The 57,671-nt window shown below is 55.1% G+C and carries 50 protein-coding genes (2 of these 50 cut by a window edge); 29 read left to right on the top strand and 21 right to left on the bottom strand.

The genetic code is table 11. The annotated features are described in order from the left end of the window. The 3 genes from GN112_RS22315 to GN112_RS22300 form a co-directional block, all read right to left on the bottom strand. A protein-coding gene (locus tag GN112_RS22315; RefSeq protein ID WP_155310575.1) for an IS110 family RNA-guided transposase crosses the window boundary here: on the bottom strand, positions 1 to 2 show a 2-nt sliver of it. 1,117 nt of this gene lie to the left of the window's left edge; only 2 of the gene's 1,119 nt are visible here; its start codon straddles the left edge of the window (only 2 of its three bases are visible, at positions 1 to 2); the stop codon falls past the left edge of the window. A 280-nt stretch (positions 3 to 282) separates the two neighbouring features. Continuing rightward, entirely contained in the window at positions 283 to 414 is a 132-nt protein-coding gene (locus GN112_RS35370; RefSeq protein WP_155314343.1) for an exosortase-associated EpsI family protein, read from the bottom strand. Between the two features lie 224 nt (positions 415 to 638). Then, positions 639 to 974, bottom strand: coding sequence for a hypothetical protein (locus GN112_RS22300; protein ID WP_155312234.1), 336 nt, complete (start codon positions 972 to 974; stop codon positions 639 to 641). 157 nt (positions 975 to 1,131) lie between these two features. On the opposite strand from GN112_RS22300, the gene GN112_RS22295 reads away from it, so the two are divergent. The 9 genes from GN112_RS22295 to GN112_RS22255 all read left to right on the top strand — a co-directional run bounded on the left by GN112_RS22295 (position 1,132) and on the right by GN112_RS22255 (position 12,183). Next, complete coding sequence (locus tag GN112_RS22295; protein ID WP_155312233.1) at positions 1,132 to 1,365, top strand: type II toxin-antitoxin system Phd/YefM family antitoxin; 234 nt, start codon at positions 1,132 to 1,134, stop codon at positions 1,363 to 1,365. Further along, a complete protein-coding gene (locus tag GN112_RS22290; RefSeq protein ID WP_155312232.1) occupies positions 1,362 to 1,787 on the top strand; it encodes a type II toxin-antitoxin system VapC family toxin in 426 nt (141 codons plus the stop codon). Before GN112_RS22295 ends, GN112_RS22290 begins: the two co-directional genes overlap by 4 nt. Before the next feature lie 79 nt (positions 1,788 to 1,866). Then, positions 1,867 to 2,256, top strand: coding sequence for a PaaI family thioesterase (locus GN112_RS22285; protein WP_155312231.1), 390 nt, complete (start codon positions 1,867 to 1,869; stop codon positions 2,254 to 2,256). Positions 2,257 to 2,379: 123 nt separating this feature from the next. Then, on the top strand, positions 2,380 to 4,686 hold the full coding sequence (gene mrcB / locus GN112_RS22280) for a penicillin-binding protein 1B (RefSeq protein ID WP_155312230.1): 2,307 nt from the start codon (positions 2,380 to 2,382) through the stop codon (positions 4,684 to 4,686). Then, on the top strand, positions 4,683 to 5,108 hold the full coding sequence (locus GN112_RS22275) for a tetratricopeptide repeat protein (RefSeq protein WP_155312229.1): 426 nt from the start codon (positions 4,683 to 4,685) through the stop codon (positions 5,106 to 5,108). Before mrcB ends, GN112_RS22275 begins: the two co-directional genes overlap by 4 nt. Positions 5,109 to 5,594: 486 nt before the next feature. Beyond that, entirely contained in the window at positions 5,595 to 5,870 is a 276-nt protein-coding gene (locus GN112_RS22270) for a hypothetical protein (RefSeq protein ID WP_155312228.1), read from the top strand. Continuing rightward, on the top strand, positions 5,870 to 8,470 hold the full coding sequence (locus GN112_RS22265; protein WP_155312227.1) for a hybrid sensor histidine kinase/response regulator: 2,601 nt from the start codon (positions 5,870 to 5,872) through the stop codon (positions 8,468 to 8,470). The genes GN112_RS22270 and GN112_RS22265 overlap by 1 nt, the downstream gene beginning before the upstream one ends. A 25-nt stretch (positions 8,471 to 8,495) precedes the next feature. Beyond that, positions 8,496 to 9,941 (top strand): sigma-54-dependent transcriptional regulator, encoded by a 1,446-nt coding sequence (locus GN112_RS22260; RefSeq protein WP_155312226.1) that lies wholly within the window; start codon positions 8,496 to 8,498, stop codon positions 9,939 to 9,941. A gap of 223 nt (positions 9,942 to 10,164) precedes the next feature. Beyond that, positions 10,165 to 12,183, top strand: coding sequence for a HAMP domain-containing methyl-accepting chemotaxis protein (locus GN112_RS22255; RefSeq protein WP_155312225.1), 2,019 nt, complete (start codon positions 10,165 to 10,167; stop codon positions 12,181 to 12,183). A gap of 250 nt (positions 12,184 to 12,433) precedes the next feature. Here the strand turns inward: GN112_RS22255 and GN112_RS22250 are convergent, their stop codons facing one another. From GN112_RS22250 to GN112_RS22240, 3 genes are read right to left on the bottom strand one after another with little or no spacing between them, the layout of a single operon-like run. Then, positions 12,434 to 13,186, bottom strand: coding sequence for an N-acetyltransferase (locus GN112_RS22250; protein ID WP_155312224.1), 753 nt, complete (start codon positions 13,184 to 13,186; stop codon positions 12,434 to 12,436). Positions 13,187 to 13,197: 11 nt separating this feature from the next. Beyond that, positions 13,198 to 16,323: a serine/threonine-protein kinase gene (locus GN112_RS22245; protein ID WP_155312223.1), complete on the bottom strand. Its 3,126-nt coding sequence runs from the start codon at positions 16,321 to 16,323 to the stop codon at positions 13,198 to 13,200. A 26-nt stretch (positions 16,324 to 16,349) separates the two neighbouring features. Continuing rightward, a complete protein-coding gene (locus GN112_RS22240; RefSeq protein WP_231717093.1) occupies positions 16,350 to 17,573 on the bottom strand; it encodes an ABC transporter substrate-binding protein in 1,224 nt (407 codons plus the stop codon). A gap of 334 nt (positions 17,574 to 17,907) precedes the next feature. Here GN112_RS22240 and GN112_RS22235 point away from each other — a divergent pair, with 334 nt between their 5' ends. The 3 genes from GN112_RS22235 to GN112_RS22225 all read left to right on the top strand — a co-directional run bounded on the left by GN112_RS22235 (position 17,908) and on the right by GN112_RS22225 (position 20,798). Continuing rightward, a complete protein-coding gene (locus tag GN112_RS22235; RefSeq protein ID WP_155312222.1) occupies positions 17,908 to 18,717 on the top strand; it encodes a carbon-nitrogen hydrolase family protein in 810 nt (269 codons plus the stop codon). Positions 18,718 to 19,022: 305 nt separating this feature from the next. Further along, the gene (locus GN112_RS22230) at positions 19,023 to 19,820 is read left to right on the top strand and encodes a transglutaminase domain-containing protein (RefSeq protein WP_155312221.1); all 798 of its coding nucleotides are present in this window, start codon (positions 19,023 to 19,025) and stop codon (positions 19,818 to 19,820) included. Positions 19,821 to 19,904: 84 nt separating this feature from the next. Beyond that, positions 19,905 to 20,798: a DUF4338 domain-containing protein gene (locus GN112_RS22225; protein ID WP_155312220.1), complete on the top strand. Its 894-nt coding sequence runs from the start codon at positions 19,905 to 19,907 to the stop codon at positions 20,796 to 20,798. Between the two features lie 341 nt (positions 20,799 to 21,139). On the opposite strand, the gene asd is transcribed toward GN112_RS22225, so the two are convergent. Next, positions 21,140 to 22,267 (bottom strand): aspartate-semialdehyde dehydrogenase, encoded by a 1,128-nt coding sequence (asd, locus tag GN112_RS22220; protein WP_155312219.1) that lies wholly within the window; start codon positions 22,265 to 22,267, stop codon positions 21,140 to 21,142. Positions 22,268 to 22,377: 110 nt separating this feature from the next. Next, on the bottom strand, positions 22,378 to 23,202 hold the full coding sequence (locus GN112_RS22215) for an alpha/beta fold hydrolase (RefSeq protein WP_155312218.1): 825 nt from the start codon (positions 23,200 to 23,202) through the stop codon (positions 22,378 to 22,380). A gap of 313 nt (positions 23,203 to 23,515) precedes the next feature. Here GN112_RS22215 and GN112_RS22210 point away from each other — a divergent pair, with 313 nt between their 5' ends. Then, the gene (locus tag GN112_RS22210; RefSeq protein WP_155312217.1) at positions 23,516 to 24,088 is read left to right on the top strand and encodes a UbiX family flavin prenyltransferase; all 573 of its coding nucleotides are present in this window, start codon (positions 23,516 to 23,518) and stop codon (positions 24,086 to 24,088) included. A 288-nt stretch (positions 24,089 to 24,376) separates the two neighbouring features. Here the strand turns inward: GN112_RS22210 and GN112_RS22205 are convergent, their stop codons facing one another. After that, positions 24,377 to 25,738, bottom strand: a complete 1,362-nt coding sequence (locus tag GN112_RS22205; RefSeq protein WP_414736118.1) for an ISNCY family transposase — start codon at positions 25,736 to 25,738, stop codon at positions 24,377 to 24,379. A 252-nt stretch (positions 25,739 to 25,990) separates the two neighbouring features. Between GN112_RS22205 and GN112_RS22200 the strand changes: the two genes are divergently transcribed. The 6 genes from GN112_RS22200 (at position 25,991) to GN112_RS22175 (ending at position 32,970) form a co-directional block, all read left to right on the top strand. Then, positions 25,991 to 26,203, top strand: a complete 213-nt coding sequence (locus GN112_RS22200) for an SWIM zinc finger family protein (RefSeq protein WP_155312216.1) — start codon at positions 25,991 to 25,993, stop codon at positions 26,201 to 26,203. A 49-nt stretch (positions 26,204 to 26,252) separates the two neighbouring features. Beyond that, a complete protein-coding gene (locus GN112_RS22195) occupies positions 26,253 to 28,901 on the top strand; it encodes a DEAD/DEAH box helicase (protein WP_155312215.1) in 2,649 nt (882 codons plus the stop codon). 436 nt (positions 28,902 to 29,337) lie between these two features. After that, the gene (locus tag GN112_RS22190) at positions 29,338 to 31,404 is read left to right on the top strand and encodes a SpoIIE family protein phosphatase (RefSeq protein WP_155312214.1); all 2,067 of its coding nucleotides are present in this window, start codon (positions 29,338 to 29,340) and stop codon (positions 31,402 to 31,404) included. Positions 31,405 to 31,484: 80 nt separating this feature from the next. Beyond that, on the top strand, positions 31,485 to 31,853 hold the full coding sequence (locus GN112_RS22185) for an STAS domain-containing protein (protein WP_197743374.1): 369 nt from the start codon (positions 31,485 to 31,487) through the stop codon (positions 31,851 to 31,853). Between the two features lie 160 nt (positions 31,854 to 32,013). Further along, positions 32,014 to 32,667 carry a lactate utilization protein gene (locus GN112_RS22180; RefSeq protein ID WP_155312213.1) on the top strand — a complete coding sequence of 218 codons (654 nt, stop codon included), beginning with the start codon at positions 32,014 to 32,016 and terminating at the stop codon, positions 32,665 to 32,667. A 12-nt stretch (positions 32,668 to 32,679) separates the two neighbouring features. Next, on the top strand, positions 32,680 to 32,970 hold the full coding sequence (locus GN112_RS22175; protein ID WP_155312212.1) for a hypothetical protein: 291 nt from the start codon (positions 32,680 to 32,682) through the stop codon (positions 32,968 to 32,970). Between the two features lie 44 nt (positions 32,971 to 33,014). On the opposite strand, the gene GN112_RS22170 is transcribed toward GN112_RS22175, so the two are convergent. From GN112_RS22170 to GN112_RS34915, 6 genes are read right to left on the bottom strand one after another with little or no spacing between them, the layout of a single operon-like run. Next, positions 33,015 to 34,205, bottom strand: a complete 1,191-nt coding sequence (locus GN112_RS22170) for a mechanosensitive ion channel family protein (RefSeq protein WP_197743373.1) — start codon at positions 34,203 to 34,205, stop codon at positions 33,015 to 33,017. Between the two features lie 12 nt (positions 34,206 to 34,217). After that, a complete protein-coding gene (locus GN112_RS22165; protein WP_197743372.1) occupies positions 34,218 to 35,021 on the bottom strand; it encodes an alpha/beta fold hydrolase in 804 nt (267 codons plus the stop codon). Further along, complete coding sequence (locus tag GN112_RS22160; RefSeq protein ID WP_197743371.1) at positions 35,006 to 35,377, bottom strand: YdbL family probable chaperone protein; 372 nt, start codon at positions 35,375 to 35,377, stop codon at positions 35,006 to 35,008. The genes GN112_RS22165 and GN112_RS22160 overlap by 16 nt, the downstream gene beginning before the upstream one ends. A gap of 60 nt (positions 35,378 to 35,437) precedes the next feature. Further along, a complete protein-coding gene (locus GN112_RS22155; RefSeq protein WP_155312211.1) occupies positions 35,438 to 35,650 on the bottom strand; it encodes a YnbE family lipoprotein in 213 nt (70 codons plus the stop codon). A 39-nt stretch (positions 35,651 to 35,689) separates the two neighbouring features. Next, positions 35,690 to 38,446 carry an intermembrane phospholipid transport protein YdbH family protein gene (locus GN112_RS22150; RefSeq protein ID WP_162459068.1) on the bottom strand — a complete coding sequence of 919 codons (2,757 nt, stop codon included), beginning with the start codon at positions 38,444 to 38,446 and terminating at the stop codon, positions 35,690 to 35,692. Positions 38,447 to 38,458: 12 nt separating this feature from the next. Then, positions 38,459 to 38,587, bottom strand: coding sequence for a hypothetical protein (locus GN112_RS34915; RefSeq protein ID WP_269434950.1), 129 nt, complete (start codon positions 38,585 to 38,587; stop codon positions 38,459 to 38,461). 178 nt (positions 38,588 to 38,765) lie between these two features. On the opposite strand from GN112_RS34915, the gene GN112_RS22145 reads away from it, so the two are divergent. The 3 genes from GN112_RS22145 to GN112_RS22135 are packed head-to-tail and all read left to right on the top strand — an operon-like array spanning position 38,766 to position 41,226. Beyond that, positions 38,766 to 39,455 (top strand): ATP-binding cassette domain-containing protein, encoded by a 690-nt coding sequence (locus GN112_RS22145; protein ID WP_155312209.1) that lies wholly within the window; start codon positions 38,766 to 38,768, stop codon positions 39,453 to 39,455. After that, the gene (locus GN112_RS22140) at positions 39,445 to 40,194 is read left to right on the top strand and encodes an ABC transporter permease (RefSeq protein WP_155312208.1); all 750 of its coding nucleotides are present in this window, start codon (positions 39,445 to 39,447) and stop codon (positions 40,192 to 40,194) included. The genes GN112_RS22145 and GN112_RS22140 overlap by 11 nt, the downstream gene beginning before the upstream one ends. A 27-nt stretch (positions 40,195 to 40,221) precedes the next feature. Further along, the gene (locus GN112_RS22135) at positions 40,222 to 41,226 is read left to right on the top strand and encodes an ABC transporter substrate-binding protein (RefSeq protein ID WP_155312207.1); all 1,005 of its coding nucleotides are present in this window, start codon (positions 40,222 to 40,224) and stop codon (positions 41,224 to 41,226) included. Between the two features lie 12 nt (positions 41,227 to 41,238). Here GN112_RS22135 and GN112_RS22130 read toward each other — a convergent pair whose 3' ends face one another. Then, a complete protein-coding gene (locus GN112_RS22130; protein ID WP_155312206.1) occupies positions 41,239 to 41,970 on the bottom strand; it encodes a hypothetical protein in 732 nt (243 codons plus the stop codon). Between the two features lie 203 nt (positions 41,971 to 42,173). On the opposite strand from GN112_RS22130, the gene GN112_RS22125 reads away from it, so the two are divergent. The 6 genes from GN112_RS22125 to GN112_RS22100 all read left to right on the top strand — a co-directional run bounded on the left by GN112_RS22125 (position 42,174) and on the right by GN112_RS22100 (position 49,311). Then, positions 42,174 to 42,581 (top strand): NFACT RNA binding domain-containing protein, encoded by a 408-nt coding sequence (locus GN112_RS22125; RefSeq protein ID WP_179955472.1) that lies wholly within the window; start codon positions 42,174 to 42,176, stop codon positions 42,579 to 42,581. Positions 42,582 to 42,687: 106 nt separating this feature from the next. Continuing rightward, positions 42,688 to 43,215 carry a gamma carbonic anhydrase family protein gene (locus GN112_RS22120; RefSeq protein WP_155312205.1) on the top strand — a complete coding sequence of 176 codons (528 nt, stop codon included), beginning with the start codon at positions 42,688 to 42,690 and terminating at the stop codon, positions 43,213 to 43,215. A gap of 478 nt (positions 43,216 to 43,693) precedes the next feature. Beyond that, entirely contained in the window at positions 43,694 to 45,562 is a 1,869-nt protein-coding gene (locus GN112_RS22115) for a FapA family protein (protein WP_155312204.1), read from the top strand. Positions 45,563 to 45,897: 335 nt separating this feature from the next. After that, positions 45,898 to 46,167 (top strand): HU family DNA-binding protein, encoded by a 270-nt coding sequence (locus GN112_RS22110; RefSeq protein WP_155312203.1) that lies wholly within the window; start codon positions 45,898 to 45,900, stop codon positions 46,165 to 46,167. A gap of 224 nt (positions 46,168 to 46,391) precedes the next feature. Continuing rightward, positions 46,392 to 48,296, top strand: coding sequence for a ribonuclease catalytic domain-containing protein (locus tag GN112_RS22105; protein ID WP_231717092.1), 1,905 nt, complete (start codon positions 46,392 to 46,394; stop codon positions 48,294 to 48,296). A gap of 379 nt (positions 48,297 to 48,675) precedes the next feature. Then, a complete protein-coding gene (locus GN112_RS22100) occupies positions 48,676 to 49,311 on the top strand; it encodes a TetR/AcrR family transcriptional regulator (protein ID WP_155312201.1) in 636 nt (211 codons plus the stop codon). A 259-nt stretch (positions 49,312 to 49,570) separates the two neighbouring features. Here GN112_RS22100 and GN112_RS22095 read toward each other — a convergent pair whose 3' ends face one another. The 5 genes from GN112_RS22095 to GN112_RS22075 form a co-directional block, all read right to left on the bottom strand. Continuing rightward, complete coding sequence (locus tag GN112_RS22095) at positions 49,571 to 50,047, bottom strand: cytochrome c3 family protein (protein WP_162459067.1); 477 nt, start codon at positions 50,045 to 50,047, stop codon at positions 49,571 to 49,573. A gap of 143 nt (positions 50,048 to 50,190) precedes the next feature. Further along, positions 50,191 to 52,800: an Lcl domain-containing protein gene (locus tag GN112_RS22090; protein ID WP_155312199.1), complete on the bottom strand. Its 2,610-nt coding sequence runs from the start codon at positions 52,798 to 52,800 to the stop codon at positions 50,191 to 50,193. 268 nt (positions 52,801 to 53,068) lie between these two features. After that, entirely contained in the window at positions 53,069 to 54,490 is a 1,422-nt protein-coding gene (locus GN112_RS22085; protein WP_155312198.1) for a sigma-54-dependent transcriptional regulator, read from the bottom strand. Positions 54,491 to 54,567: 77 nt separating this feature from the next. Then, positions 54,568 to 56,436: a PAS domain-containing hybrid sensor histidine kinase/response regulator gene (locus GN112_RS22080; protein WP_155312197.1), complete on the bottom strand. Its 1,869-nt coding sequence runs from the start codon at positions 56,434 to 56,436 to the stop codon at positions 54,568 to 54,570. Continuing rightward, a complete protein-coding gene (locus GN112_RS22075; RefSeq protein WP_155312196.1) occupies positions 56,426 to 56,671 on the bottom strand; it encodes a hypothetical protein in 246 nt (81 codons plus the stop codon). Before GN112_RS22075 ends, GN112_RS22080 begins: the two co-directional genes overlap by 11 nt. A 230-nt stretch (positions 56,672 to 56,901) precedes the next feature. Between GN112_RS22075 and GN112_RS22070 the strand changes: the two genes are divergently transcribed. Then, on the top strand, positions 56,902 to 57,671 hold the 5' portion of the coding sequence (locus tag GN112_RS22070) for a glutamine synthetase family protein (RefSeq protein ID WP_155312195.1). It continues 610 nt past the right edge of the window; only the first 770 of its 1,380 coding nucleotides appear in the window; its start codon is at positions 56,902 to 56,904; its stop codon lies beyond the right edge, outside the window.

Below are 57,671 nucleotides of genomic sequence, written 5' to 3'. Positions count from 1 at the left end.
ACGGCCTGCCTCCTTGATTTTGGCTCTGTAGTTAGGGTTGTTAACGAACGCTTACTATAACCCACGTTTTCAAGGTTTGGCAGGCCTTTTTATTGCCGCGGTGGCTAACGTTCAACCATATTGTCTAAAACATTCCGGATTGGCCCCTTCAGCAAAGGCGTTATTGGAACTGTTGGCGCAAGACCCCTTCGCTACACCACCGCCGGTACGAAAAATTGGTCGGCAATCTCCAGGGCTTCTACTCCCGGAGAATCAACATTCAACGCAGACTCGTCTATTCCGTTAATTTTGGGTGACTTTCAATTCTACGAAAACCGGAGCATTCTGGATCGTATGGGTTGTCTTCTGCAGTTGTTTCCACCCGGACGAGGGCAGGCATACGGTCGGGCTGTGAAAGAAGTTTTCGCTTTCCAGACCCGTTTAGGCATATGGGTCCAATCTGCAAACTTTGACTTTTTGCGAGGTCATCAAAAGTGAAAAGTTTTTCGGTAGTGTTTTGCGCCCAGGTGGGTCATGAACAACCGTCCGAATTTCTGACAGTTATTGGTCAACGTATCGTATTCTTTTGCCATCATATCACGGGCATGATGATATGCGTCTTTAATCTGTTGACCCGTGACCTGGACAGGGTTTGGCCGCTAACTATTGCTCTCGGCATACCCGCTTCCTGATAGCTTGGCGTTTTTCGTCCAGATAATCTTGGCATCGGTCGAGTCCCTGTCTGCGACGACCTCGAAAGTTCCTATACATTTATCATTCATGTCGTCAATCTGGATAGCATTGTGATGGATGGTGAACAGGAAAATCCGGGCGTTTGTCTTCCATCTGTGGTGAACCTTGTAAGTTATATTCCTGCGGCTTTTCCATCCGAACCTATTCGCATAGAAATTAACGGCCTTTACATCATCATCTGAATTCTGGTTTTGCTTACTTTCGTTAGAGGTTTGTGGACTCCGCGAACCTATCAGCCCCATAATAAATCTCCTCTGTTTCAGAACATTGGAGCAACTTATAAAATTTCCGTTCATAGGGGAGCTTGGGGTTGGTGATAGCCCTTCCCGACCTTGATGGGCCACTTGACACGATGCCCCCTATTATGTACGTTTAAATGTACACATGGAGGAGGGCGTTATGAAAACGATCAATTTCACTGATTTTAGAAAAAAGGCATCCAGCTTCATTACCGAAGTGGAGCATGGCGAAACGATAATCCTTCTGAGGCGTGGAAAGCCAATAGCAGAGGTTGTTCCATTTACCGATCGGCATACACGAACACCATCCTGGAAAGAGCCTGGTATTCATCTGCAGATTAGCGGAGGAGATTTATCAGCGGCGATTATGGAGGAGCGTGAGGCAGAATCGTGAAGCTTTTTTGTGATTCATCCGCTCTTGCTAAAAGATATGTATATGAGCAAGGTTCTGAGAGCCTGGACTCCCTTTTGCAGAAGGCGTCTCAGTTGGCATTGTGTACAATTTTGGTGCCTGAAATAATTTCTGGACTACATCGTAGACGGAGAGAGCAAATACTATCGTCGCGTGAATATCGCATGATTAAGAGACAATTGCTGGAAGATGTTCGGGACGCAATCGTTCTTCAAATTACCCCGGCGGTCATTTCCCGTTCCGTTCAGCTATTGGAGACTGATAACTTAAGGGCAATGGATGCTTTGCATGTCGCCTGCGCTCTTGAATGGCCGGCTGAAATTTTTGCAACTTCTGATAAGAAGCAGTTATTTGCAGCTCAGAATGCTGGGCTGTTGACTGAATTCATAGGCCAAGCCAGTTGAGCGGACTGGGCTAATCTCGCTGATTTTTTAAAATTCTATACAGCACTTATCGGGTACGTTGCTTAGGGAAGGAGGATTTGTGAATCTGAAAACACACTTAGCGATTAATCAATCACTTTGCGGACAATTACTCTCTGTTGATGAAGGAGTCGCTATTGTAAAGCTCGACGCTACATCCGAAATGATTGTAGACGATTATAGACTTGTCCATGGTGGCTTTATTTTCGGTGCTGCCGACTATGCGGCAATGGCGGCTGTGAATCATCCGAATGTCGTGCTCGGCTCTGCCGAGGTTAAATTTTTGAAACCATCGATATCTGGCGATGCCATTATACTTAAAGCAACGGTTAAAGAGGCGAAGGGAAAGCTCCGAAGTGTTGATGTCGAAGGCGTCGATGAAGCCGGGGCAAAGATATTCGTTGGTGTTTTTACTTGCTTCGTTCTTGAAAAACACGTCCTTGAAAAGTGACCCTATTGTCTGTGGGGCAAAAGGCCGATCCGTCCAGCCCACCGCCGATATCCCAAAGGAGCGCACGCAGCATGGAGAGAAAAGCGGTCTGATACGTTACCTCACATTATTTGGATTGTCGATATGGCTAAACGGTCAAAGAGGATCAAGAAGAAGCGGCGGATTACCTGGAAGAAGCTGTTTTTCATAACAATACTGTTCGGTGTACTGATAGCGGCGACCTATGTCGCCTATCTGGATTTCACTGTTCGGACACGGTTCGAAGGCAAGCGGTTTGCGCTGCCGGCGCGGGTATATGCCCGACCGCAGGAGCTCTATCCCGGCCTGAAGTTGCGCACGAATGAGCTTTTGTCAGAGTTGAGCTTGCTCGGTTATCGCGGAACGAGCCGACCCAGCGAACCGGGGAGCTTCCATTTGCGTGGTCAGGTCGTGGACCTGGTGACAAGACCGTTCGATTTTGCAAACGGTCGTCAGGAATCCATGGCGCTGCAGGTGATCTTTAACAGCAGCGGCGTTAAGGCGCTGCAACGGCGGGCCGATGGCGCCCAACTTGACCTGGTCCGCCTGGATCCTGTTATGATCGGAGGCATCTACCCGGGAAAAAATGAAGACCGTGTGCTGGTTGGGCTGAAGGACGTGCCCCGGCATGTCATCGATGGTCTGATCGCTGTCGAGGACCACCGTTATTACAGCCACCACGGTATTGATCCTCGCGGTATCGCCAGGGCCGTTTTTACCATTGTCAGCGGTGGCGGGCTGCAGGGCGGCAGCACCCTGACCCAGCAACTGATCAAAAATTTCTACCTGACCGCGGACCGGACCTTGAAACGCAAGTTCACCGAAATGGTGATGGCGGTACTGCTGGAGATCCATTACAGCAAAGAAGAAATTCTTGAAACCTATATCAACGAAGTCTATCTCGCTCAGGACGGCAATCGCGCCATTCACGGCTTCGGTCTGGGCTGTTCTTTTTTTTTCGATAAGCCGCTGGAGAAGATCAGCCTTTCTGAAACCGCCCTGTTGGTGGCGCTTCTCAAAGGGCCGGCCTACTATAACCCCCGTCGCCATCCGCAGCGGGCAATGGAGCGGCGCAATTTGGTGCTGGCCAAGATGGCCGAAAGCGGTTTTATAACCAAGAATGAGCAGATGGCGGCTCGGACCGCACCTCTGGGCGTCATCGACCGGCCGCCCCGGGGCACATCGCCCTATCCGGCCTTTCTCGACCTGGTACTCCGTCAGTTGCGACGGGATTATCGTGAAGAAGATCTGCGCTCGGAGGGCCTGCGGATCATTACCACACTCGATCCCCGGATACAGGGTGTTGCTGAGAAATCCTTGGCCGGTCGTCTGTCCAAACTGGAAAAAAGCAGGGGCGGCAATACCAAAGGCCTGCAAGGCGCCCTGGTGCTGACGAGTGTCCACGACGCAGAGGTTCAGGCGCTGGTCGGTGACCGCAAACCGCGATACAAGGGGTTCGACCGGGCTCTCGACGCCCGCCGGCCCGTCGGCTCTCTGATCAAGCCGGTTGTCTACCTTACCGCACTCCAGGACCCGCAGCACTACACGCTGGCAACGCTGTTGGATGACAGCCCGCTGGTGCTGAAACAGGAGGGAGCCGAGGATTGGACACCACAGAACTACGATAAGCGCTCCCACGGCAAGGTTCCGCTGCGGACCGCTCTGGCCAACTCCTACAACCTGTCCGCCGTGCGACTGGGCCTGGCCATTGGCGTTGCTCCGGTGATGAAGAACCTGCAGCGCCTGGGGATTGACCGTAAGCTTCCCGCCTATGCCGCAAGTCTGCTCGGTGCCAACGCCTTATCGCCCATGGAAGTTACCCAAGTCTACCAGACCATTGCCGCCGGTGGTTTCCGAACGCCGTTAAAAGCGATCCGGGAAGTATTAACCGCCGATGGCAAGCCGCTGCAGCGTTATCCCCTGGAAGTCGACCAAGTGGTCGACCCGACCTCGCTCTACCTGCTCACCGTGGCGCTCCAGGACGTGGTACGCGAGGGGACGGCACGCAGACTGGCTGCCCGCCTGCCTTCCGATTTACAGGCCGCGGGGAAAACCGGCACCACAAATGAACTCCGCGACAGTTGGTTCGCAGGCTTTACCGGTGATCGCCTGGCCGTGGTCTGGGTCGGCCGCGACGACAACCAGCCGACAGGCTTGACCGGCTCCACCGGCGCCATGACCGTTTGGGGCGATATGATGGCGGGACTTGATCCCGAACCGCTCGTTTTGCCGCAACCGGATGGTATCGAACGGGCCTGGATCGACCCCGCATCAGGGCTGCTCAGCGGCAGCGATTGCCCTGACGCCGTCGAACTTCCCTTCATTGCCGGGTCCGCTCCGATCGATTCCGCCCCTTGCGGTCCTCCCCCAGGTAAATCCATTAAAAACTGGTTCAAGAGGTGGTTTCGATGAAAATCATCACCCGCCGGGTATTCATTTTGATCACCATATTATTTTTCGGAGGCTGCGCGGGTCACCAACAGATCGCGGTGCCGCCGACGCAGCCGTCTGAAAACACGGCAGTGATCGCATTGCTGAACAAAGCGGGAGATCAATCCGCCGCAGGCCAAATGGACAAGGCCAGTGAGAACCTGGAGCGTGCATTGCGCATCGAGCCGCACAATCCCGTGCTGTGGCACGAACTAGCCCGAATCCGACTGGAGCAGGGCCAATACCGGCAGGCCGAAAACATGGCGGCCAAATCCAATATGCTGGCGGGAACCAACCGATATCTGAAGGCTGAGAACTGGCGCATCATCGGCGAGGCCCGCAACCGGCTGGGCGACCTGCATGGCGCTCGGGATGCCTTCGAAAAGGCAGAATCGTCTCCCTGAAACCGCTCGACTCAAATGCCTAACCGGGCGATCCGGACCATCCGGGCCCCCCTGCCCCACCGCCAGTTTCCTGTGAATCGCCATATTTTTTTATCAGTGTTTAACAAAGCCCTTGAAAGCATTCCAATTGGAAGATTTAAAGGCGCTGATCGTCACCGCCGTGGTTTCTCTGAAGAGAAATAGATGAATCAGATCGGTGTCGTTCAGGGTACGGGAGGAACGTTAGATTTAATGTGCATAAGAGGTTTCGATATTTTGCCTATCTTTTTTATGTAACGGTGGGGTTGATTATAGACGGAATGAATAATATCGGATAGAATATTTCTTTAGTCCAGTCTACAATAGTTAAGAAATTGATTGCTCATATCCGTGCAATTGGCCTATTTCTGGACTGACAATAGTTATCCATGATTCTAATTCTTAGATGAAGCTGAAGCAGGAATCTGTACTGCCACGCAAAGCGCGCTCAAGGATCAAGGAATAGCAATGATGTTGGAAAGCCAGATAATCAAAATGGTTTTAGGGGCTGGTGTCTTCCTTTTCATCCTGACCAACCTTTCGAAACTCAAACAATATCCTTTCATCAACATCCTCATCGCGGGCTTTGGTTTCCATTTGTTGGGAGGGTCATCGACCCTCCTGGAAGGATTTGTGCCACAAGGAACGCTAAATGTTATCCAGCAGTGTTGCCACGTTGGGAGTGCATTATGCGTTTTTATCTGGGTCGGCAAGTCGTTGGCAAATGGTGAGGAAGTGAGATAATGCACTTCGTTCTCCTCTCAGATACAGCAGCATTGCTCCTACTCGTCTGGGCCGCCATTGTTCTGGCAAAACAAACACGGCGTCCCTTTTTAAATGATCCTGTAAAATTACCGATGGTTGTGTTTCTTTTTTTCTCTATTTTTTATTATACCTTGTTGTTTTCAAAATGGATATTATCAAGTGAGATAGTGGATAGGTTGAAAAATACTGCGGAAGTGCTCATCCCCATATGGTGGGGATTTATTTTTTACGGCATCATGCAAAAACTATCCAATCTTGAGTTAGTAAATAATAAACGGCGATACCAGTTGGTGGTTAACAATATCAGCGAAGTGATTGTCAAACTCGATAACCGGTACCGGATATGCTTCGCAACGCCATCCTTCTGCTGGACATTTGGAAAAACCGAGTCGGAATTGATCGGAGCCAGGTTTTCATCCATCATTCAAGTGGGACAAGGTCATCCGGGACTGGAAACTGCTCTTTTAGAGCATGTTAAACAAACGCCTTTCTCTGCATACCATGAAACGCTGGTCAACACGCAGCACGGATTACGTTGGTTTGCCTGGCATGCAACACGCCTGAGAAAAACCACAAAAATGATAAACGATGTTCTATTGGTCGGACGGGACATCACCGAAAAAAAGGCTGCCGAGGAGTCCCTTAAAGAGAGCGACGCCCGACATCGCCAGTTTATCGAGAACCAGCCCGTGGGTATGTTCCGAACCAGCGTAGAAGGTGATGGACAATTCGTCATGGTCAATTCGGCCCTGGTAAAGCTGCTGAACTATCCTTCCACTGAATCTTTGTTGGCAACGCCCGTTGTTAACATTTACCCCTATCTTGAAGCCAGAAAACAACTGCTATCCAAACTATTCAACAAGGAAAAGATTTCGGGTTTGGAAATTGAAGGGAAAAAACACGACGGATCGCCCCTTTTCATGAGGATGGCGTTGCAGTTGGTCAGAGACAGCCACGGGAATGCCTGTCATATTGACGGTACCATCGAAGATATCACCGCACGCAAACAGGCCGCCTTGGCCCTGAAAAAGAGTGAGGCATTGTACCGGAGGGCTCAGCAGATCGCCGGCCTGGGTCATTGGGAAATAATTTACGGTATGGATCATGGCACCTGGTCTGAAGAAATGTACAGGATTTTTGGACTCGATAAAGAACACTTCAATGGACCATTGGAATCCTTTCTTGACCATGTTCATCCGGATGACAGAAAAACAGTTGCCGAGACAGTTGCCAATACCTTCGAGAATTACTCTGAACTCAATCTAATCCATCGCATCGTGTTACCGAATGGCAAAACCAAACATATTCATGTAATCGCCCATTTCGAATTGGATGAAAATCTGCATCCGATTCGATGTATCGGTACCTGTCAGGATGTTACGCAGCTTAAAGAAGCCGAAATCGATAAGGAAAAAACGGAACGGAAGTTCTTGCAGGCCCAGAAACTTGAGGCCATCGGTACCCTGGCCGGAGGAATCGCCCATGATTTCAACAACATTTTAACATCCATAATTGGGTTCACTCAGCTTGCCATAAACGAATTGCCCCATGACAGCCCGATAAAACGGAAACTTGACGTGGTATTGCAAAGTGGAATCAGGGCCCGGGATCTGGTAACGAATATTCTATCGTTTAGCAGAAAGACCGAACAGGAATTCAAACCAATCCAGGTGCGAATCATCATCAAGGAAGTTATCAAACTATTGCGAGCATCAATCCCGGCAAATATTGAAATACGCCAGGATCTTGCATCCCAATGCCCTCGTGTCCTGGCTGATCCGGTCCAGATTCATCAGATCGTAATGAACCTTTGTACCAACGCATACCAGGCAATTGGAAAAAAAGGGGGGATAATAACCATCTCATTGAAGGAGGTGGCGGTCGGGTCCAACGATTTGCAGCCTGATCTTGACATCACCCCCGGAACCTACGTTCTTCTGGAGGTGAGTGATACCGGCCATGGAATGGACGCCGCCACGCTGGAGAAAATTTTTGACCCTTACTTTACAACCAAAAAACGAGGGGAGGGAACCGGTTTGGGATTGTCCGTCGTTCACGGCATCGTAAAAAAGCATCGTGGATACATTACCACCCATAGCGAACCGGATCATGGAAGCGCATTTCATGTTTTTCTCCCCGGCATGGCACCCGAAGGCGTTTCAGATGAAATCACGGCGGTAGCCCCCATCGTCGGTGGAACAGAACATATCGTGGTCGTTGATGACGAAGAACCAATCGCAATTTATTTAACCGAATTGTTGAGCGGTTTGGGTTACCGGATCACCACATTTACGGGCAGTAATGAAGCGCTCCACTTCTTCATCTCCCATTCACATGATTTCGATGTATTAATTACCGACATGAACATGCCTGCGATGTGTGGCGATGAACTGGCGGAACGTGTTCTCTCGTTGAATCCGAACATTCCCATCATTATCTGCACCGGATTCAGTGACAATCTTGATGAAAAGGATGCTGAAAAAATTGGTATCAAGGCATATTTAAGGAAACCCATAACCGAGCGTGAACTGGCAACATGCATCAGGGATGTTTTGAATCATCATACAGCAGGAATCTAGCGGCAGGAGCGGAAACGGAGTTACAATGGCACGGGTATTGATTCTGGACGACGATCCAAACATTCAACGGCTTCTTGAAGAACTGGTCTTGAGCATGGGACATGCGTATGCTTCGTCTCGCAAACTGGCTGACGGGTTATCGATGGTTAAACAGGATGACTATGACCTTATTTTATTGGATCTTGACTTCCCCACCGGAAATGGACTCGACATATTGCCGGAACTGATCCGACTACCCAGCTCACCCGAGGTGATCATTATCACCGGTATCGGCAACACCACAGGCGCCGAGATTGCATTTAAATTTGGGGCCTGGGACTATATAAGAAAACCATTCTTACTTGAGGAAGTTTCATTTCACATTACCCGTGCGCTTAAATATCGCAAGGAGAAGACGAATCTCAAGCCGCCGGTGGTACTGAAAAGACAACATATCATCGGCGAATCCGAGTCGATTCTGATGTGCCTGGAGGACATCGCAAAATCGGCCGCAACGGACATCAGCGTCCTGATTACGGGGGAGACGGGAACCGGAAAGGAATTATTTGCCAGGGCAATTCATCAAAACAGCCATCGCTCGGAAAAGGAGTTTGTAATTGTTGATTGCGGCGCACTCCCGGAGACCCTGGTGGAGAGCATTCTGTTTGGACATGAAAAAGGTGCCTTTACCGGTGCGGATAACCGCAAGGAGGGGATTATCGCCCAGGCCGACGGAGGAACGCTGTTTTTCGATGAAATAGGAGAACTCGATCCGATGATCCAAAAAAAGTTGTTGAGAACACTACAGGAGCACAGCCTGAGGACTGTCGGTGGCAGAAAAGAGCTTCCTGTGGATTTCCGTCTCGTCGCCGCAACCAACCGGGATCTGGATGAAATGGTTCACGAAAACACGTTTCGCGAGGATCTGCTGTTTCGGATTCGTGGCATTGAAATCAGGCTGCCGCCGCTTCGGCAACGCACCGAGGATGTGCCGCTCATTGCCTTTAAAAAGATTCAGCAGATTGGCGCCCGATTTGGCCTGGAAACCAAAGGCGTATCTGCCGAATTCATGGAAATCCTTCGAAAATACGACTGGCCCGGCAATGTCCGGGAACTCATTCATGTTCTGGAGCATTCTATCGCCAATGCCGGCCCGGATCCCACACTGGTTCCCAAGCACCTTCCCCCCCATTACCGTACCATGTTGTTTGAACGCGATAATACCGACCTTGCGGAATGCGATGCCATTTCGGCTACGGATGCCTGTTTTATCACCGATGGCAAACTGGCAAGATGGGCTGACTATCGTTTTCAGACAGAGAAAAGCTATCTGCATGCTCTGCTATCCGAGTGCAATGGCAGTTGGGAGAATGCGTGTCGTCTATCCGGCTTCGGAAAATCGAGGTTTTATGAACTGCTGAAAAAACACAACCTCTCGCTTGAAAAACAAAGCGTCTCCCCCCCCGCCTGCTTCGCGAGTCAAAATTATTGATCGCGCCCACTATTCCGGAATTATGGAATGGAATTTTCCATTTTTCCGGAATGTCCTATTTTCGTTCACCCAACCGCCAATGCTTATAGACCACAACGCCTTTATTATATTGCTAATTTTAAATTTCCTATTGTTGGCATAGATATTGATGTATATGACGTTTCTTAATAAGTTTTTTAATAATCGCCTCCAATGGTCAGCGCTCACATGAAAGGGTTTTCTAATGTTCAGCAATCTCAAAATCTCCACAAAAATTATTGGCGGGTTCAGCATTGTTCTTCTATTGATGATGGTCGTCGGTTATGTTGGACTAAACGGAATGTCAGGTACCAAAGACCGTATTATCAAGGCCGACGACGTGAATCGGATCGTAAAGATGATCCAGGAAGCCCGCCAAAATGAAAAAAACTTCATCATTCGCGGAGATGAGGAATACATACAAAAGGTCTTTGAGACCGCGAATCTATTAGTCAATCAGGCCAAAGAAACCAAAGCAAAGTTCGATCAAGCGATCAACAAAGAACAAATGGATCAGGTCCTATCCAAGGCCGCAGACTACAATGCCGCGTTCGGCAGGTATGTCGCGCTTGAAAACGAAAAAAAGGATCTGATGGATCAGATGAGATCCAAGGCGCGCGATACCATCGTCAAACTTGAAGAAATTCGTACCAACCAAAAAAGTCAATTAAATGGTATTTTAACAAGCCAAAGCAATCGTTACTCGGGGAATAACGCCGATTTTCAAGCCGCTCTGAACGATAAACTCGTCAAAGCGGATGACGCCAACCGAATGATCAAGTGGTTTTTGGAAATGCGTAAAAACGAAAAGGAGTTGATTCTTTCCGGCGAGCAGCAATATCTCGATGCCGTTACCGAATCCATGGACAAAATCATCGCTTTGGGCAATAACCTGAAAAACAGGTTCAACGCACCGGAAAACATTGCCCAGGTCAAATCTGCATTGGATTCCCTGTCGGCGTATGAGACCGCCTTTAGCGCCTTCTTCGGGAAAGTGGCTGAGCAAAAAACCAGCGACCAACAAATGGTGGCCGCCGCCCGCGAAGCCCGCGATGTATGTGACATCGCCAGGGCTGACCAGAAAGCCAAAATGGAATCCCAGATTGGCAGGGCCACCTTCTTTATTTATGTGTTTTTCGGAATTGCCCTTGCTTTTGGGGCGGGTCTCGCTCTGTGGATCGCCATTACCATTAAGAAATCGATGGCCTATGCCGTTGATATTTCCACCCGCGTGGCAAGTGGAGATTTGACCCAACAGATTGAAGTCAGTGGTCAAGATGAAATTGGCATCTTGTTGTCAGCCATGAAAGACATGGTTGATAATCTCAACCACATGTTTATCGATATTTCAAAAGGTGTTGAAACGCTGGCGTCATCATCCACCGAACTGTCCGCGATTTCGCAGCAGATGGCTGCCAGTTCCGAGCAATCTGCCGGCAAATCATCCAATGTCGCCACCGCTGCGGAAGAAATGAGCGCCAACATGAATTCTGTTGCCGCAGCGGCCGAACAAGCCTCCCAAAATGTCGGTATTGTCGCATCGGCGACCGAAGAAATGAGCTCGACGATTCAGGAAATCGCCCAAAACACGGAAAAAGGGCGTTCGATCTCTTTGGAAGCCGTTACCCAAACAACAAATGCCTCCCAAAAAATGGAGCAACTGGGGCGTGCGGCCCTTTCTGTAGGTAAGGTCACCGAAACCATAACGGACATTTCGGAACAGACCAACCTGCTGGCCCTCAATGCCACCATCGAAGCTGCCCGTGCCGGAGAAGCAGGCAAGGGATTTGCCGTTGTCGCCAACGAAATCAAAGAATTAGCCAAGCAAACAGCCGAGGCAACCGGGCAAATCCGACAACAAATTGAAGAGATACAGGTTTCCACAGAAAATTCCGTTGAAGAAATTCAGAGAGTAACCGGGATCATCAATAATGTCAATGATGTGGTTGGCAACATCGCATCGGCCATAGAGGAGCAGTCAATCGCCACCAAGGAAATCGCCGGCAATGTTGCCCAGGCCTCAGATGGAATTCAGGAGGTTACACAGAATGTTGCCGAAGCGTCGACAGTTTCGCTTAATATTTCAAGCGACATCGTCGAAGTCAATACTGCTTCCCAAGAAATCGCCAACGCGAGTTCCCAGGTTAGAATAAGTTCGGAAGAATTGTCGACCCTATCCGAACGATTGAAAAAAATGGTGAATCAGTTTCAAATCAAGATGTGATTCACATGTATAGCATTCAAGATAATGTTTTTGGGCTCCGTTATCGGCGGTCGCGGTATGGCTTATACAGCTTCCTCCCTCTGGCCTTGCCAAAAACATTATCTTAAGCACTATCCGGGAATGCTTCCTGCCGGCCGCACCTTGATCTTTTCCGATTGCGAACTACTTTTTAACCCAGTCTGATCCAAATCAACCATGATCTTTCACCAATCCATCCCATCCAACCACGCGCATGCGATGGAAAGCCCTTTCACCCGCTGAAAACGACTTCAAATCCGTCGGCATAATCCGATCGCTTTTGGGGGCGGAACCCGGCGATTTCCCTGAGCTGGACTCCGACGAAGCCCCGGCGGAACAGGTCGCGTTGCCCGTCGATATCCGTCAGGCGTACGGATAGATGAGGATTCGTGTCCACACCACCGGACGGCCGGACCAGGTTCTGGTACACGATATGGCGCAGCTTGCCGTTGTACTTTGTCTTCAACTTCCGGATCGTGAATCCGCTCTTTAACAGGATCCGGATATTCCAGTAGTTGTAAGGCGATACCGTCGCGCACAGGTGGGTAAAGCGCCGCATCCGGCGGAGACGGTCAATGGCGTGGACGTTCATCCGCCAGCCCAGGGAGTTGCCCCTAAAATCGGGATGAACGCAAATCATCTGCAGATTGGCGACCTGCTTCAAATCCGCATGCGATTCAAGGCCGATATCGTAGCCCAGATTCCATTCCCGGTCATTCGCATTCGGGAAATAGACGTTGCGGAAGGCGACGAGCCTCTCCCGGACGAAGACACCGATGATGAATCCCCTGGCGCCAATATGGGATTCCATGAAGGCCAGGGAAAACGATTCGAGCAGATCTTTCCGGCTCAGGCGGCCGAGGATGACCTCCTGCAGTGCCATGATTTGCGACAGGTCACTTTTTTCCAGGTTGCGCATCTCAAAAGCCGTTTCTTCGGCCTCGGATGCCGGCGACCCTCTTTTCAGTGTTCCGATTTCAATCATGCGGGTCCTATCTATTTGTTAATCGCCAATGGATCATCAATATATGGATCGGCTTCCCAGATAATGGCGGTATTGTCATGGCCTCCGGTGGCGATCATGCGCTCGTCCGGTGAAACGGCAAGGGCGACGATCGGCGCCGAATGGCCCCGCATTTCAAGGAGTTCCTGTCCGCTCCGCGCATCCCAGATTTTAATGCTGCGATCCCATCCGGCGGATATCACCCGCCGGCCATTGTCGGCAAAGCGGACGGCATAAATCGAACCCGAATGTCCCGTCAGGGTCTGCAACCGCCGGCCGGTGGAGGTGTCCCAGATCTTGACGGTTTTATCCCAGCTGGCGGTTGCCATGCGGCGGCTGTCCCGGGAAAAGGCCACCGCATAAACGGATGCCGTATGGGCCTTCAGCACCCGGACGGTGGTTCCTGTCCGGGTATCCCAAAGCCTTGCGGTGCGGTCTTTTCCACCGCTGAGCAGCCAACGGCCGTCCGGAGAAAACCGAATTGCGATAACGGCATCCTGATGCCCCTTCCAGGTCGCTTTTTCCCGATGGGTCGTCAAATCCCAAAGCTTGATGGTTCGGTCCCAGCTTCCGGTCGCAGCGGACTTCCCGTCGGGTGAGAAATCCACCGCGGCAACGGAATGGGTGTGCCCCTCAAAAATGGACACGACCGCGCCGGTATCGATCCGCCAGAGGATGGCCTTGTTGTCCGCGCCGCCGGAGAGCAGAAATTGACCATCGGGGGAAAACGACACCGCCTCGACGCGGCCGTGATGCCCGGTCAGGGTCGCAGCCACGGTCTGATCGGCGATATTCCACACTTTCACCGTGCCGTCATGGCTGCTGGTGGCCAGTTTGCGGTTGTCCGGTGAAAAAGCGACCCCGCTGACGAAACTGCGGTGACCGTCCAACTGGATTTTGTTCCGGTTCAGCGTGGCGTCCCAGAGCTTTGCGGTCGTATCGGCACTGCCGGTCAGGATATACCGTCCGCTGGGTGAGAATTGAACGGCCTGGACGCTGCCGGAATGCCCCTCCAGCCTGATCAGCGGCAGCCCGCTGGGGATCTCCCAGACAATTGCGCTTTTGTCGGCGCTGCCGGTCACGACCCTGCCGTTATCGGCTGAAAAAGAAGCACTGTAAACCGCACCGCTGTGACCGTCCAACCGGCAGACCGGCTGGTTGTTTTTGGCCGTCTGAATCAGTGCCGTATTTTCCAGCGTCCGTTTGATGAAAAACACGCTGTCCGGCGAATGGAACAAACAGGCGTCGTTGCCCCTGTCCCCATATCCGGTCTGGTCCATAACGCCGCTGGCGATGTCCCAGGAGTTCATCAGTCCGTCGCTGGTGACCGCCAGAAGCTGCCGGTTGTCCGCCGAAAAGCGCAGATCGTCAATTTTCCCGGAGATGCCGAAATAGGTACGGATATCCTGACCGCTCGCCCGACTCCATAACTTGATGATTCCTCCCCGGTCGGCGGTGACAAAATGGCGCTCATCCGGGGAAAACGCGACGGCCACGACCGGTTGATCATGCCCCTTGAACGTGGCCAGATCCAGGGCACAGCGCCGCATGAGGCGGCCCCACTCCCAGCCGCGCAGATTTTCCGGTAATTTCCGGAGCAGGGTTCTGGCTTGGGAGTAGAGCTGATCGCCCAATTTGCGGGATGCCAGGGCAATGGCGCTGTAATAGTATTCCTGCAACGCTTGGGTTTGGGCGATGCGCATCTGCTTTTCCGCCGAGACCGCCCGGTTCTTCTGGGCGTTGACGATCAACAGTCCGGTGGTGACAAGCACCAGGATGACCAGGACCAGGGTCAGGGAAGCGATCTTGAGCCATCGGAGATGCTTTTGATGCGAATGGCGCTGCTGCCTGGCCGCCAATGCCTTGCTCAACAGCGCCTGATGGGCGTCGTTGCCCGAATCGAGGAGCGATATGGCCAGATCGAAATCGTCGTTTCCAAAGGCGGCCCCGGCGTAATCCAGGTTGACCGCGTTTTTCGCCGCCGAGGCCTGCCCGTTTTCCGGCCACATCAGCAGCGCATTTTCATAGCTGAACAACGCCAGCTGGTAGTCCCGGTAGGCATGGGAGATATTGGCGCCGGCATGGATTTCGGCGGCACGCTTGCACAGCTCGATGCTTTGGGCATGGGCCTGATAGTCGCGGATGGCCTGACTGAATTCGGCCACGCTCTGATAGCGTTGGGACGGATCGGTTGCCATGGCCTTCAGGGCAATATCGATCAGCTCCGACTGTTTGTCGGTGGGCTGGATCACATTGGCGGCCACCTTTCTGAGGCACTCTTTGAGATTGCTGGCACGGTGCGGTGTCAAGCCGGTTTCGATCTCGTAAAGAATGCCGCCGAGCAGATAGATGTCGCTGAGGTGGTTGACCCGGCTGGCATTGGCATCTGCCATCTCCGGCGCCATGTACACGGGCGTGCCCGCCTGGCTGGATAAGGGCGTCAGCACCTCAGCCTTGCCGTTGGCCGACGTACTGACCGCGACGCCCCAGTCCATCACCAGCACTTCTCCGTAGTCCCCCAGCATGATGTTGTGGGGTTTGAGATCGCGGTGGATCACGCCTTTGGCATGGGAAAAGGCAACGGCATCGCAGACCCTGAGCAGAATGTCGATATTCTCGATTTCGGTTTTCCCGGTGAGCACCTGGTTCCAGGACGTCCCCTGGATTTTCTTCATGGTATAGAACAGGCGCTGTTCCTGATCGATGCCCAGATCGTAAACGGGGACAATGTTGGGGTGATCGAGATCGCCGGTGACCACGGCTTCCGAGAGAAAAAGGGATTTGATCCAGTCATCGTTGGCCATTTCAGGACGAATGACCTTGATGGCCACCTCGCGGTCGATGGTGTTCTGATCGGCCGCATACACCAGGCCGCAGGCGCCCTGCCCGATTTTGTCCTTGAGCCGATACTCCAGCGGGTGCAACGTCGGTTCGTCGGTGCCGCCGATCATGCATCGACGGATCATCAGACGGGCGTTGTGCGGTAACAGCGGCCTGGCGGGGGGCGGCGGTTGAAGCTGCTGCGGATCGATCTCGGCATCGGATTGTGCCAGTACGCAGGTGGGAATCGTTTTACAGGTTTGCCAGAGAATGTGCGCCTCAGCTGATTTCGCGCTCATGTCGCCCTCTTCAAAAAAACCACGGGTCAATAGATCTCATCGGCCATGTTTAAAATTTCGACCGGTGGATCATAGCCGATGATCCGGGCGGTCCGGGTGTTGATGGCGATTCGCGGCGGATCCTGAAACAGCTGATCCAGATCGCGCGGTTTGGCGCCATTGAATATTTTGGCGATGGTTTGCGCGTGAAATTCGGCGATGTATTTGAATCCCGCGCGGGCGATGCTCAGCAGGACACCCGCTTGGACCTCCTGCGAACCGCTTTGGGAAAAGGTGGGAATCTTGTATTCGTAAAAGGGGGCGAGCAGGTCGGGCATGCGCTGCAGATCGACGCCCCGATGAACGGTGATGTAAAAGGCGTCGACTTTCGGTGCCAATTGGCGATGACACTGCAGTACCGCCTGGAAGGCTTCCTCCTGGGTGACCTTGGAGAACGGCGCATGGCAGGAGAGGATGTCGAAGTGTTTTTCCCCGGCCACCGTCTGAACATCGTTGATCGCGGCATAGGTTTTTCCCTCAACTGTATCGTTTTCGTAAACGATCCCCAGGCGGGTAAACCCGACAATATCGTGAAAAATGCGAAGTTGCCGTTCATAGCGGGTTGGATCGACGCGGGCATTGACATGGTCGAAACCGGAATTCTCTTCACTCTTGATGATTTTGGAGCCCACCGGATTACTCGATGAGATGACGATGGTCGGGACATGGTGCCGGTTGGTGGCCAGATCCTGGCCGGCCCAGGTTCCCATGGCCAGCATCAGGTCAATGTCTTTTTTTGTGGTTAATCGTTTGATGACGGCGCGTCGATTCTGAATGCGCCGTTTTTTGCCATCCCAATTGGACGACCAGTAAGCATCTGACACAAATCTCAGGTAATCGCTTTTGATGTTCCTGCTGATCCAGCGCCACAGCAAGGATGTGTCGGCCTCGCTGCCCAGGGGAATGCTCTCGACCGTTTCGACCCACCCGAGGTCCGCCAGGGCATCCACCAGCGCTTTCAAATTGAGGGGATAATTGCTGTAGGGCCCGCCTTCAAGGTATCCGATCCGCCATTTCCGGCCGTGATGGGTGGTGGGTGTGGTCGAAAAGGGATTTCCATCGGCCGCACCGGCCGGGAGGGACCCCAGGCAACCGATCAAGATCAGCAGGATCGCCGACCAAACATGCCATTGCATTTTCCCATGGGCCGGTCGTTGCACCGTGGAATGCGCCGATACCGCTTCTGCAACGGATTGGGTTGTTTCATTCATCATCATTGCCGATCAATGGACTGCGATTAAAATCGGGGGGTGCCCCCAATGTTGCGACATTGGGGGTGAATTTTTCGGCCGATACCCGAAAGGATCGTCAGATGCATCCCAAACTTGAATCGGTTTTTCTCTTTTTCTGAGAAGAAACGGAAGAAACCGCCGGGGAGAGGAGAAAAATTGCTATTGCCGTGGGAACCGCCACGTTCAAAGGCTTGACTATGTTCAAGGGGTGTGGTTTCGTCGATTCAACCTTTTTGGTCAGTGCCCATCCAGTAATGGTCCGATGAGCTGCAAAAAGCATACGATCATATAAAAAATGGTTTTGGAGTGACCAATGGAACGTTTTGTTGCCGCAGCGATTCAACTGAACTCAAAAGACAACGTTGCAGAAAATCTTGCCGTTATTAAAGAACTGGTCGACGCGGCCACTGGTGACGGCGCCAAACTGATTGTCCTACCGGAATATGCCAATTATCTGGCCGATGAGAACAAACTGAAACATGCGGAGACCCTGGACGGTCCAACCATGGCAACCTACCGCGAACTGGCCCGTACCAACGGCATCTACCTGAACTGCGGCAGTTTCCTGGAAAAATCGAACGATCCGAAACGGTCCTACAACACCTCCGTATTGATTTCTCCCAACGGAGAAATCATCGATATTTACCGCAAGATCCATCTCTTTGACGTCAGTATTGACCACCAGGTGAACGACAAGGAATCAGACAGCATCGTTGCGGGGGACAAAAGCGTCGTGGCCAGAACGCCCCTGCTGAATATCGGTTTGACCATCTGCTACGATTTGCGCTTTCCGGAACTGTTCCAAGCATTGACAGATAAAGGGGCAAACCTGATTGCCGCTCCGGCCGCGTTTACTTTGTTTACGGGAAAGGATCACTGGGAACCCTTACTTAGGGCCAGGGCCATAGAAAACGAGGTCTTCGTGATTGCGGCAGGACAGTGGGGCGCCCATCCTGAAAATAAGAGCTGCTTCGGTAGCAGCATGATCATCGATCCATGGGGTACGGTAATGGCAAAAGCGTCCGAGGGAGTCGGTTTTATCACCGCCCCCATCGATTTGCAGCTGCAAGCCAAGGTACGGGCCCAGATCCCCAACCTTCAAAACAGACGCCACTTCAGTTGAAATAAAACGATAGCATTCACCACCCAGTACGTTCGCGGTACCTTGCCGCGGCATGGACAGCATCCTTACCAGGCGCTGCCGCCGGATACCCGGTTGCTCATACCGCCATGCCCGTCACCTCCCTTCAGGCCGGGTTTGGGACTTGATGAGCGCCAGAACAAAGGGTATGCTTGCCCATCGTATCGTTGAATACCCTGAGCACGTCCAAGTTCGTTGAAGGCAAAGAATCTTTCAGGAAACGTTTCGGCTGAACAACGATGTTCAGGTGACACGCAGGGCTGCACTTTAAACAATGAAGGATCGTCATGTGGTTACACGCATCTTGTTTCCTTGAATTCAACATACCGGTTCCAACGCCTTTTCTGCTCATGCTTCGCCCCCGGAGTGGATGGCAGCAATGGGTCGCTCGTGAACAGTACGTTTTGTCACCTAGTGTACCGGTGGTCGAGTTCACGGATTTGTTCGGCAATCTGTGCCAGCGGCTGGTCTCACCGACCGGACATTTTACCGTTCATTCATCCGTTGATATCGAAACCGCAGACGCATATGACACGGCCCCTGGGGCACAGTTTGTCGAGGTACAACAGTTGCCCGACGATACATTACCGTTTCTTCACCCAAGCCGGTATTGTGAATCAGATCGTTTCACCGAAATGGCCAGATCACTCGTATCGGGCCGGGCTGCCGGCTACGACCAATGCGCGGCCATCGTCGATTATATCCGCAACACGGTGCGGTACACACCTGGCGCCGGACAGCAAATCATCAGCGCCACCGAGCTAAACGAGCTTGGAAGTGGGGTATGCCGGGACATGGCCCATTTGGGCATCGCTTGTTGCCGGGCGCTATCGATACCGGCTCGAATGGTCGTGGGTTACCTTGAAACGCTTGAACCGATGGATCTTCATGCTTGGTTCGAGGCCTATATCGGACATCGGTGGTACACGTTCGATCCAACACAAGTCGGCCTGCAAGGAGGACGCATCGCTATCGCTTTCGGCCGCGACGCGGCCGACGTTGCCATCTACACACAATTTGGCAATCCAGTGGAGCTGTTAAACATGCACGTCAATGTCGAACGGATGGCCGGAGCCCCTTGCTGATGGACTAATTAACGAACATTTTCAATTTGGAAATAATCATGATTACTATTTGAAACTATGGAAAATTCTTTAATAGAGGATCGTATGCACGGATCGAAAATACAGCACCGATTTTGCGGCCGGGAGTTCAGTACCGAAGAGGTGTCGCTGATCCAGGAGGTGGTGGACACCTGTGCCGGCATCAGCCAAAATGAGCTGGCAAACACGGTGTGCGAACTGTTGGAGTGGGTCCGGCCCAATGGCAAACTCAAAACCCGGGAATGCCTGGACCTGCTGGCGCAACTGGAAGACCAGGAAATCCTGAAGCTTCCGGATAAAAGGCAGGTCGGAAACAGCACCCCCCGCAGGTACAAAGCTGAGGTTCAAGCCGATACGCCCTACAGCAAACTTACCGGCAGCGTGGAGGAGTTTACACCTCTGGATGTGGAGCGGGTACAGACACAGGAGCAGCGGGATCTTTTCAAGGATCTTCTCGGCCGGTACCACTACCTCGGGTATGCGATGCCTTTCGGTGCACGAATCCAGTATCTGGTATATGTCACCCGCCCCCGGCGCGAAGTGGTGGGATGCCTTCAGTTTTCCAGCCCTGCCTGGCGAATGAAATCACGGGATCAATGGATCGGTTGGGACGACAATCGCCGGGCGGAAGGGCTGCAGCAGGTGGTCAACAACAGCCGGTTTCTGGTCCTGGCATCCATCCGCAATCTGGCCAGCGCAATGCTCAGCACTGTCTTGCGCCATCTGAAAACCGACTGGGAGCGCCAGTATGGGATCTCGCCCCTGCTTTTGGAAACCCTTGTGGATCGAAACCGGTTTCACGGGGGCTGTTATCGCTCCGCCAACTGGATCGAGTTGGGGGAGACCACCGGGCGAGGCCGGATGGACAAGGCCAACCGACATCGCAGCGACCGGGTGAAAACGGTTCTGGTCTACCCGTTGGTAAAAAATGCCGCAAGGCGCCTGAGGGAAGGAAGATAAGAGACGGTGAGCGTCGAAGGCCGGCAAAGCAACCGATTTGTCGATGGGAACGGTGCCCATACCGGGAATGCGCTCGCGCGCCTGGGCACAGGCCGCCGGACAACCGGAAAAGAGAAGCGGCCGCCCACCTTTTTCGGGACGATTGGGTTTGACCGGAACAAAAAAAGCTCCCCGAACCGACTGGATTCGAGGAGCCATACCACAAAAGCACACCCATGGTGCGATATTCGCACTATGGATGAAAAAATGCAACACTCGAAATATTCTTAGGATCTACGTTTTTAAAACACGTAGTCAGGGATTTGATCTCCCTCTCAGCGGAGACCGCCGGACCGTCCATTTCAGGCGGCGCTGTCCAGGTAACTCAGGATGATCCGCAGAGCCCGGCGCAGCGGTTCGGCCGCACCCCAGAGCAACTGATCCCCGACCGTAAACACGGTCAGGTAATCGGGCCCCAGGATCAGTTTGCGGACACGCCCCACCGGCACGCCAAGGGTTCCGGAAACCGCCGCCGGGCTGAGTCCGGACAGGGTTGTCGCCTTGTCGTTGGGAATCACGGTCACCCAGTCATTGGCCGATACAATGGCATCTTCAATAACATTCAGCGGCAGGTCCTCGGTGAGTTTGATGGTCAGGGCCTGGCTGTGACAACGCATGGCGCCCACCCGGACGCACTGGCCGTCGATGGGTATTGGATTCTGGGACCGGCCGAGAATCTTGTTGGTCTCGGCAACACCTTTCCACTCCTCACGGGTCTGGCCGTTTTCCATGGCCCGGTCGATCCAGGGAATCAGGCTGGCGGCCAGGGGAGCACCGAAATACTGGGTGGGAAAGTCCGGATCGGCCAGGGTGGCGGAGATCTGCCGGTCGATATCGAGGATCGATACCGCCGGATCGGCCAGAAGTGCCTTGGCACTGTCACCCAGGCATCCCATCTGGGCAACCAGTTCGCGCATGTTGTTAGCTCCGGCTCCCGACGCACTCTGGTAGGTCATGGAGGTGATCCACTCGATCCAGTTTTTTTCAAACAGTCCCCCCACCGCCATCAGCATCAAAGAGACGGTGCAGTTGCCCCCGATATAATCCTTGGTGCCACTTTCCAGGGCCTTGTCGATAAGCCTATGATTAACTGGATCGAGAACGATCATGCTGTCATCCGTCATCCGCAGGGTGGAGGCCGCATCGATCCAGTAGCCGCGCCACCCACGCTGGCGCAGCGCCGGGTGAATCTGCTCCGTGTAGCTGCCCCCCTGACACGATACGACCACATCCATCTCGGCCAGCTTGTCCACATCATTGGCATCGAGTACCGGCTGGGGTCCGGTACCGATGTCCGGTCCGGTCTTGCCGGCCTGGGAGGTGGAAAAAAAGACCGGTTCGAACCCGCCGAAATCGTTTTCCGCCACCATGCGGTCCATCAGAACCGAACCCACCATCCCGCGCCATCCAACAATGCCTACGCTAACCATTTGATTACGACCCCCTTTTTATCGTTGTTATGTCTGCCCGTTTCAATAAAGTCGGACAGGCCGCATTGTCAAGGTGTTTGTGGCGCCGGCGCAGGGTGACCGCATTGGATTCAGATCCCCTCGGGCATGTCCGTCCATCGATCGGAAAGGAATCGGGAAATGGTGTCCAAAAACAGCTCCGGCGCCTCGGCGGCAATGGAGTGCCCCGCCCCCTTGACCAGCAGATGGCGGCCGCCACTCTTTTCGGCCACCGCCGCCGCACCGCTGGCGCTGACCAGGGGATCGTCCGCCCCGCTCATCACCAGGGTGGGCATCTCCAGTGGCTGCAGCATGGATCGCAGGCGCGGATAGGTGCCCATGGCCGACAGATGGGCCGACAGCGAGGCTTCACGATTGCGCCGGACGATGGTTTTGGCGATGCGATCGATGGTTTTGCGGTTGTTCATCAAAAAGGCCTCCCCGAAAACATGCGGCAGGGCGGCACTGACCAGGGCTTCGATGCCGCCGGCCTGCAGGATGGTTGACCACGCGCGGACGATCAACCGGGCCCGCATGGGTGCGCGGATACCGATGGAGCACAAAACCAGCCGGCTGATCGCCTTGGGCTTTCGCCGGGCCATGGCATAACCCAGCAGGGCGCCATGGCTCAGTCCCACCAGGCAAACCGGCCCCAGTACCAGATGACGCATCAGCGCCCACAAATCGTCCATGTGCAGGTCCAGGGTGAGGGGCAGATCCCCCAGTTCGCTCTCCCCCTGCCCCCTGGCATCGTAAAGCAGCGATCGAAACCTCGGTTTCAGGGATGCGGCGATTACCTTCCAGTACATGGTGGTCTGGAGCGTGCCGTTCAGAAACACCACCACTGGCCTGGTAAGCTCGAAGCCGATGGTTTCGTAGTAAAGGCTGCATCCATCCTGTGTGCGGAAATAGGCCATCGGGTTGTCAGCGCTCAGGGTAAAATGGATTATTGAAGTCGGATCCGCCCGGTGAAGAGGCTTATATCATACCCAACCGGGTTCCCGAAAGGCTTTAGCGGGTGGAGGGGGCAGAGCCGCTTCATTTGAATTGGGATCCGGTCATTTCGTTTGGCGGTTACCCTGGGGAGGGGGCGCGAAGTTCCTGTTCGGCTGGGAACACCCATGGCCATAAAACGTTTGACAAGAAAAGAGCACCCATGCCATGGGGGCTGTGGGCAAATGGATCGTTTACGGGGGCACTGTTGTTTTGAATGCGCAGAAGGGATCGATAATGGCGGACCGACAATTACCTTTGATTCTTGCCCTGACCGGGGCCAGCGGCGTGATCTATGGGGTGCGTGCACTGGAAGTCCTCCATGAACTGAAGGTACCCGTGCATCTGATCATCAGTGATGCGGCTGCACTTAACCTGGAAATCGAAACCGATTACCGCCTGTCCCAGATCAAGGCACTGGCGACCCGTGTTTATGATATCACGGACATGGCCGCTGCGGTGGCCAGCGGGTCCTTCCGCACGTGCGGGATGCTCATCAGCCCCTGTACCATCAAAACCCTTTCGGCGGTTGCGAACGCGTTCAACGATAACTTGATTGTGCGGGCGGCCGATGTCTGCCTGAAGGAGCGGCGCCGTCTGGTATTGATGGTCAGGGAAACCCCTTTTCATGCCGGTCACATTGAATTGATGACCCGGGTCACCGCGCTTGGCGGAATTATCCTGCCGCCAATTCCCGCTTTTTATCACCAGCCGAAAACCATTGCCGATATCATCGATCAAAGCATCGGCAAGGCGCTTGATCTGCTGGGCGTGGAACATCAGCTTTTCAAACGCTGGAGCGGCCGCTAGTCCGGCCCCTTCGCCGGGCACCGCACACCGCCTTCGCCAAAAGGGTAACCGCATTTGGTTTCAGCAATTGTAATTATGCGGTTCAGGTTTGTACCAGCATGGCAATTCGATCAGTTCTTCGAAAAATTTAGTTCAGGTTATGATCAAAAAGTGAAACAAAACTGTACGCAATTAGCCAGCCGATGAATTTTTTCATTTTTGGCTCTCTGTATCAGAAATTTTGATCAAACCTATCCATTGGTTAATAAAGGAACTCGTACGGTTTGATGTGAAAATCTGCCAAGGATTTTAACTGGTGTCTACGTATTCGATCTCCAGGCCTCGCATCATAAAAGTTAACATCGCCTCCCAACTGGGAAAATACATATATCGCGTCAAAGCGCGCACATCGTCAAAAAAGGTTTTGCGCGTTGGTAACTCAGCACGAACCAAGCTGTACTTCTCATCCATCAGTTCAAGAACGGTATGGAACAGAAAGGCTAACAAGTTGAAGGTCAGCAATAATGATGAAAGGTGCTTGTTCCCGTGACCGAAGTTGTGTTCAATATTATAGCCTCTGTTTTTCAAAACATTATTATTTTCGTTCTCGACTTTCCAGCGTGCTCGGCCATCTTTGACAATTTGCTTGACGTTGCTCTTTGAAACTTCAAAATTGGTTGCAAATGCGTTTTTGTACACGATTTTTCCATCGGGCAGGGTTGTTGTCAGTTCGCACCAATTAACATCAATGGCGTTTTCACTATCACGTAGCGGCAGTTTGTTGGCAAAGCGATACGTATCGATTTCATGGGTTTTGCCGGTCCAGCGCTTCTCCACCACGGTTTCGATGGTCTGCATGGCGTCCAATTCATCCAGCCACTGGTAAAGGGTTTTATGAGAATCGGGTTTACAGACCAAAATGAAATCAAGTTCTTGATCTAATAGTTTTTTGCAAATCGGTTGTTTACAGTATAGATCATCGCCCAATACAGTGATGCCAAAAGGTTGATACTCCGCCGCATATTGATCGATCCAGCGTTTTGCTGCCGCGTTTTCGCAATCTTGTTTATCATGGCCATCCTGGGGGGTAATAAATTCCGGTTGCAAAGCAATCACCTTATTGTTTTCCGGTGCCACAATCACCGGGGTCACGACTGAATGCGAATAGGTTACGGTTCCATTTTTATGGTGCTTGCGACTACAATTATCACAATGAATTGTATTTGAAGCAAAATACTGCGTTCCGTCAAAGGCAACCAATAAATTGTTGTCGTATGAGCGAAACCCGTCCAGATGACCGGATTTTTCCAATCCGTCGAAAAGATATTTGAACACGGGCGTGACATAAGAGGGATGGACCTCGTCCATTAAACTTTTGATGTGGTTGGTACAGGGAATTTGAGTGAGGCCGAAAAGTGATTGCGCATTGTTTTTGCCTTTTGTTTGCTGCATAGCGGATTGAAAGGCTAAAAAGGATGGGCTTTGGGTAAAAAAAACAGAAAAAGCTCCCAGGGCTGCGTCTTCTATGCTGTAGCTGGTATTAGTGCCGATGCGCCGGTCAGGAAATGCAGAAATAGTTTGGCGAAAAAATTGGATCACTTTGTCAAATGTGAATTCTGCATGTTTCCTTTCAAGTAGGATGCGGTTTTCTTCTTGTTCTGGCAATCGCATGGCCCTGGCTCGCTTTTGGTAAAAGTGGATGAGTATTCACCCTCTTATATCCATTACAAGCTTCTGTGTCCAGAACATTTTGAAATAATAAAGAAAATAAATGCATCGAACTTTGATTGAAAAAAACTTCTGTTTGGGTAGCAAAGAGAGCCATTTCAAAATTACAATTGCTGATTTGGTTTTGATCGGCTTGACACCGGTGGGGTCCCGGCTTTAAGAAGAAACGTTTATCGACCCAACCGGAAAACATACATGCCTGTTGATCACCATATCGAATTTCATCGCCACGCCGTGGCCCGCATGCCCGCCCCCGACGATCGCCATCCGGGCGTCGCCTTTTTTGTCAGCGGCAGGCCCAGCCAGCAGTTCTGCACCTGCCGGAAATCGGGCAAGGGGACCTGTGCACACCTGAAAGCGCTTTTCCAATCCCTGGGGGTAACGGGGGCCGCGGCCCCCCCCCCTTGATCTGGAGGCCCGGTTCAACGGCAGCCTCTGGTACGCCCTGGCCGAGGTGTTGAACCAGGGTGAGCGGCTGACCACCGAAACCGCCCGGGTGCAATTCCTGAGAAACAAGGTCCGCACCACCCTGGAGATCAAGACCGCCGAGGGCAACAGTGTAATCACCTACGCGTCGACCGATGCCGACCGCAATCGCCTGGCCGAACGCCTGGGGTGCTTCGCCTCACCGGATGCGGAGGAAATCCCTGACCGTGCGGAGGTATTGCGGCGTTTGCAGCTGATGACCATGACCGATGCGGAGCGCCAGCTCCGCGACCTCAACATGCAGTCCCGCCGCCAGGGCCTTGAAAATAGTGTCTGGTACCGTCTGGCGTATCACGGTTTCATGGAATTCGGCGCCAATGGCTGCCGGCTGCAGCCGTCGGTGGATGAAAAAAGCGGCGCATTCGTGGTCACGGGCCGCAGCCCGATTGGCAAAGCCATTTTCCATATCCGTATTGCCCGCAACCGGGTCCGGGCGCTGCTGACCTGCCTGGGCAAACACCTGCCCAACCAGCACGACCTGCCCATTCATCCCATTCCGCTGAAGAGTCTTTTCCGAATCAGCCGCAAGACCGAAACCGATCTGGATGTGCTTCCCGTCATCCAGCTGATGCAGGCCGAGGGGGAAGATCGCTTCTATGCCCGGGAAAGCCTCGAGCGGTTCGTCTACGGCGATCTGGTCTACATTCCCGAGCTGAAAGTGCTGGCCGAACTGGAAAAACCGGGCCGGCCGCGCCAGTTCGACACTCCCCGGCGCATGACCTTCAAAAAATACCAGATTCCCAGTTTCCTCGAAGCGGTCGGCGAGGAACTGACCGGGGGCGGCTTTGTGGTCGATCCGGACGTCAAGGGGCTGCAGCTCTTGCGCCGCTGGAACCGGGTGACCCTGTCTCCGGCCGCCATCGACCGGGACTGGTGCTATCTGGCCGTCACCTATGGATTCGGCGACGAAACGGTATCCCTGGCCGATATTCTCAAGGCCCGCCGGGAGGGAAACCGCTACATCGGTACGGCTGCCGGATGGGTGGACACCGGCGCGGCAGAACTGGACCGGCTCACCAGCGTGCTGGCCGGGAAACTGCCGGCAGACCGTTTTGACGATGCCGGCCAGACGGTTAAGCTCTCCCGCCAGGAACTTTTTCAGCTCAGCGCCATGGATGCCACGCCACCGACGATCGACGGAGCTGGCGAAACCGCCACCGCGCTGTCGCGTCTCCTGGCCCTTGAACCCGACGCACTGCCGGACGATCCAGGGCTCGCCACCGGTCTGCGCGATTACCAGGGGATCGGGCTGAAATGGCTCTGGTGGCTGTGGGAGAACCGCCTCGGCGGGCTCCTGTGCGACGACATGGGCCTGGGCAAGACCCATCAGGTCATGGCCCTGATGACCGGCATCCGCCGACAGGCCGGCGACCACCGGCCCTGCCTGGTGGTCTGCCCGACCACCGTGCTCAGCCACTGGACCGGCAAAATCGCCCAGCATGCCCCCGCCCTGTCATCAGCCGCTTACTATGGCGGCAATCGGGACCTGGCCGCATGCCTGGCCGATGCCGACGTTCTGGTCACTTCCTATGGATTGCTCCTGAGGGACATCGAATCGCTGCAGGCCATCGATTTCTGCCTGGCCGTATTCGACGAAATGCAGCAGATCAAGAATGCCGACACCAAAACCTACCAGGCCGCCACCCAGCTGAATGCGGCCGTCAAACTGGGGCTCAGCGGAACGCCCATCGAAAATTCCGTACTGGAGCTCAAAGCCCTGATGGATGTTGTCGTTCCCGGCTACCTGGATGCGGCGCCGGCGTTCGCCACCCACCCCACCGCATCCGGGGCCACCGAATGGACGGCCGACGACCGGGCCCAGTTGCGCCGCCTGATCTACCCGTTTACCCTGCGCCGTCTCAAAAGCCGCGTGCTGGACGAACTGCCCGAAAAAATCGAGGACATCCGTTTCTGCGAGTTGACCGACCGGCAGGTCAAACTCTATCGGGACGCCATCGACGCCCGGGCCACGGGTATCCTGGCGGCCCTTAAAAACGCAGACGAGCAGATTCCCTACATGCATATCTTCGCGCTGCTCACCTTGCTCAAACAGATCTGCAATCACCCGGCCCTGGTGGACAAACAACCCGCCGATGACGACGGCAACGCGTCGGGCAAATGGGAGCTGTTCAAAGAACTGATGGCCGAAAGCCTGGCGTCGGACCAGAAGGTGGTGGTCTACAGCCAGTTCACCGAAATGATCGCCATCATTGCCGCCTACCTGGAACGTCAACAGATCAACCATGTGGTACTCACCGGCGCCAGCCGCCATCGCGGCCGGCTGATCGACCGTTTCAACAACGATCCGGCCTGCCGGGTTTTCGTGGGCAGTCTCAAGGCTGGCGGAACCGGAATCGACCTGGTGGCCGCGTCGGTGGTGATTCACTATGACCGCTGGTGGAACGCGGCCAAGGAAGACCAGGCCACCGACCGGGTCCATCGCATCGGCCAGCGGCGTGGCGTTCAGGTGTTCAAGCTGGTTACCCTGGGCACCCTCGAAGAAAAAATATCCGCCATCATAGAAAAAAAACGGCGCCTGATGGCCGACATCATCCGCGAGGACGACCCGGGGCTGCTCAAATCGTTCAACCGCGAGGAGTTGATCGGCTTCCTTGCCTGACCGAACCGCCGTCCCATGACCCGTCCATTTCACAGTCGGAAGATCCATGCCCCACCGAACCCGATCGATTCTGCCCATCTTAACTGACCTCCGGTTGACCTCAGGGCAATCGCATTGAACTATTTTTCAATCTTTCTACCCGATATCGACGGGTCACAAATGTCAAATGTCCAATGAAAAATGCCAAATGGTGGTATTCTGTCCATCTTATAATCGATCCGATCCTTCAATTGACATTTGGATTTTACCATTTGGCATTGATTAAATCAGGGCGATGGGTTTGCGATCACGCCACCAACCAGAATATATCCAAATGCGACCTCCGGTTGACCTTCCCACGGGTTTGGATGTAAGTTCAGACATCGGTGTTCCGGGCAGCCAGGGCAGCAGGCCAAAATGGTCACCTGCGTGCCCATGAGGTAAAAAAGCGACCCCCATGCGAACGACACTTCTTCTGATTCTTTCTACGCTGGCCATCTTTCCGGGAACGGCCGCATCAGCTGACGGCCGGCGTGTGATCGTGGGTATTCACCAGAACACACCTCTGATTTTTACCGATTCGGATGGCAGGATCAAAGGTATCGCCGCCGATATTCTCTCTCATATCGCCGCCAGGCAAGCCTGGAAGATCTATTACTTTCCCGGATCACTGACCCAATGCAACCAGCGCCTGGCGCAAGGCGTCATCGATCTGATGCCGGGCGTCGCCAAGAGCACGCCGTGGGAGAGTCAATTCGATTATTGCCATGCAACCATTGTGGTGAACTGGGGACAGCTCTACGTCCACCCGGGAGATACCTTTTCGGACCTGCTTGCTTTCGAGGGCAAGGAAATCGCCGTGGTGAAAGCGGACGTCTACTATGAGTACATGAAAACCATCCTGGAAAAATTCGACATCCATCCGCGATTCATCGAGGTAGAGGATTATGGCCACGTTCTTGCCATGGTCGACCGAAACAAGGCCATGGCCGGCATTGTTCCCCGGCTCTACGGAACCTATTATGAAAAGCGCTTCAGGGTGGCCAAAAGTCCCATCAGTTTCCGGCCTACGGAACTTCACTTTGCCGTGGGCAAGGGCCGCAACGGCGATCTCATGGCCGCGCTGGACCGCCATTTGCATCAGCTCAAGGCCAATCCCAACTCCATTTTTTATCAGTCCTTGGACCGCTGGACCCAGGGTGTCCGCAAAGTCACCTTTCCCTTGTGGCTCAAACCCCTTTGGGTAGTGGGGGCCATCGTCCTCATCATGGCACTGATCCTCCTGGGCAACCTTTTTCTCCGGCGTCAGGTCAAGCGCCAGACCGAAGCCCTGAAAACCACCATCGCCGAAAAAGAGAAAATCGAAAGCGAACTGACGGTCGCCAGGGAGATCCAGCTTCAACTGGTCCCCCAAAACCCCCATATGGTTCCCCGGAGAACAGAGTTCGATATTTACGCCACCCTGGAACCGGCCCGGGAGGTGGGCGGCGATTTCTACGACTATTTTTTCATTGACCGTAATGCCCTCTGCCTGATTATCGGCGACGTCTCCGGCAAAGGGGTCCCCGCGGCCCTTTTCATGGCCATGGCCAAAACCATGCTCAAATCCGCGGCACGCCTTCTGGTCGAGCCGGAATACATTCTTGCCGACGTCAACCGGGAGATTGCCCGCAACAACCCGTCACTGACCTTTGTTACGGTTTTCCTGGGGATCCTCGATCTGAACAGCGGCACGCTGACCTATACCAGCGCCGGCCATAACCCGCCCCTGTTCATCGGGCGCAAGGGAAACTGTGTTCTCCTGGGTGAAGCCCAGTGCCCGGCCATCGGCCTGGACGACACCTCCCAATACCGGCAGGCGTCCGTTCAGCTGAAGCATAAGGAGGGCCTGCTGCTGTTTACCGACGGTGTGATCGAGGCCCACAACGATCAAAATCACCTGTTTACCCAGGAAGCACTGATGAAGGCCATCTCCCTGACCGTCGATCTGTCCCCCAAGGAACGGGTTGAAGCGGTCCTCAACAGGGTCAGCGAATTTACCGGAAATCATCCGTCGGACGACGATATTACCCTCCTTTCCCTGACGTACTTCTCCCCGATCCGGGCGGAGGAAAACCTGAGAACCATCTATCTGAAAAACGATCTTGGCGAACTCAACCGGATCAACGAAACGATCCACGCGTTCGCCGATGCGGTGGTCTGTCCGGCCGTCGTTGTCCACGACATCGCCTTGGCCATGGAAGAGGTCTTCTCTAACATTGTCTTCTACGGTTTCGGTGACGGGCTGGATCATACCATCATTTTTCATATTGCCGTTGAAACCGACACGCTGATTCTGACGCTACAGGATGACGGGATCCCCTTTAACCCGCTGAACGTCCAGGCCAGCAGGGATGAAACGCCGCTGGAAGATCGCGACAAGGGGGGCATGGGAATTATCCTGGCAAAAAACCTGATGGATCGCATGGACTACCACCGTGAACAGGGCAGGAACATCCTGCGCATGGAAAAGCGCTATCGATAAACCGCGTCCGGAAATGCCGGGTTGCGGGAATGGTTGCCTTGGGCAAGATAGACGTTAAGGGCCTCGGAAAGGAGGGATCATTGGATCTATCCGTAACATCCAGACAGAAAATGGACGGAGTTTACATCATCGCCCCTTGCGGTCGACTGGACACCAACACCTACCCGGTGCTGGAAGAACGGGTGGATGTGGTACTGAAGGAGAAACCCCACACCCTGGTATTCGACATGGAATTGCTCGACTACATTTCCAGCATGGGGGTACGGGTGGTCGCCAAGGCCCAGAAGGCCATGAAGCCGTATTATGGCAAGGTGGTCCTGCTCAACCTTCAACCGCAAATTCAGAAGGTGTTCGACATCATCAAGGCCCTGCCCTCCCGTCAGGTCTTTTCCAGCATGAATGAACTGGACGACTACCTGGATCGAATGCAGCGGCAGGTGATCGGCTGAACGCCGTTGAATGCCGTTGAATGCCAAATGTTCACCCTGGTCCGCCGATGGGAGTGCCTTGACATGACCGCATGGGAGGGATACAAACCGGCATCGCAAAGGCGACGGGCAATACACCATTGTCCAAGTTGCCGGAAGTAACCAATCGAAGGAGACAGGCATGGACAATCCCATTCCAACATACTGGACCATTCGGCTTCAACGCGTCAAAAAGGCACTCGACGCCAACAACTTTGATGTCTATATTGCCGACAACAAGGATATGGCCAAAAAGCTCGCCTATGACACCATCATCCCGGCCATGGCGCCCAAAACCATCTCCTGGGGCGGCTCCATAACCTTTGTGGGCACCCGGCTTTATGAAGCCTTGAAAAATGACCCCCGCTACACGGTGCTGGACACTTACGACAAGGGCCTTTCGCCTGAGCAGAGCGTCCAGCTGAGGCGGGAAGCCCTGCTGGCGGACCTTTTTATCAGCGGTACCAACGCGGTCACCGAGACCGGCCATCTGGTCAATCTGGACATGATCGGCAACCGGGTGGCGGCCCTGACCTTCGGGCCCAAACATGTCCTCCTTTTCATCGGCCGCAACAAACTGGTGGCTGATCAGGCGGCCGCCATGGCGCGGATCAAAAACTACGCCGCACCGGTCAACGTGATGCGGCTGGAAAAGAAAAGCCCCTGCGGCAAAACCGGCCGCTGCGAGAACTGCAGCAGCCCTGACCGCATCTGCAACACCTGGACGATTACCGAGAAAAGCTTTCCCAAGCAGCGCATTAAAATTGTGTTGATCAATGAAGACATGGGGTTTTAAGGAGCCATCGACATGACCATCGAAGCGAATACTTGGCTGTACGTCGCCATCCAGAAAAACGGTCCCGAGGAAAAAATCGTCGGCCAGACCGATGCCGAGCATGGCATCTCTTTCATTCCCGCCTTCCTGGACAAGGAGACGGCCCAGCAGGCCATGTTCCACCTGCACCTGGAGAAAAAAAGCAAATACGAGATCCATGCCATCATTTACGACGACCTGGCCCGTTACGCCGTAGAAGGCGGGTTTGTGATTTTCGTGCTGGATGAAGACGGAAAGGTGACCGAGCGTCTGCCCGCCGTTTAGCCGCGCCTGGGATCGACCGGTATCGGAAGCCGGCCGCGCAAGTCTTACCTAGCCGCCCCAACATCTTTCGGCGGGGGAGTACTCAGGCCACGTTCGTTCTCAGGCACGAACACCTCGGGCGTTTCCGGGGGCAGCGTCTCCACATAGATCGATTGGCTGGGAAAGGCGAATGCCGCACCGGCCGTTTCGACGATGCGCTTGATCTCACAGGCCAGGGCCTCCTTGATGGCCAGCCACTCCCCCCACGCGGTGGTCCGGGTAAAACAGTAAACCATGATATCGATGGACGAATCGCTGAAGCGGTCAATGCGCACAAAGGTGGGAACCGCCGGTGTGGTGTCAAAGGCGTCGGTCCGGCGCAGGTAATCCTCGATACCGTCCCGGATGGTCCGCAGCTGGTCCACCGTGGTACGGTATTCCACCCCGATCACCCAATAGATCCGCCGGTGGCTCATGCGGCTGTAATTGATCAGGGAGTTGTCGGATAATTTGGCGTTGGGCACATAGACCGGCGCCTTGTCAAACTGTCGGATCAATGTGGACCGGAAGCCGATGGTCTCCACCGTGCCCTCCACCTCTCCGCCCACTTTGATCCAGTCGCCGGGATTGAACCGCTTTTCGGCAATGATCAGCATGCCGGCAATCAGGTTTTTAAACAAATCCTGGGCCCCCAGGGCCACAGCCACCCCGAACAGGCCCAGACCGGCGATGATCGGCCCGATACGGATGCCCCAGACCTCCAGGATGGTGGCGGCACCGATGAACATCAGGGCCACATTGATGGCCTTGATCAGCCAGTCCACCATGGACGCGGTGAAATATTTCTCCAGCTGTCGCAGCACCAGCGACAGGGGCGGCACCAGGTTTCGAAAAGCCCAGAAGATCACCCAGACGATCAGCGAACGCACCAGGCGGTCGGCAAAAAGCTTCAGGCCGCCGGACAGCCCCAGGTAGTCAACGGCAAAATAGACCCCCACGACCACGGGGATAAACGCCATGGGCCGTTCCAGCACGGCCATGGCTTCGTCGTCCAGGCGCGTGCGGGTCCGGCCGGCCAGTCCTTTCAGGCGGCCGATGACGATACGCACAAACAGACCCCGCACCAGCACGGCCACGAGCACGATGCCCAGGGCCACGAAAATACGACCCAGGCTGGTCTCCAGCAGCCCCTTCTCCCAGACATCCACCACCAGCAGCCAGAATTGTTCGATCATTTCGCGCAGTTTTTCCATCATCGCTTCATTCGTTTAGAAAAGGCTTCGCACGAATTCACCCACCGTGGCCAGCACGGCGTCCTTTTTCTCCAGATGGGGAGCGTGCCCGCAGTCGGGAATCATCGCCACCTGCACGGCACTGCCGGTCTTCTGCCGGATCGAGTCAACCTGGGCCCGGGTACCGTACGGATCCTTTTCCCCCTGGATGGCCAGTACGGGCACACCGATACCCGGTAGGAACGCCTCGATGTTCCAGTGCCGGAAATCCGGGTGCAGCCAGACATCGTTCCAGCCCCAGAAGGCACAATCCGTATTGTCACCGTGATAGGCGGCCAGGCGCGCCTTCAGGTCTCCCTCAAGGTATCGCACACGGGCATCGGCGATGGATTCGCAGGTGAGCGCTTCGCAGAACACGTGGGCCGCCAGGGTCACCACACCCTTCAGGCCCGGCGTAGCGACCCAGCCGGCATGAATCAGGGCGATGGAGCCGCCGTCGGAGTGGCCCACCAGAATGTGCTCGCCGATACCGGTCTGCCGGATCACCGCCGGCAGGACGCTGAGCCCCTCATGGTGCATGAAATCGATGGGTCGCGGCAACGCGCAGGGATCGGAACGGCCGTATCCCAGGCGACTGTAAATCAGCACGCCACAGCCGGTGGCGGCGGCCAGCCGGGCCGGGAAATCCCGCCACAGGGCAACGCAGCCCAACCCTTCGTGAAGAAAAATCAGGGTGGGGGCAGACGGCGCAGCCGGTTCGATCCATACACCCTCCAGGCGCTCACCCCTTTCCGGCAAAACAATGTCCAGCGGCAGCGCTAGGGCTATTTCTGAATCCACTTGCCGCCTGCATTCTGAATCCACTCGCCGGGTTTGGCTTTTTCGGCAATCTGCAGGGCCCGACGCTGGCCGACCAGATCGGCCGTGGTGCCCTGCTGCTTGGCGATGGCATCGTAGACCCGTTTGCGGTCCTGGTTCTCCGCATCCACCAGGGCCTGTTGCTGCTGTTTGCCGCCCACAAAGGCGAGATATCCCTGGTTGTCTTCGCCGATGACGCCGGCCGCCTTGAGTTTGATGATTTCCGGCAGGCGCTCTTTCATGCGGTCTTTAATGCCGCCGCCGAAAGCCACTGCCGCAAAAAGCAGAACTGCCGCGGCCGCCAACACCGCCAATCGCCAATCGCGCATCTGATTCATGGTCCATAGTCCTTTCATGCCAAAAACAAAACTGTGACAGTCTTTTGTTTATCAAAATGGTTATTCGGCCTGTTTGATTTCCTGGGCGGTTTCGTCGATGTCGCCGAAGAAATCATCCAGCGCCCGATCCACCTTGACGTTCACGTCGATGGTAATGTGGATGGGTTTGATCTCCACCGGTTTGACCTCCACTTCATGGTGGGTGGCACAGCCCGACATTCCCAAAAAGGCCAGCGATATGGCCAGAAATAATAACGACGCCGCTTTGAACATACAAATTCTCCTTGATGGTGTGGCCAACGTCCAAACGGGTTACTGGATCATGTTGACGATATCTTTATACTGTAAAAGCTGGTTCAGGGGAAGGCGCAGGTTGACGTCCAGCCCGATCCCCTGAAAGACCGATCCCTGTCCGCCGGCCTCCACGCGCACAAAGCTGCCGATCTCCTTTTTGTAGACAAACGGCAGCGGATGGGCCGGCTTGCCGTCGAACTGCAGGCGCATGACAAAATCCTCACCCTCGGAGACCAGACCGAGTTTGGCCCAGTTGTAGGCGTAATCCTTGAGCGCTTCCCGGGCCAGCTCCACCTGGGCGAACTGCGGCGTTCCGGCCGGAATGCCGCGGGTGAGAATATCGGTTCCGGTCAGCTGAATCTGACCGCCTTCACCGGGTGTGGAAAAAAGGAAGCCGTCGTCAAAACAGACCTTGCCGTCGCGGTAGGCGATGGGAATCCGCCCGTTGAGGGTGCCCGTGCCCTTGGCGTTCACCGCCCCCAGCTGTTCAAGGATGCGGGACAGCGCCAGCCGCTGGCAATAGAGGCTGGCCACGTAATCCTGGCGACCGGCGGTGATGCGCAGGGATCCGGTGTCCACCTTGCCGTCGCACCAGGAAAAACGCCCCTTTTCAACAAAAAAAGTCTTTGCCGATTCCACCTGAACATCAAAGCTGCCGCCGTCCACCACAATGGCGCCCATGGACGCCCGGGCAAAATGGATCGTCTGGGCCGGCGCCGAGCGGATACGCGGCAGGTCCGGAAAATTCAGGGCGGCCTGAATCCCCGATAGCGCAATCTTCTTTTCCTCCATGCGCAACCCGCCGTCGACCAGGGTAAGATCCAGTACGCCGGTCAACTGGCCACCCGTGATCGACGCCGTGGCCCGGGCCGATACCCCACCGGAAACGGCCACGCCGGCAGCCGCCGGAACAAAACGTCCCAGGTCGGTGTCGGCCGGCAATGCATAAACCGGCAAATTCACGGTCAGGTCGACATCGCCGACCCCTTCGCCGACCGTACGGACCGTGCTGTGAAGCGTGGCGGCCAGGCCCGGCAGCAGGTCACTGGACAGATCGGCGGCCACGGCAAATGTATCGGCTTTGGGGACGATTCGCCCCTTGAGCGCCCCCAGGGTTCGCTGGTGCTGCAGAATGCGCGCGATGGAAAAGGTTCCCGCCTTGGCGCGGGTTCCGGCGGCACGGTTCAGGGGCAGATCCAACCGTATCCCCTTCATCCGCAGACCGCTGGCCGGATGGTCGAGGCGGCCATCGCCGATGTGCAGACGGGCGGCCATGGGGAGACCGACGCTGTCGGATGACACCGACCGGGCCGACAGTTCCAGCTTGGCCAGCCTGCCGGAAAAACCCGCCCCGTCCAGGGTCAGCTCGGGCAGTTGAACCGTTGCCTCGGCCTTCTGGATGGCAGGCGCGGCACCCAACAAAAACTGCAGCGATCCCTGGCCAGATAGCGATGGCAGCCGGATCCTGTTTTTGTGGGCGGAAGCCCGGATGGACGTCAGGTTCAGGGACCAGCGGGCCTCTCCCTGGTCCCCGTCGCCACCGGCGGTCAGATTGAACACCGGCGGATCGGCAGCAACGCTCACCGGGCCGACAGTCAATGCCACTGGCGCAGATTCGCCTGTTTTGGTGGTATTACCCGACGTCAGACGGGCTGTCCACCCGCCAGTCATGGTTTGGACCACTTCAAAGTCGAGGTTCAAGGGCAGCCGATCGGCCAGGGAGACCGGCAACGCGCCCGCGACGGTAAACGGCAGGACCGCCAGCCGTGCATCACCGGTCACGGCCCGGCGGTCATCGTCAAACACGAGCCGGGCAGCCACCGCTGACAGGGCCAGCGATGCCGGTTGCCGCATCAGCAGGCCGGCAGTACTCATCTGCCAGGTCGCCGCATCGGCCGACTCGACCGAAACCACCGCGGCATCATCGCCCGTGGGTGCAAAAAGAATGTCACCGTAGGCCATCCTGCCGTCGTGCCAGACCATTTTGGCCCGGACACCGCGGATGGATAGTGGCGCCCAGTCCACAGTGGTCTTTGCGCTTATGCTGACCCGGCCGGTGAGATCCAGGTCGGGAATGCGGTGGATCAGATCGGCAAAGGCATCCAGAAAAAGGTTTTGCCCCTCGAAGGTGATGTCCGCCGTATGCCCGGCGAGGTCCACCCGGGCGGAGACGGCCAGCGGCTGGTCACGGGGAAACAGGCGCAAGCTGAGATCGGCAGCGGTCAGCCCGGTCCCGTGCGGAAAAAGATCCAGCGCAAAGGGAATCCGGACCTGGGCGTCGCCCAGGGCGAGGTTGATCCGTCCACTTTGAATTTCCAGCTTCTCCAGCGTGATCTCCGGAATGGCAGTGGCCTCGCCGGTGGCCGGTGAGGCGGCCGTCCTGTCGTCCGTCATGGCGGCCATGTCAAATCCGGGGAAAACGATGCCCTCGGGTGCCAGGCGGGCATTGATCACCACATCGCTGACCACAATCCGGCGAATCTTCTTGTGGCGCAGTTCGCCGGGGGTGTAGGCCAAGGTAATGGCGCCGATGGAAAGGGCCGGCTGCTCGGCAGGACCGAAAACAAACGGTCCGGCGGTGGTCCGGTAGGGCCCGATGGACGAAATCCGTGCATTGAAATGGGTAAACCCCAGGCGCCGGATCTGGTCGCCGGGTAAAAAATTGCTCACCAGCGTCGGCAGGTAGAGATACCCGGCCATCAGCAGCACGGCCAATACGGCCAACACCACCACCCCAACCGGAAGCACCGTCCGCCAAAGGCGTTTGCCTGCCATCAAACCGGCCATCTATCCGTCACGGCGCCGGGCAGCAACGATCGCCCTGGCCCGTTCGTGACCCAGGTCGGCGGCCCGCTGAAACGCGTCCATGGCCCCGGCGGCATCACCGGTTTGTTCACTGAAACTGTCCTCGGACATGGCTGTCTCCTTCGGCTGCCGACACCGATTAACCGTCAAACACAATTGAGATTAGCGCTGGAAAATTTCAATTCTAAATGATATTGACCAGATAGATTTGTGTCAAACAAAAATCCGCAACCACCTTAGGTACCCGAGGCGGTTTCAAAAGCAGGGAGAATTCGTTCCAAGCTGGCCAATGATCGCATGTCATGACATCACGTTTTGTTATCCGGGCGCCGAGACTCCGCTCTTCGAGGGACTCACCATCGAGATCGACCGGCCGGGTTTCCACGCCCTTTTCGGCCCTTCCGGCGTTGGCAAAACCACCCTGGCAAAAATTATTTCAGGTGATATCGATACCTTTTCTGGCCAGGTCTCACTGTCCACGGCAAAACCCTGCCTTTACACCTTCAACCGTGAACGCCTGCCCGGCTGGTCACCCGTGGGCAGGCATCTTGAAAAGACCACCCCGGCCGGTCGCGGCCCCCTGCGCGATGAGCTGATTGAGCATTTCGGTCTCTCCCCGCTCATGGGCCTGCGTTTTTCGCAACTCTCCATGGGGCAATGCAACCGGGTCAACCTACTGCGCTACCTGCTGCAGGATTTTGACATCCTGATCATGGACGAAAGCCTGGCCAATGTGGACGATCCCACCCGCCAGACGATTCTGTATCGAATCAAGGCGCTCTTTCCGGAAACGATATTCCTCTATATCTCTCACAACGTTGTGGAGGTGGCACGCTTTTGCGACCGGATCATTGTCTGCCGCGGCGCCCACCGCGCCCCCCAGGTCGATCAGATCCGCGGCCAGAACCATCGGGCCGACCAGCCCCTGGACAAGGAGGCCATGGAGCACGCCATGCTGGAGATCATGAATGCTGCATAGACGCATCTATCAGTTTCTCATCGTCTATGGGCTGGGGATCGGCCTGCTGTTCGGTATCAAAATGACCCTGGGACTCTCCGATTACGTCATCCCGGGGCCGGCTGGGGTCTGGCATACCGCCAAGGCGGAATTTGTGCGTTACATCGGCGATGTCCTGGACACCTTTTTCGTGGCCGTCGTCGGCCAGGTGCTGTCCATCCTCATGGCCCTGACCGTGGGGGTGGTCGGACGCCGGGCAACCTGGTTCGGCTCGTTCATCAAGGTGGCCGCGTACAATGTTCAGGCTTACCCCATCGTGGCCATCGCACCGATTCTGTTTATCCTGCTGGGCGACGGTTTTCTCACCCGCCTGGTGATTGCCGCCATGATCTGCTATTTCCCATTGCTGCTCTCCATTATCGGCATCATGGGCGAACCGGTGAGCGACATCGAGCATTTCTACCGCGTCACCGGTCGGCTGCGCTGGCAGCTGGAGGTCAAGATCCGGGCCTTCGAAAATCTCAACAAGCTGACCACGGTGGTCTCGGGCAGCGCCACCCTGGCCATGGCCGGCACCATTGTCGCCGAATTCATCGCCGCCAATGCCGGCATCGGCTACAGCATCCGCATTGCACTCTACCAGAGTGATCTGTCCAAAATTCTGGTGGCCCTGTTCATCATCGGCATCACCCTCTCCTTTTACCAGGGAATTCTGGAATTGATCGGAGCCGGGGTGAAACGCGCCTGGGCCGCCGGCTAACCCGTTGATCTGCTGGAAGGAAAAACCATGCATTCACATTGCGCCCTCTATCGTCTTGCCATCTGGACCCTGCTGCTGATCATCGGCGGCAGCATTCCCACCGCCGGAACCGCAACGGCCGGGGAACCGATCGCCTATCGCCTCAAATGGCTGATCAACGCCAGTACCGCCGGGGATGTGGTCGCCCGGCAGCAGGGCTTCTTCGAGCGAGCGGGCCTGGAGGTTGAGGTCAAGGCCGGTGGGCCGGAACGGGATGCGATCCGGGAACTGGAGCTGGGCTATGCCCAGTTCGGCGTGGCCTCGGCCGATCAGGTCATCCGGGCGCTGGCCAAGGGGGCGTCGGTGGTGGTGGTGGCCCAGCTGTTTCAGGTCAATCCCCTGCAATGGATCTACCGGGCGGCGGATTTTTCCCTGACCAAGGTCGAGGATCTGGCCGGTCATACGGTGGGCATCACCTATGGCGGCAATGACGAAACCATCATGCGCGCCCTGTTGGCATCCGCCGGCATGGATGCCGGCCAGGTCAAACTGGCCAGTGTGCGCTACGACTACACCCCATTTTTCCAAAAACAGGTCGCCGTCTGGCCGGTCTATCGCAACACCCAGGGTATTTTTCTGGCGGACAAGCTCAAGGCCGGCGGCGAGACTGTGGCCTTTTTCGATCCGTCCCGCTACGGGGTCCGTTTCGTGGCCAACAGTGTGGTGACATCCCGGAAAATGCTCGACCAGCACCCGGAAACCGTTCTTCAATTCACCCGTGCCCTTTTGGACGGATGGCAGGCCGCCATGGACCCGGCCAATGAAGAGGCCACCATTACCGCCGTGGCCGAACACGACCGGGACACCGCAGACGAGGTCATGCGACGCCAGTTGGCCGTTACCCGTCAGATGATCCAGCCCGATCCATCGATCCCCATCGGCCATATCGACACGGCCGCCTGGCAGCAAACCGAAACGATCATGCTCAATCAGAAGCTGATCGACAAACCGGTATCGGTGATCAGCCGGCTTCACCCGCAATCGGGCAGCTGATCGGCCCTCGACCTATTCGGGATACAGCGCCGCGATTTCGTTTTGCAGGGTCCGGGATCGCATCCATAGATAGCCTGTTCCGGAAGCCTCGTCATAGGTAAGAAACCGGTCGGTGGTCGCATCCGACCACCGATAGCGGTCAAGATTCGACGCCTCGTGTCGCCCCTGACCGTATCGGCGAACGGCTTCGGCCTTTAAAGCCGTAAAATCGAGGTAATTGCTGACCTCAACGAGAATGGTGAAAAGTCTGCCTCGCCAGAACCCGTAAAAAATATTGTCCACACTGGCCCGGCCGAAACGGGCAGCTCGTTGCGGCCGGGAATACTGATTGACCCCGCCGTAAGCCGGATCCGTCTCCACCAGGACCAGGCCCCTGATCTGCGACGGTGGCTGTCCCCATTTCAGTTCGATAAAACCGGCATCCCCGCCGGGGGCGGGTATGTCGCCCCCCTGATCTTCGGCCGTGCCGCGGGATGGCAGTTGAAGATCGGGAAGTGCAGGAACAGCCACCGTTGGCGCGGCGGGCTTTGCCGATACGGGCGCATGAATCATGCGTTCCACCTGGTCCTCGGCGACACTCACCTGGCGTCCGCCTTTATAGAAATACACCTGCCCGTTTTCCGTCCAGGTTTTTTGGGTCTCAAACATCTCACCCGACTTGAGGATAAGAATGTCTGCGGCGGCCGGACCGGTAACGGCCAGCAGGGCGACAGCGGTAAAAAAAATCAACGATCGACCAAGCATGCCTGTTCCAATCCAGTCAATAGGAATCCCATCTGATGAGCATTTACTCACAGTATTTAATACCAAACGCAACCTGTTTCACCCGATGCACCGCGTCCCGGCCATCTCAATGATCACGAAAAAGCTTTGAATTTGTGTTCGCAATAGCATAGGTTACTCCTTTTATCGGCCCAAGGGAGGTCAACTTTACCGAGGAGACTGTTTTGAGAAAAAAGCCCGCACGGTCGGACCCACCGGCCCCGCCGCGGGTCTGGGAATATCGCCTGCCCGGCGGTTTCCGCGTGATGGCGGGCAAAACCGATGCGGACAACGACCGTCTCAGCCTGAAGGTGGCCGGTGCCAATGACTGGTGGTTCCATGTGCGTGGCATGCCCGGCAGCCATGTGGTATTGGTGATCGAAAAAGACCGGCCGCCCGACCGGGAAACCCTTAACCGGGCGGCCGCCATTGCCGCCTACCACAGCAAGGCCCGCACCGGTGGCGTGGTTGCCGTTTCCGGGACCCTGGCCTGCCATGTAACCAAACCCAGGGGGGCGAAACCCGGTAGCGTACAGATCCGTAAAGAGCGGATTTTTAAAGTCCGACCGGCGATACCCGACACCGCCGCCTGACCGGACAGCCCCGTGAGTCCTCCCGGTCCTGGGAATAAGGGGCAGCCAGAACCGTGATGGACCCGCCAAACGACGTATTTCAGACAAATTCGTAGAAAGGAAAGGCATGCTGTATCAATTTGATGGACGACGGCCACAAATCGGGAAAACGACCTATATCAGCGAACTGGCTCAAATTATCGGTGATGTCGTTATCGGCGAAAACTGTTACATCGGTCATGGTGCCATTCTTCGTGGCGATTACGGCCGGATCGTTATCGGCAATGAAACGGCGGTGGAGGAAGGGGTAATCATTCACGCACCACCTGATGATACGCAAACCATCGGGCGTCGGGTGACCATGGGCCACGGTGCAATCCTGCATGCCAAGTCCATTGGCGATCTGGCCGTTATTGGCATGGGAGCGATCGTCAGCCTCTTCAGCCAGGTCGGTGAGGGCAGCATTGTGGCCGAAGGCAGCGTGGTCAAATCAAATCAGGCAATTCCCGACAATGTCGTTGCGGCCGGAAACCCAGCCAGGGTCGTGAGACCGATCAATGACCGCGATGAGGCCATGTGGACTTACGGAAAGCAGCTTTATGTCGACCTTGCCGCCAAGTACCTCAGCCTGGGAATGACACCGGTATCGCGCTGATCCATTTCCCACGCCGCAAAGTACATAACGATGGGGTCCTGAAAAATACAAAGGGGTGAAGCGGCATGAAGATCAATCCAACCAATTCCAACATGAATTCAACAACCATCGACAACGCCATTCTCGGCAAGCGCACGGTCCAGTACCCGCCGCCGCTTCACACGTTGTCTGTAAGCAAAATAAATGCCGATTCTCCAAGCACGTTTAGAAACGACAATTTTCCTTTTAATATCAGACCAATATAAAAGTTTCGTCCTATTTCAGATGTATCCCTGTTCATCGGCAATATGAAATAAAATACCTATTTCCGCAGGAATTCATGTTACATTAACACGATATACGCTTTTCGGATCTTCCAACCCAGCCGGGGGCTAAAGTTTTCAGTTGGGAATCCGATTCTAAATCCAGCTTACGATTGAGGTGTAACACGGGTTCTACCGCATCCGCAAAACAGATCTGTGATATCGGGAAAACGGCCATGACTGCAGAAGAAGCGAAACGCAACCATTTTGGTGTAATTGCCGTAGAGATGAACATGGTGGACCAAAGTAACGTGGACCGGGCGGTGGTCGTCCAGGCGCGGATTTTTGAAAAAGCCAATGTGAATATGCCCATCGGCGAAATTCTGATCGAAATGGGTGTCCTTACGCCTGACCAGCGTGATGAAATTCTCCAGATGCAAAAGGAGATCGACGGTGCGGGGGACGGGGCCGAGGCCACCGGCAAAACGCCGAAAAAAAAGCGTCCCGACGGTGCGCCCCAAAAGATGCCGGCCCCCCTTGAAATCCGCATCGCCAAAGACAAATTGACAGCCACCGTTTATCTCAAGGTCGCCCCCCCGATTACCACCCTTGAGGTGAAGGATGTAAAAATCATGCTGCATAACATGGGCATTCTTCACGGGATTGCCGATGAGAAAGAAATAGAGGCACTGCTTGCCGGCGAACTGGGGGTCAATGAGGAGTGGGCCATCGCGTCCGGCACCCCTCCGGTGCCCGATGCGCCTCCGCAAATCGAATACCACTTTGACACGGATCCGATGAAAATCGGCACGTTGACCGAAGATGGCCTGATGGACTGGAAAAATCGCGGTCAACTGCCCCAGGTAAAGGAGGGAGCGTTACTCGCCGAGAAAATACCAGGCCCCAAAGGAAAGGAGGGCATGGATATCTATGGAAAGCAGATACCGGTTCCCAAAGCCCGCGAATACCGTTTCAGATGCGGAAAAGGTGCCCGACGATCAGAAGATGGCATGCAGGTCCATGCCAGTCTTTCAGGCATGCCCAAGCTGTCCCCCAGTGGCGAACTCGCCGTAATGCCGACGCTCCACATCCAAGGGGACATCTCGCTTGAAACCGGGCATGTAGAATTTGACGGCCATATCGAAGTCGAGGGCACCATCGAGAAGGATTACCGGGTAAAAGGCGGCAGCCTGCGGGCCAAGGAGATTCAGGAGGCCGAGATCGACATCGATGGGGATGTCTTTGCCGAAAACGGCATCTTTGGGGCCACCATCTGCTGCAACGGAAATCTGAAGGCCGGTCATATCAAAAGTACCGACATCATTGCCACTGGCGACATCGCCGTGGAAAGGGAAATCATCGAATCTTTCATTGAAGCCAACGGGCGCTGTCTGATCAACGACGGCACCATTATCGCATCGACCATTTCCGCAAAAATGGGAATTATCACCATGGATATCGGTACGGAAGCGGCACGACCCAGCGAGCTGACGGTCGGTATTGATCGTCAACTGGAACGGGAAGCCGACGCCATCAAAGCAGAAATTCAGGGGCTCAAAACGGAGCAGGAAAAACTGACCGAGCGGGTTGACGGACTCAACGACCACTCCGATGAGATCAATACCCATCTGGGAGAGGTGGCCCAGGAGCAGGACAGATACATGGTTCAACGCCGCCGCCTGCAGAAAAAAATCAAGGACGTGGGCTTGAAGCAGGGAAAGGAGACCCTGCAAAAATTGAAAAACACCCTCCAGGAGCTGAAATCCAAACAGTCCGCCCTTGACACCGAAGTGGCCCGACTCATGGAGGAGGATGATACCGTCAAACTGGAAATTGCCGATACGGAAAAGACGGTTGCAGAAATATTAGCGGATATCGGTGAGTTAAACGAACGGCTCGACAAAATCAATGAAGCGCAGAAAACCAGTACCGGCCTGGCCATTGTCAAGATCGCCGGAACGGTCTTTTCGGGGACCAAAGTTACTGGGCCACATGCCAAAACCGTGCTTCAGGAGGACTTCAAGCGGCTGTCCATTGCCGAAACGGACAATCCGGACCAGGATGGGGCCAGGCGCTGGCGATTTGAACTGGCGCCTTTCCGGTAGGCTGTTTCGCTGACGGCGGTCTTAATTACGTTCTTTCCCGCCTGACAGCGAGAGCCGAGCGTTGCCATATCACTTTCAACCCATTGTATTATTGATAAATTTATACCTACGCGACTGCTTCCTGGAACTTATTGCGCCTAACGCTGAAATACTCTTTCCAACACTCGCTTTTTCACTGACGGGACGGCCGGCTGACCCGCATTGGACACGCCGGGAGCAGTTTTCACCGGACTCGCCAAATCCTTATAATCTCTTGACGGACAGGGCAATTGCAGTTATAGGTGGCCACCTTAACCGGCCTTATGGGAATCCATTTAAATGAAGGAGAATGAACGATGAATAAAGGTGATTTGGTTAACGAAGTAGCAAAACTGGTTTCAACCAAAAAGCAGGCCCAGGAAGTGATCGATTGCGTCTTCGGTGCTGTCGTCGATGCACTGAAAAGCAACGATACGGTTCAAATTGCCGGTTTTGGCAGTTTCAAAACCGCCAAGCGCGAAGCCCGCACCGGGCGAAATCCCCAAACCGGTGCCGAAATCAAGATTGAGGCCAGAATAGTCCCGAAATTCGTCCCCGCAAAAGCGCTTAAGGATGCGGTAAACTAACGTACATTACCACTCATCCATTTGCACAAGGCAGGGCCAAGCGCTCTGCCTTTTTGTTACTTAGGCTGGCGGAATTATTTCTTTCCCCAGCCTTATCCGTCATGCGTTGACTTTCATCAGGAGGGTTGTTAATACCATTCGCTATGGAATCAGGTGAAATTGTAGAATATATTGATGACCAAAAAATCATTTGCGCCGTTGTGATGGAAGGTGGCAACCAGCGGTTGCAACTGCTAACGGAAAACAATCGGGAAGTAAAAATCGCGTTTCAACGGCTGTGTCATCGATCCAAAATGCGTCTGGACCTGTCATTGGGCCGCAACCGACTGGTGGAACATCTGAGGGCAATTGCCGAAAAGCGAATCGCCCTCGCCGACCAGATCGATATTGCCGAACTTTGGGATGTGCTGAGCCCGGAGCCAGGTTGGATCGACCTGAATACCATGACCGGCCTCTGCTTTCCGACCGATATGGATGATGACCATGAATCCGGTGTCATCCGGGCAATGTTTAAAAGCCGTCATCATTTTAAATTCAAGCCGGATCGCTTCCGACCCTATACCGAAGAAGAGCTGGCCGCCATCATTGCCCTTGAAGAGAAGGCGGCCCGCCAGCAGCGGCTCATCGCGTCCGGCGCCGCCTGGATCAACGCTGTTCGCTCAGGCTCGATGGATTCCCGGCCGGAGCGGCACCAGGAGCTTTCGGAAATATTTAAATCCTATTTTCTGTTTGAGAAAGACAGCCCCCATTGTGAAACGGCCAGGGCGATCATGAAAAACGCCGAACTGAAGGCCATTGACGGACTTTTCAACCATCTGGTGGCAGTGGGAGAATGGTGTGTGGATGAGAACGTGGATCTTTTGCGTTACCATATTCCCACCGATTTTTCAGCGGGAGCCCTTGACCTGGCCCAATCCATATCAACGCTATCCGACGACGCCCTGAGGAAAACCGGACGGGTGGATCTGACCCACCTGCCGACCCTCACGATCGACGGCCAGTCAACCCTAGACTTTGACGATGCCCTGAGCATAGAAATCCGAAATGACCATCTTCTCGTGGGCATCCACATCTCCGATGTGGCCCAGTTCATCAAAAAGGGCGATCGTTTGGATCAGGAAGCCCTCTCCCGCGGCAGTTCCATCTATCTGCCCGACAACCGGATCAGCATGGCACCACCCGTGCTCGCGGAAAACCGACTGAGCCTGAAAAAGGGGCATATCCGGCCAGCCATCAGCACCATGGTGAAGGTCAGCCGTACCGGCGACATCATCAGTTACGACATATTCCCTTCCATCATTCGCGTCGATCACCAACTCAGCTATTTTGAAGCCAACATGAGCGCCGACACCAGTGACGCCATCGAACGGCTCCACGATATCGCCATCCGGTTCAGGGAAAAACGGTTGAGCCAGGGCGCCATCCAGATCATCCTTCCGGAGATCAACGTCTGGCTGGATGAAACCGGCGTTCCCATGGTCAATCGGGTGAACCGGGAAAGTCCCGGACGGATGCTGATCGCCGAAATGATGATTCTGTCCAACTGGCTGTCGGCAAAATTCCTGGCAGAAAATGATATCCCGGCAATTTTCAGATCCCAACCGAAACCCAAAAGCCGAATTCTCAAAAACGGCACCGGCACCCTGTTTCAGAACTGGATGCAACGCAAACAACTCAACCGTTTTGTCCTCAGCCCAACGCCCGACCATCATTGCGGACTGGGCCTGGACGCCTATGTGACCGCCAGTTCCCCCATCCGCAAATACTTTGATCTGGTCACCCAACGCCAGTTACGGGCGGGCCTGGGGCTCGAAGCCCCCTATTCCAAAACTGAAATCGAAGCGATTATCGAGCAACTGGCCCGCCCCATGGCGGATGTGGGCCGGATTCAATTCCGCAGAAACCGTTACTGGCTGCTCAAGTACCTTGAGGGGCGCATCGGAGAAAAGGAAGAAGCCATTGTTTTGCAGCGGCGGCGCAACGCATACGCCGTTTTGCTGAAAAGCTACATGATCGAGTGCAACCTGCCCCAATCCAGCGGTATCGATTTGAAACCCGAGGACCTGGTCCAGGTCACCATCCAGCATGTCAATGCCCGCAATAATATTCTTTCCGTATTCATGGGGTAAGTGTTTACGGATCAAGGCGGCGGATCTCCAGACCGCCGGAGGCGCCGTTTCGTCCGCTGATGCCATCCACAGCTGATTTGCATGATTTTTATCGCGTTCAACCCAGATGGTTATTTTTTACAACCCCATAAACTTTTTTTGGGTTAGAAAATTATGCGTCAGGCGCGTTGACTTTTGGCGTTATGGAATTAGCATTGTTTAATTTTATTTGATAAAAGAATTTTTCATTCACCTCTTTTCGCCAATCTTACGGTTAGTCCAAATCAAACATATCGGGATTTTTTCCTTGTCTTATTCGGGAATTTTTCCTTGACCATCCTTCAATTATTCAATATGAATTCATTTTCGAAATAAATTATATTCAGGAAACAAGTCTATTATGGGTATTCAAGAACGCAAGGAAAGAGAAAGAGAACGACGACGCCAGCAAATTATTGTTGCGGCAAAACGGGTGTTTTCCGAAAAAGGGTTCAACAAAGCCACCATGGAGGACATCGCCAAAGAGGCAGAGCTGAGTCCGGGCACCCTCTACCTCTATTTCAAGAACAAGGAAGAACTCTACGCCTCCTTATCGCTGCGAATCCTCCAGTACCTGCATATTCGGGTCTCCCATGTCAACAAGGAGGCCGGCCTTGCTCCGGATCAGAAACTCAAAGCACTCATGGACGCCATGTACGACGTTTATGACTTTGACCCGCTTATCATCATCAACATGTTCCATCTCCAATCCAGCGAGACCCTCAAAAACCTTTCCGACACCCTGCTGGACGAAATCAAGAATCTGTCACAAAAATCCATTGGTGCCATTTCCAAAATTTTTGAGGAGGGAATCGACCAGGGGATTTATATCGATCGTCATCCCGTCGCCCTGGCCGACATCTTCTGGGCCATGTTTTCCGGCGTCGTCTTGTGGGAAGCCAGCAAGAAGATCATCACTGCGGACAAGGACTATCTGAAGTCCACCCTGGCCACGGCGTTCGAGTTGTTCGAACGCGGAATTCGCAAAGACGCCTGATTTCCGCCAGCCTTACTGATTACGCAGCCAAGCCGGTCATTGTGGCCGGCTTGGCTGTTTTGGATTCATGAATTGAAAACCCCCCGCCGTTATCCGGCTGGAGGGTTATGTTTTGATCTGCCCGTATTGGCCATGGAACCGGGGGAAACGCCGTCAGTGTCGAAAGCGGCTCACCCCTTCCTCGCCACCGCTTTCCGCCCGTTGCCAGCTTTTTGTCGGCGGTTAACCGGAAGGACACCGATGGCCGGAAAACGCAATTTTACTCTTTGGGATGGCACTCGATACAACCGGTGGGACCGGTCGTGGGCAGCTTCCCATCGATGGAAGCAAGCGTATTGGCCATCTCCTGAATTTCAATCTTCATGGTTTTATGGCATCCGATGCATTGACCATGGTAGGCATTCTTATAGTACCGGAAGGCCTGCGCCTTGTCTACGGTATGGGAATCGGCTTTCCTGGGTAACGATTCCAGATCATGGCACCCACTGGTCATGCAACCGGTAACCGGCGCAGCCCCTTCCCAGGTATGATGGCAATTTTTACAAGCAAGCCCCATATGGCTTCCATGCGGAAACGCCACTTCGACCCGCCTGGCCTCCACTGAATCCGGTGGCTGAAGCTCAATCATCCCCAAGGGAACACACATCTCCTCTTCTCCGGCAACGGCGATCCCTAACGAGGCACAGGCAACAATACCGATGAGCAACACCACCCCCACATACGATACGCTACGCATACGCTCTCCCCTCCTCAATTTTCTAATCTGGGCTTTGTTTCGATGAAAAATCGAAGCAGATATAAACCCAAATGGATTTTTTTTCAATGCATAAATACCAATCCTCACCATCATTAGAAGGAACGCTTGTGATGACTTCCGGTTTAGCGGCGGACCGCACGAACCGCGCCGCAACGGTCTTCGGGTTTCGAGACGCGCTGAAAAACGGTTTCCCGGGTCGTGGTGACCACATCTACCACCCGGTGATACCCTCGGGCAAAGGATTCCGAGGTCCAGTACCACTCGGTCTCGGTTTGTGGAAAGAAAGGGGCATTCTTATAGATGGCGGCCAGTTCGCCGGCGGTGGGAAGTCGCCAGCCCGAATGGCCGCCGGTTTTCAGCTGGCTGACGTATTTCTGGGCCGTTCGGTAATCGATGCACGTTCCCAGAACCATGGTTGAGTCCAGCAGGGACCAGGTCAATCCGGTCACTTGATCGGTCGCCGTACCGTCGCCGTTGTCATGAAAACGGCCGGCCACCGGCCGCAGTTGCCGGGCGACCTGTTCCTGCAGGTGTTGAATGCGCTGCAGGGCTTTTTGCTGACGCGCTTTTTCGGCCTGCTGTCGGGCAAGGGCCTGCTGACGTTTTTTGGCCATCTGCTGCTCGTGAATGGCGTTCTCAAGGTCCGCTTGCAGGCGCTCTCTCAAGTTTATGGCCGGTGCCGCGTAAGGTCCTTTTCCATGGTCTGCGATATACCGCTCCAGGCGTTGGACGCGCTTGAAGATATCCCGGGTGGGGTCGCCTGCATAGGCGGCCATTTTCTCCCACTGCCGCTGGCGGGCGAGTTCGTCATCAAACGCCGCAATACGCTTTTCAAGGGCCGCTCTCTGTGTCGTGCCCGGCCTTCTTTCCAGATAATCGGTATATGCCTTGCGCGCCTTGGTCCAGTCACCGGCAACCTGTTGCGCCATGTTGACGATATTGGCCAGCTCCTGCTTATCTAGCATTACTGTTCGCAACCGGCGGACCGTTTCCGCCGCCGGCTTGTCCGCAAGGACGGACAAGAATCGATCGCACTCGGCAATGCAATTGTCCCATTTGCCCTTGGTTTCACAGGCAGCCATTTGTCCTTCAATGGCACCCGCGTATGCGTCGGACAGTTCCGTGATCATCTGCTCGACGGACTGGCGCTCGGCGCTGTTGGGAAACTGATCGAGATATTCCTGATAGGCGACGTACCGCTCCATCAAGTCGGCGGGAGAATTTCGCTTCAGGTCTTCATAGTAGGCCGTTCCCAGCAGCTGGCGGATCCCGGTGATGGACGCATTGATCTGGCGGACATAGGGACTCTGGGGATATTTCGCCAGAAAGGCAGTATACAGGGAAAGCGCCTTTTTCTCATATTTTTCATCAATGGGAAGCTGACTGACCGATAGAACGGTTTTGTCGTAATCCCGTTTCTCCATCTCCACACTGGCCACCTCCAGGCGGGTCTCCAGCTCCGTCCGGTGCCCATCCTTGGGATAGGCCTTGATATACTGCATCAGAAGAACGATCTGGGCGTCAAGTTCCTTGGAAACCGCCAGATCGGCCATCAACTGCTCATAGCGTTGATTCTTCTGGGTCTGATGGAATATCGTTCCACCGCCGACCACGGCTGCCGCCACAATGGTAAGCACCAAAATAAATAAAAGTATTTTGGTCGTCCGCCGCATGCGGCCCTGCTTTGCCGCAGAACGATCGGCAGGCTTCTCGAATGGGGCGATCGGTTCTTGCGCCAGAACCGGATCACCACCGACGGCAGGCGGTTCCTGGTCAGGCAATTTTTTCGGAGTCGCCGCCGTCGCCTTTTTTGGGGGCGTCTGTTCTTTCCGGGAGACCTCGGATGCCGGTGATGGAGGGCCTGTGGGTCTCCTTTTTTGGGGGGATGACGGCGGCGCAGGTGTCTGGGAAGGCAAATCCTCACCGGTTTCATCCTTGAGTTTGAGGCTCTCCATCATCACGTGCATCAGCGGTTCATGAATCTCTCTGACCCGCCCGGGATCAACCGCTTCAATCTGAATGGATGCCTTTTCCCAACTGATGATGCGATAGGCCGCATCACTGCCGGAGAGCGATTCGTACTGTGCGGCAATGAGGCTGCCGCCATCGAGATAAAGATAGCCAACCCGATCACCGCTGACCACTTTCAGGGTGTAGGTGGCCTCCTCCATTTCCGACATCTGCAGAAATGACGGCAAACTGATGCCGTGGATCTCGCCGCCCACACCGGCAACGGTTTCAATCTTTCGTTGACCTATGAATTTCTGAACCATGCTGCCCATTCGGGCATAGTCCCCAGCATCCATGCCGGACGAATGGAAGCCCAGGTGAATCTCGATTTTTTCCCGCTCCTGTTGCCAGGGCCACAAGGCACCGTAAAATGATCCGTGTTTCAGTTTTTTCAGAAACAACGCCTGATCCTTGCGGATCCCGCCCAGGTGTTTCACCACCGGATCGAATCGCAGGCCCACGGGGAGTCTTTTCCCGGCAGATTTTTGCGGTTTGCCGAAAAATGCAGAGAGACAGGAGTTCAACGAATCCATGGAATGGCCCGTTGCGGTAACCTGGTAGAGGCTCCGCGACGTCTCGTAAAACCGGGTTTCCAAATCCGGCAAGCCATCCAGTTCCGCCAGGAGCGTAAGGAAACCGACCAAAACCGCCTCATTGTTGGCAAGATCGCGAATGTCCTCGTTGGCACCGGTCAAGAATTCTTCGATCAACGGTGCGCTCATGGGTTATCGCGTCCTTTGACAGGTACGGGCACAGTAAAAAATCGGTTTTTCCGGATTGGCATCGAAACGTCTTCCATGAAGCTGGTATTTTTCCTTTCATACAGTATCGTCACCTTGCCGGTCAGGCTAAAATGGAAAAACCCATTTCCGGCGTATGAGCAACGGCAACGGGTTCGTTCCAGGCCGGCAAGCAGCACGCGGATAACCGGAATCAGCGATTTCGGCCAACCCTTCTTATGAAATGTGCAGGAAACGCTACGGTGGCGGGCTAATGGCGTCCTTTTCGGGTCGGGATCCCGGTCAGTGACAAATACCGGTAAATCGTCGGCACGCTCAGGCCCGATACCTGACTGGCCGTGGCGATATCATAGTCCAGCGCTTCCATCAGCTGCGAAAAGTAGATTCGGTCCTGGTTCCGCTTATGCTCCTGATAGGAAACGATTTCCTGTTGCGGGGGCGGTCCACCGGCCGCTGGCCGGGAGACCTGACCCCGTCCCGGGTCGTGCGGTGCATGACGAGCATGCAGAAAACTGAAACGCACACTGGCGGGCAGGTGTTTCGGGTAAATCGTCGGAGATTCACCCGCGTTGATCACCGCCGCTTCCATGGCGCCGGACAACTCGCGAACGTTGCCGGGCCAGCGGTATCCGTCGATGACCGTGGTCAGTTCATCGGTCAACGTCTTTCCGCCAAGCCCGTAGCGGTCGCAAAACCGGTCGATAAAATGCTCGGCCAGTTGTTGCCGGTCGTCCCCCCGGTCACGCAATGGCGGAACAACGATCTCGACCGTGCGGATCCGGAAGAGCAGGTCGCTACGGAATGTCCCTTCCGCCGCCATTTTCCCCAGATCGCGGTTGGTGGCCGCAACCAGCCGGAAGTCACTGGCATGTTCGTGAATGGCACCCACCGGCCTGTAACGCCGTTCCTGAAGCACCCGCAGAAATGATTTCTGCAGTGACGGAGACAACTCACCGACCTCGTCCAGAAAGAGGGTTCCGCCGTCCGCCTCGGCAACCAACCCCTTGCGCTGCACATGGGCGCCGGTAAACGCACCCCGGGAATGTCCATACAGCATGCTTTCGATCAGCGTATCGGTCATATTGGAGCAGTCGACCACGACAAAAGGCGCCGAACGGCGGCAGCTGTTGGCATGGATCGCCCTGGCGGTGACTTCCTTGCCAACTCCCGTTTCCCCGGAAACCAATACACTCGCGTCGCTCCTGGCCGCTTTTTCAAGCTGATGCAGCATTTGCCGCATGGACGGCCCCGTGCCCACAATGCCACAGCGATCGAAACGTGATACGGCCTCGGCGGTCGCTCTCCTGGATTCCTTGCGGTACTGCAGAACCCCCTGCAGCGTTTCACGGATGAGTTGCGGTGACGCCGGTTTGGTGATGTAATCCCAGACATTGCTCTGCAGCGTTCTCTCCGCGCCGTAAAGGGATCCCATCCCGGTGATGACGATCACCTCGGGCCGGCCGCGAACGGCGGAAAAGGCATCAATGGCTCTGACGCCACTGCCGTCGGGAAGGTCCAGGTCAAGATAAACCACGTCAACCCCGTCGCGGGCTTGCCTCTCGGCCACCGCCAGGCTGCCGGCAAGCCGCACGTCGTGCCCCATGGCGGTGAAGAGTCGGGAAAAGCTTTTCTGAATCAGCACATCATCATCAACAACGAGAATTCTGGCCATCGACGGATTTCCTTGAGCGTTTCAGGTTGTGGTGGCGAAATTATGCCTCTTGGCCATGGACATTCCTGCCGACCGGTTCAGGCACAGTATCGCCGTACCAGTTCCACCAGGGCTGCCGGAGACATGGGTTTGATGGCAAAGTCGAGGATCCCCTGGCGCCTGGCGGATTTTTCAAGCGCCGGTTGCACATACCCGGTACAGATGATGATCCGTGCCTTTTTATCCAGTGCCCGCATCTTGGCCGACATCTCGATGCCGCTGGTTCCGGGCATGGACTGATCGGCGAGGATCAGCCCAAAACGGCCGGGGTCCCGGGCAAACTTACAAAAGCCGTCCTCGGCATTGACCGCCGTCTCCACCTCGAAACGGGCCTGGCGAAGGGTTCGGGCCATGGCCGACAGCGCACCCGGGTCGTCATCGACAACCAGCAGGCGCTGCCTTTCGCCCGGAGCGGCGCACGGCTGGGCCGCCGGTGCGGTCGCCGGCCGCACAGACTTGGGAAAATCGAGAATGAACGTGCTCCCCTTTCCCGGTTCGCTCTCGACACGGATCGTTCCCCGACTGCCGCTGACGATGGAATATACCACCGCCAGTCCCATACCGGTCCCGCCCCGCGATTTCTTGGTGGTGAAAAAGGGTTCGAAAATTTGCTCGACGTTCTCGGCGGCAATTCCGCTGCCCGTATCCCGGATGGTCAGCCGCAGCGCCCCCATGTCGGATTCGGTATGGGGAAAAAAATCGCCGGCGCCGTCGTCGTCATGATCATCGTTATCCTGGAGGGAGATTGAAATCGTTCCGCCGTCGGGCATGGCTTGCTCGGCATTGCGCAACAGATTGGAAATCAGCTGCTGCATCTGTGCCGGGTTGGCCGAAATGCAGTCATGGGCGGCATCGAGCCGGGCATTCAGCCGAATGTCCGCGTTCAGTGTCCGCCGGAACGCGGACAGGGACGCCTCGATGAGCGGCACCAGATGCAGCGGTGCCCGGCTGACCGCCTGCTGGCGGCTGTACTCGAGAACCTGCTCGACCAACCTGGCCGCCCGGTAAGCGGCCTGCAGGGCTTCGGACAACGGTTCAGCGGCGTCCGGATCGCTGATTCGGGCCACGGCATGATCGATATTGAAAATGATGGGCACCAGGTTGTTGTTGAGATCGTGAGCCAGTCCGGCCGCCAGCACACCGATGGCCCGCAGCTTCTGGGCCTGAAAAAGCTCCTTTTCGACCCGCTTGAGGTCCGTAACATCGATGCCCAGTTCCATGACCAGCGGCTCACCGGTTTCAGCGGCAAAGGGATAGTCATAGATCCGGAACGTACGGTTCTTTTCGTCGACAAATTCCCATTCAATGGAGCGGCCGATGTCAAACACCTCAAAGGTCGGGCAGACCGGGCAGGGGGTGGAGCGTCCGGCAAAAACTTCATAGCACAGCCGGGACTCGGTTTCGCCATAGAGGTCACGGACTTTCTCGTTGGCATAGGCCACCGTGTAGTCCTTGCGCTGCATGTAGACAAACGCCGGAAATTTATCCAGGACACGGAAAAAGTTGTCCCCTTCCCGGCACGGTGTTACGGCGGCCGGATGTCCCTGCCGGTCGCCGATAGCCGGTGCTTTCGGCCCTTTGAGTTCAAGAATCAGCCCCGCATCATGCCCGGAGCGGATAACGGGAACGATGCGGCAATCAAACACCTCGTCCGCGCCACAGATGCCCGACTGGATGGAAAATTCGTTTTCCGCACCGCTTTGATGCACCATACGCAGATGATCGAGCAGCAGTGCAATGACCTCAGGGGACAGTTGCAGGCGGTCAAGGCAATCCGCCGGGCCGCCGCCATCCTGCGCAAAAAGGCCGACAAAACGCGGATTAGCAAAAAGGATGCGCCCGTCTGCGGTCAGGCTGGCCAGGGCATCGGCACTGTGTCTGGCAAATTGCTGGAAATCACTGGGCATGCGGTCCACGCAATCGTTGACCCGCGCATGGCAGGTCGTGTTCGTACGCCGGCATGGGCGATTCACCGCCTTCCCGGGCGACATCTTTGTCGACGGAACCGACGATTCTGTAAACAAACGCTTCATTATTGTCGTTTGCCGCCCGGCCGGACTGTCCTTCCCGGGCCCACCGGGCGGTACCGGATTCAAGCGGCTGCCCACCATTGCAGCCACCGGGACACCGGTTCATTCTCATGACTGATTCTCATTTTTAAGAATTCGATACGCAAATATACCAAGCAAAAGTGGTGCCCACATTTCCAAAAACGATAACTAATCGATTTAAAAATACTTATAAAAATAGATAAGCATGGCACACGAATTGATATCGACTGAGTGTAACTGACAGACGGACGCGCAGCAAATCACCCGCCGGATTTCAGCCGGCGAACATCATTACTCCCTAATTGTGAAAGAAAAGCCGCCATGACGACCACCACCACCAATGGGATCCTGAACAGCATCAAGAAGCGTATTCGTGATAACGATATTCACTTTATCCGTTTCGAACAGGCCGACCTGCATGGCGTCTCCCGAAGCAAAACCGTACCGGTGGGCTGCTTTACCGATTACATCGACAACGGTCTGAATTTCTATGGAGGCCTTCTTGGACTCGACATCCAGTCCATGGTCCCCACCGGCACCGGCTACGCCGAAGAGGTGGCCTTTGCCGATCACTGCACGATACCGGACCTGTCCACCTTTACGATTCTGCCCTGGGTACCCAACACGGCCAACATCACCATCGACCCCTACTGGTATGACGGCTCGCCAGCCATGGCCTCACCCCGCCTGCTGCTGAAGAAGATCCTCAACGAGTTTGATGCCATGGGCTACATCTGCCGGCTGGGGTACGAATTCGAGTTCTACGTGCTGGACCGGAAGACGCGTCAACCGGTCTACACGGGGCAGCCGATTTTCGTCACCCTCAAAAACAATTTCGACATCGGCTTCACTTACGATCTGATGCGCAAGATGGACCAGGCCGGGGTACGCATCATTACCCAGAACTCCGAACACGGCCCCGGCCAGCAGGAGATCAACCTCTATTACCAGGACGGGTTGGCCGCTGCCGACACCGCGTTCCTTTATAAGATGGGCACCAAGGAACTGGCCTTGCAGCATGGTTATATCGCCACCTGGATGACCAAGCCGTTCATCAACGCCAGCGCCTCCGGCTCCCATTTCCACATGAG

It is taken from the genome of Desulfosarcina ovata subsp. ovata, assembly GCF_009689005.1.
In the GTDB taxonomy this organism is placed as follows: domain Bacteria; phylum Desulfobacterota; class Desulfobacteria; order Desulfobacterales; family Desulfosarcinaceae; genus Desulfosarcina; species Desulfosarcina ovata.
The sequence above is the reverse complement of the archived record's forward strand: the minus strand, read 5'-3'. Positions and strand labels throughout refer to the sequence as shown.

Coding starts and splice junctions, on each gene's coding strand:
- GN112_RS22265 (WP_155312227.1), top strand. CDS start 5,870: ATGCACTTCGTTCTCCTCTCAGATACAGCAGCATTGCTCCTACTCGTC.
- GN112_RS22215 (WP_155312218.1), bottom strand. CDS start 23,202: ATGGCCTATTTCCGCACACAGGATGGATGCAGCCTTTACTACGAAACC.
- GN112_RS22245 (WP_155312223.1), bottom strand. CDS start 16,323: ATGAGCGCGAAATCAGCTGAGGCGCACATTCTCTGGCAAACCTGTAAA.
- GN112_RS22210 (WP_155312217.1), top strand. CDS start 23,516: ATGGCGGACCGACAATTACCTTTGATTCTTGCCCTGACCGGGGCCAGC.
- GN112_RS22250 (WP_155312224.1), bottom strand. CDS start 13,186: ATGATTGAAATCGGAACACTGAAAAGAGGGTCGCCGGCATCCGAGGCC.
- GN112_RS22235 (WP_155312222.1), top strand. CDS start 17,908: ATGGAACGTTTTGTTGCCGCAGCGATTCAACTGAACTCAAAAGACAAC.
- GN112_RS22100 (WP_155312201.1), top strand. CDS start 48,676: ATGGGTATTCAAGAACGCAAGGAAAGAGAAAGAGAACGACGACGCCAG.
- GN112_RS22255 (WP_155312225.1), top strand. CDS start 10,165: ATGTTCAGCAATCTCAAAATCTCCACAAAAATTATTGGCGGGTTCAGC.
- GN112_RS22090 (WP_155312199.1), bottom strand. CDS start 52,800: ATGAGCGCACCGTTGATCGAAGAATTCTTGACCGGTGCCAACGAGGAC.
- mrcB (WP_155312230.1), top strand. CDS start 2,380: ATGGCTAAACGGTCAAAGAGGATCAAGAAGAAGCGGCGGATTACCTGG.
- GN112_RS22295 (WP_155312233.1), top strand. CDS start 1,132: ATGAAAACGATCAATTTCACTGATTTTAGAAAAAAGGCATCCAGCTTC.
- GN112_RS22170 (WP_197743373.1), bottom strand. CDS start 34,205: ATGATGGAAAAACTGCGCGAAATGATCGAACAATTCTGGCTGCTGGTG.
- GN112_RS22110 (WP_155312203.1), top strand. CDS start 45,898: ATGAATAAAGGTGATTTGGTTAACGAAGTAGCAAAACTGGTTTCAACC.
- asd (WP_155312219.1), bottom strand. CDS start 22,267: ATGGTTAGCGTAGGCATTGTTGGATGGCGCGGGATGGTGGGTTCGGTT.
- GN112_RS22200 (WP_155312216.1), top strand. CDS start 25,991: ATGCCTGTTGATCACCATATCGAATTTCATCGCCACGCCGTGGCCCGC.
- GN112_RS22180 (WP_155312213.1), top strand. CDS start 32,014: ATGGACAATCCCATTCCAACATACTGGACCATTCGGCTTCAACGCGTC.
- GN112_RS22140 (WP_155312208.1), top strand. CDS start 39,445: ATGCTGCATAGACGCATCTATCAGTTTCTCATCGTCTATGGGCTGGGG.
- GN112_RS22240 (WP_231717093.1), bottom strand. CDS start 17,573: ATGAATGAAACAACCCAATCCGTTGCAGAAGCGGTATCGGCGCATTCC.
- GN112_RS22225 (WP_155312220.1), top strand. CDS start 19,905: ATGCACGGATCGAAAATACAGCACCGATTTTGCGGCCGGGAGTTCAGT.
- GN112_RS22190 (WP_155312214.1), top strand. CDS start 29,338: ATGCGAACGACACTTCTTCTGATTCTTTCTACGCTGGCCATCTTTCCG.
- GN112_RS22275 (WP_155312229.1), top strand. CDS start 4,683: ATGAAAATCATCACCCGCCGGGTATTCATTTTGATCACCATATTATTT.
- GN112_RS22300 (WP_155312234.1), bottom strand. CDS start 974: ATGGGGCTGATAGGTTCGCGGAGTCCACAAACCTCTAACGAAAGTAAG.
- GN112_RS22135 (WP_155312207.1), top strand. CDS start 40,222: ATGCATTCACATTGCGCCCTCTATCGTCTTGCCATCTGGACCCTGCTG.
- GN112_RS22145 (WP_155312209.1), top strand. CDS start 38,766: ATGATCGCATGTCATGACATCACGTTTTGTTATCCGGGCGCCGAGACT.
- GN112_RS22075 (WP_155312196.1), bottom strand. CDS start 56,671: ATGAGAATGAACCGGTGTCCCGGTGGCTGCAATGGTGGGCAGCCGCTT.
- GN112_RS22085 (WP_155312198.1), bottom strand. CDS start 54,490: ATGGCCAGAATTCTCGTTGTTGATGATGATGTGCTGATTCAGAAAAGC.
- GN112_RS22270 (WP_155312228.1), top strand. CDS start 5,595: ATGATGTTGGAAAGCCAGATAATCAAAATGGTTTTAGGGGCTGGTGTC.
- GN112_RS22120 (WP_155312205.1), top strand. CDS start 42,688: ATGCTGTATCAATTTGATGGACGACGGCCACAAATCGGGAAAACGACC.
- GN112_RS22080 (WP_155312197.1), bottom strand. CDS start 56,436: ATGCCCAGTGATTTCCAGCAATTTGCCAGACACAGTGCCGATGCCCTG.
- GN112_RS22130 (WP_155312206.1), bottom strand. CDS start 41,970: ATGCTTGGTCGATCGTTGATTTTTTTTACCGCTGTCGCCCTGCTGGCC.
- GN112_RS22160 (WP_197743371.1), bottom strand. CDS start 35,377: ATGAATCAGATGCGCGATTGGCGATTGGCGGTGTTGGCGGCCGCGGCA.
- GN112_RS22095 (WP_162459067.1), bottom strand. CDS start 50,047: ATGCGTAGCGTATCGTATGTGGGGGTGGTGTTGCTCATCGGTATTGTT.
- GN112_RS22115 (WP_155312204.1), top strand. CDS start 43,694: ATGACTGCAGAAGAAGCGAAACGCAACCATTTTGGTGTAATTGCCGTA.
- GN112_RS22150 (WP_162459068.1), bottom strand. CDS start 38,446: ATGGCAGGCAAACGCCTTTGGCGGACGGTGCTTCCGGTTGGGGTGGTG.
- GN112_RS34915 (WP_269434950.1), bottom strand. CDS start 38,587: ATGTCCGAGGACAGTTTCAGTGAACAAACCGGTGATGCCGCCGGGGCC.
- GN112_RS22175 (WP_155312212.1), top strand. CDS start 32,680: ATGACCATCGAAGCGAATACTTGGCTGTACGTCGCCATCCAGAAAAAC.
- GN112_RS22155 (WP_155312211.1), bottom strand. CDS start 35,650: ATGTTCAAAGCGGCGTCGTTATTATTTCTGGCCATATCGCTGGCCTTT.
- GN112_RS22205 (WP_414736118.1), bottom strand. CDS start 25,738: ATGCGATTGCCAGAACAAGAAGAAAACCGCATCCTACTTGAAAGGAAA.
- GN112_RS22260 (WP_155312226.1), top strand. CDS start 8,496: ATGGCACGGGTATTGATTCTGGACGACGATCCAAACATTCAACGGCTT.
- GN112_RS22230 (WP_155312221.1), top strand. CDS start 19,023: ATGTGGTTACACGCATCTTGTTTCCTTGAATTCAACATACCGGTTCCA.